52 protein-coding genes and 1 tRNA gene (2 of these 53 running past the window's edge) are annotated in these 57,329 nt (G+C 66.1%); 25 read left to right on the top strand and 28 right to left on the bottom strand.

All coding sequences use genetic code 11. From position 1 onward, the window contains the following. On the bottom strand, positions 1–179 hold the start of the coding sequence (locus AC3CD9_RS16155) for an acyl-CoA dehydrogenase family protein (protein WP_488364983.1). Its footprint begins 967 nt before the window's first position; the window shows 179 of its 1,146 coding nt (coding positions 1–179); the start codon lies at positions 177–179; its stop codon lies beyond the left edge, outside the window. Between the two features lie 62 nt (positions 180–241). Beyond that, positions 242–1,075: an enoyl-CoA hydratase-related protein gene (locus AC3CD9_RS16160; protein WP_488364984.1), complete on the bottom strand. Its 834-nt coding sequence runs from the start codon at positions 1,073–1,075 to the stop codon at positions 242–244. A gap of 226 nt (positions 1,076–1,301) precedes the next feature. On the opposite strand from AC3CD9_RS16160, the gene AC3CD9_RS16165 reads away from it, so the two are divergent. After that, on the top strand, positions 1,302–1,940 hold the full coding sequence (locus AC3CD9_RS16165; protein ID WP_488364985.1) for a hypothetical protein: 639 nt from the start codon (positions 1,302–1,304) through the stop codon (positions 1,938–1,940). Positions 1,941–2,109: 169 nt separating this feature from the next. Here AC3CD9_RS16165 and AC3CD9_RS16170 read toward each other — a convergent pair whose 3' ends face one another. Next, complete coding sequence (locus tag AC3CD9_RS16170; RefSeq protein ID WP_488364987.1) at positions 2,110–5,436, bottom strand: S41 family peptidase; 3,327 nt, start codon at positions 5,434–5,436, stop codon at positions 2,110–2,112. An 87-nt stretch (positions 5,437–5,523) separates the two neighbouring features. Here AC3CD9_RS16170 and argS point away from each other — a divergent pair, with 87 nt between their 5' ends. Further along, positions 5,524–7,263, top strand: a complete 1,740-nt coding sequence (gene argS, locus AC3CD9_RS16175) for an arginine--tRNA ligase (protein WP_488364988.1) — start codon at positions 5,524–5,526, stop codon at positions 7,261–7,263. Continuing rightward, the gene (locus tag AC3CD9_RS16180; protein WP_488364989.1) at positions 7,260–8,546 is read left to right on the top strand and encodes an MFS transporter; all 1,287 of its coding nucleotides are present in this window, start codon (positions 7,260–7,262) and stop codon (positions 8,544–8,546) included. Before argS ends, AC3CD9_RS16180 begins: the two co-directional genes overlap by 4 nt. 204 nt (positions 8,547–8,750) lie before the next feature. Here the strand turns inward: AC3CD9_RS16180 and AC3CD9_RS16185 are convergent, their stop codons facing one another. Continuing rightward, complete coding sequence (locus AC3CD9_RS16185; protein WP_264800171.1) at positions 8,751–9,491, bottom strand: hypothetical protein; 741 nt, start codon at positions 9,489–9,491, stop codon at positions 8,751–8,753. 175 nt (positions 9,492–9,666) lie between these two features. Between AC3CD9_RS16185 and AC3CD9_RS16190 the strand changes: the two genes are divergently transcribed. Together AC3CD9_RS16190 and AC3CD9_RS16195 are read left to right on the top strand one after the other, a co-directional pair. Then, on the top strand, positions 9,667–10,209 hold the full coding sequence (locus AC3CD9_RS16190; RefSeq protein ID WP_092009713.1) for a peptidylprolyl isomerase: 543 nt from the start codon (positions 9,667–9,669) through the stop codon (positions 10,207–10,209). A gap of 38 nt (positions 10,210–10,247) precedes the next feature. Further along, a complete protein-coding gene (locus tag AC3CD9_RS16195; RefSeq protein WP_488364990.1) occupies positions 10,248–10,949 on the top strand; it encodes a rhomboid family intramembrane serine protease in 702 nt (233 codons plus the stop codon). Between the two features lie 437 nt (positions 10,950–11,386). Here AC3CD9_RS16195 and AC3CD9_RS16200 read toward each other — a convergent pair whose 3' ends face one another. After that, positions 11,387–12,109, bottom strand: a complete 723-nt coding sequence (locus AC3CD9_RS16200) for a cell division protein CrgA (protein ID WP_488364992.1) — start codon at positions 12,107–12,109, stop codon at positions 11,387–11,389. A 264-nt stretch (positions 12,110–12,373) separates the two neighbouring features. Here AC3CD9_RS16200 and AC3CD9_RS16205 point away from each other — a divergent pair, with 264 nt between their 5' ends. The 4 genes from AC3CD9_RS16205 (at position 12,374) to AC3CD9_RS16220 (ending at position 15,019) form a co-directional block, all read left to right on the top strand. Further along, positions 12,374–13,537, top strand: coding sequence for a class E sortase (locus AC3CD9_RS16205; RefSeq protein ID WP_488364993.1), 1,164 nt, complete (start codon positions 12,374–12,376; stop codon positions 13,535–13,537). Position 13,538: 1 nt separating this feature from the next. Next, a complete protein-coding gene (locus AC3CD9_RS16210; RefSeq protein WP_193627261.1) occupies positions 13,539–13,706 on the top strand; it encodes a hypothetical protein in 168 nt (55 codons plus the stop codon). After that, positions 13,703–14,347, top strand: a complete 645-nt coding sequence (locus tag AC3CD9_RS16215; RefSeq protein ID WP_488364994.1) for an anthranilate synthase component II — start codon at positions 13,703–13,705, stop codon at positions 14,345–14,347. Before AC3CD9_RS16210 ends, AC3CD9_RS16215 begins: the two co-directional genes overlap by 4 nt. Positions 14,348–14,506: 159 nt before the next feature. Then, a complete protein-coding gene (locus AC3CD9_RS16220) occupies positions 14,507–15,019 on the top strand; it encodes a GyrI-like domain-containing protein (protein WP_139467643.1) in 513 nt (170 codons plus the stop codon). 53 nt (positions 15,020–15,072) lie between these two features. Here AC3CD9_RS16220 and pknB read toward each other — a convergent pair whose 3' ends face one another. The 7 genes from pknB to AC3CD9_RS16255 form a co-directional block, all read right to left on the bottom strand. Continuing rightward, positions 15,073–16,953, bottom strand: coding sequence for a Stk1 family PASTA domain-containing Ser/Thr kinase (gene pknB, locus AC3CD9_RS16225; protein ID WP_488364995.1), 1,881 nt, complete (start codon positions 16,951–16,953; stop codon positions 15,073–15,075). 117 nt (positions 16,954–17,070) lie between these two features. Continuing rightward, on the bottom strand, positions 17,071–18,897 hold the full coding sequence (locus AC3CD9_RS16230) for a protein kinase domain-containing protein (RefSeq protein WP_488364996.1): 1,827 nt from the start codon (positions 18,895–18,897) through the stop codon (positions 17,071–17,073). Further along, positions 18,894–20,363 carry a peptidoglycan D,D-transpeptidase FtsI family protein gene (locus tag AC3CD9_RS16235; protein ID WP_488364998.1) on the bottom strand — a complete coding sequence of 490 codons (1,470 nt, stop codon included), beginning with the start codon at positions 20,361–20,363 and terminating at the stop codon, positions 18,894–18,896. Before AC3CD9_RS16235 ends, AC3CD9_RS16230 begins: the two co-directional genes overlap by 4 nt. Then, complete coding sequence (locus AC3CD9_RS16240; protein ID WP_488364999.1) at positions 20,360–21,952, bottom strand: FtsW/RodA/SpoVE family cell cycle protein; 1,593 nt, start codon at positions 21,950–21,952, stop codon at positions 20,360–20,362. The genes AC3CD9_RS16235 and AC3CD9_RS16240 overlap by 4 nt, the downstream gene beginning before the upstream one ends. Further along, positions 21,952–23,376: a PP2C family protein-serine/threonine phosphatase gene (locus tag AC3CD9_RS16245; protein ID WP_488365000.1), complete on the bottom strand. Its 1,425-nt coding sequence runs from the start codon at positions 23,374–23,376 to the stop codon at positions 21,952–21,954. The genes AC3CD9_RS16240 and AC3CD9_RS16245 overlap by 1 nt, the downstream gene beginning before the upstream one ends. Next, positions 23,373–23,882, bottom strand: coding sequence for an FHA domain-containing protein FhaB/FipA (locus AC3CD9_RS16250; RefSeq protein WP_488365001.1), 510 nt, complete (start codon positions 23,880–23,882; stop codon positions 23,373–23,375). Before AC3CD9_RS16250 ends, AC3CD9_RS16245 begins: the two co-directional genes overlap by 4 nt. Further along, entirely contained in the window at positions 23,879–24,751 is an 873-nt protein-coding gene (locus AC3CD9_RS16255) for a DUF3662 and FHA domain-containing protein (RefSeq protein WP_488365002.1), read from the bottom strand. Before AC3CD9_RS16255 ends, AC3CD9_RS16250 begins: the two co-directional genes overlap by 4 nt. 490 nt (positions 24,752–25,241) lie before the next feature. On the opposite strand from AC3CD9_RS16255, the gene AC3CD9_RS16260 reads away from it, so the two are divergent. Next, a tRNA-Leu gene (locus AC3CD9_RS16260) sits at positions 25,242–25,325 on the top strand. Positions 25,326–25,684: 359 nt separating this feature from the next. On the opposite strand, the gene AC3CD9_RS16265 is transcribed toward AC3CD9_RS16260, so the two are convergent. The 9 genes from AC3CD9_RS16265 to AC3CD9_RS16305 form a co-directional block, all read right to left on the bottom strand. Then, on the bottom strand, positions 25,685–26,989 hold the full coding sequence (locus AC3CD9_RS16265; RefSeq protein WP_488365003.1) for a hydroxymethylglutaryl-CoA synthase: 1,305 nt from the start codon (positions 26,987–26,989) through the stop codon (positions 25,685–25,687). Beyond that, positions 26,986–28,104: a hydroxymethylglutaryl-CoA reductase gene (locus AC3CD9_RS16270; RefSeq protein ID WP_488365004.1), complete on the bottom strand. Its 1,119-nt coding sequence runs from the start codon at positions 28,102–28,104 to the stop codon at positions 26,986–26,988. The genes AC3CD9_RS16265 and AC3CD9_RS16270 overlap by 4 nt, the downstream gene beginning before the upstream one ends. Then, a complete protein-coding gene (fni, locus tag AC3CD9_RS16275; RefSeq protein WP_488365005.1) occupies positions 28,101–29,261 on the bottom strand; it encodes a type 2 isopentenyl-diphosphate Delta-isomerase in 1,161 nt (386 codons plus the stop codon). The genes AC3CD9_RS16270 and fni overlap by 4 nt, the downstream gene beginning before the upstream one ends. Beyond that, positions 29,251–30,381: a phosphomevalonate kinase gene (locus AC3CD9_RS16280; RefSeq protein WP_488365007.1), complete on the bottom strand. Its 1,131-nt coding sequence runs from the start codon at positions 30,379–30,381 to the stop codon at positions 29,251–29,253. The genes fni and AC3CD9_RS16280 overlap by 11 nt, the downstream gene beginning before the upstream one ends. Continuing rightward, positions 30,378–31,394 (bottom strand): diphosphomevalonate decarboxylase, encoded by a 1,017-nt coding sequence (gene mvaD, locus AC3CD9_RS16285; protein WP_488365008.1) that lies wholly within the window; start codon positions 31,392–31,394, stop codon positions 30,378–30,380. The genes AC3CD9_RS16280 and mvaD overlap by 4 nt, the downstream gene beginning before the upstream one ends. Further along, the gene (gene mvk, locus AC3CD9_RS16290) at positions 31,391–32,353 is read right to left on the bottom strand and encodes a mevalonate kinase (RefSeq protein ID WP_488365009.1); all 963 of its coding nucleotides are present in this window, start codon (positions 32,351–32,353) and stop codon (positions 31,391–31,393) included. Before mvk ends, mvaD begins: the two co-directional genes overlap by 4 nt. 84 nt (positions 32,354–32,437) lie before the next feature. Further along, positions 32,438–33,724, bottom strand: coding sequence for an RNA polymerase sigma factor (locus tag AC3CD9_RS16295; protein ID WP_488365011.1), 1,287 nt, complete (start codon positions 33,722–33,724; stop codon positions 32,438–32,440). 10 nt (positions 33,725–33,734) lie between these two features. Continuing rightward, entirely contained in the window at positions 33,735–34,169 is a 435-nt protein-coding gene (locus AC3CD9_RS16300) for a YciI family protein (protein WP_488365012.1), read from the bottom strand. A gap of 186 nt (positions 34,170–34,355) precedes the next feature. Beyond that, entirely contained in the window at positions 34,356–35,729 is a 1,374-nt protein-coding gene (locus AC3CD9_RS16305) for an FAD-binding oxidoreductase (RefSeq protein ID WP_488365013.1), read from the bottom strand. A gap of 172 nt (positions 35,730–35,901) precedes the next feature. Here AC3CD9_RS16305 and AC3CD9_RS16310 point away from each other — a divergent pair, with 172 nt between their 5' ends. Then, positions 35,902–37,689: a bifunctional 3'-5' exonuclease/DNA polymerase gene (locus tag AC3CD9_RS16310; RefSeq protein WP_488365014.1), complete on the top strand. Its 1,788-nt coding sequence runs from the start codon at positions 35,902–35,904 to the stop codon at positions 37,687–37,689. A 12-nt stretch (positions 37,690–37,701) separates the two neighbouring features. Here the strand turns inward: AC3CD9_RS16310 and AC3CD9_RS16315 are convergent, their stop codons facing one another. Both AC3CD9_RS16315 and AC3CD9_RS16320 read right to left on the bottom strand, forming a co-directional pair. Further along, a complete protein-coding gene (locus AC3CD9_RS16315; RefSeq protein ID WP_488365015.1) occupies positions 37,702–39,603 on the bottom strand; it encodes a heavy metal translocating P-type ATPase in 1,902 nt (633 codons plus the stop codon). Beyond that, complete coding sequence (locus tag AC3CD9_RS16320; RefSeq protein WP_488365016.1) at positions 39,600–40,013, bottom strand: ArsR/SmtB family transcription factor; 414 nt, start codon at positions 40,011–40,013, stop codon at positions 39,600–39,602. Before AC3CD9_RS16320 ends, AC3CD9_RS16315 begins: the two co-directional genes overlap by 4 nt. Before the next feature lie 135 nt (positions 40,014–40,148). Here AC3CD9_RS16320 and AC3CD9_RS16325 point away from each other — a divergent pair, with 135 nt between their 5' ends. From AC3CD9_RS16325 to AC3CD9_RS16335, 3 genes are all read left to right on the top strand, one after another. Continuing rightward, positions 40,149–41,228: an NAD(P)-dependent alcohol dehydrogenase gene (locus AC3CD9_RS16325; protein WP_488365017.1), complete on the top strand. Its 1,080-nt coding sequence runs from the start codon at positions 40,149–40,151 to the stop codon at positions 41,226–41,228. 157 nt (positions 41,229–41,385) lie between these two features. Beyond that, entirely contained in the window at positions 41,386–41,853 is a 468-nt protein-coding gene (locus AC3CD9_RS16330) for a VanZ family protein (RefSeq protein WP_488365018.1), read from the top strand. A 78-nt stretch (positions 41,854–41,931) separates the two neighbouring features. Next, entirely contained in the window at positions 41,932–42,405 is a 474-nt protein-coding gene (locus AC3CD9_RS16335) for a VanZ family protein (RefSeq protein ID WP_488365020.1), read from the top strand. 81 nt (positions 42,406–42,486) lie between these two features. Here AC3CD9_RS16335 and AC3CD9_RS16340 read toward each other — a convergent pair whose 3' ends face one another. Then, the gene (locus AC3CD9_RS16340) at positions 42,487–42,960 is read right to left on the bottom strand and encodes a MarR family winged helix-turn-helix transcriptional regulator (RefSeq protein WP_488365021.1); all 474 of its coding nucleotides are present in this window, start codon (positions 42,958–42,960) and stop codon (positions 42,487–42,489) included. 101 nt (positions 42,961–43,061) lie between these two features. Here AC3CD9_RS16340 and AC3CD9_RS16345 point away from each other — a divergent pair, with 101 nt between their 5' ends. Next, positions 43,062–43,505, top strand: a complete 444-nt coding sequence (locus tag AC3CD9_RS16345; RefSeq protein WP_488365022.1) for a VOC family protein — start codon at positions 43,062–43,064, stop codon at positions 43,503–43,505. On the opposite strand, the gene AC3CD9_RS16350 is transcribed toward AC3CD9_RS16345, so the two are convergent. The 4 genes from AC3CD9_RS16350 to AC3CD9_RS16365 form a co-directional block, all read right to left on the bottom strand. Then, a complete protein-coding gene (locus tag AC3CD9_RS16350) occupies positions 43,506–43,937 on the bottom strand; it encodes a YdeI/OmpD-associated family protein (protein ID WP_446656476.1) in 432 nt (143 codons plus the stop codon). It abuts the gene before it with no gap. Positions 43,938–43,982: 45 nt separating this feature from the next. Then, a complete protein-coding gene (locus tag AC3CD9_RS16355) occupies positions 43,983–44,954 on the bottom strand; it encodes a methyltransferase family protein (RefSeq protein WP_488365024.1) in 972 nt (323 codons plus the stop codon). Further along, on the bottom strand, positions 44,951–45,838 hold the full coding sequence (locus AC3CD9_RS16360; RefSeq protein ID WP_488365026.1) for a PhzF family phenazine biosynthesis protein: 888 nt from the start codon (positions 45,836–45,838) through the stop codon (positions 44,951–44,953). Before AC3CD9_RS16360 ends, AC3CD9_RS16355 begins: the two co-directional genes overlap by 4 nt. A gap of 118 nt (positions 45,839–45,956) precedes the next feature. Continuing rightward, positions 45,957–47,144, bottom strand: a complete 1,188-nt coding sequence (locus AC3CD9_RS16365; RefSeq protein WP_488365028.1) for an ROK family transcriptional regulator — start codon at positions 47,142–47,144, stop codon at positions 45,957–45,959. Positions 47,145–47,239: 95 nt separating this feature from the next. Here AC3CD9_RS16365 and AC3CD9_RS16370 point away from each other — a divergent pair, with 95 nt between their 5' ends. From AC3CD9_RS16370 to AC3CD9_RS16415, 10 genes are all read left to right on the top strand, one after another. Continuing rightward, positions 47,240–48,340, top strand: a complete 1,101-nt coding sequence (locus AC3CD9_RS16370; protein WP_488365029.1) for a Gfo/Idh/MocA family protein — start codon at positions 47,240–47,242, stop codon at positions 48,338–48,340. Positions 48,341–48,359: 19 nt separating this feature from the next. Further along, positions 48,360–49,874, top strand: a complete 1,515-nt coding sequence (locus AC3CD9_RS16375; RefSeq protein ID WP_488365030.1) for a sugar ABC transporter ATP-binding protein — start codon at positions 48,360–48,362, stop codon at positions 49,872–49,874. Continuing rightward, on the top strand, positions 49,871–50,956 hold the full coding sequence (locus tag AC3CD9_RS16380; RefSeq protein ID WP_488365031.1) for an ABC transporter permease: 1,086 nt from the start codon (positions 49,871–49,873) through the stop codon (positions 50,954–50,956). Before AC3CD9_RS16375 ends, AC3CD9_RS16380 begins: the two co-directional genes overlap by 4 nt. Continuing rightward, positions 50,956–52,101: an ABC transporter permease gene (locus AC3CD9_RS16385; RefSeq protein ID WP_488367568.1), complete on the top strand. Its 1,146-nt coding sequence runs from the start codon at positions 50,956–50,958 to the stop codon at positions 52,099–52,101. Before AC3CD9_RS16380 ends, AC3CD9_RS16385 begins: the two co-directional genes overlap by 1 nt. Positions 52,102–52,117: 16 nt before the next feature. Next, positions 52,118–53,335, top strand: coding sequence for a substrate-binding domain-containing protein (locus AC3CD9_RS16390; RefSeq protein ID WP_488365033.1), 1,218 nt, complete (start codon positions 52,118–52,120; stop codon positions 53,333–53,335). A 22-nt stretch (positions 53,336–53,357) separates the two neighbouring features. After that, positions 53,358–54,317 carry a sugar phosphate isomerase/epimerase family protein gene (locus AC3CD9_RS16395; protein ID WP_488365034.1) on the top strand — a complete coding sequence of 320 codons (960 nt, stop codon included), beginning with the start codon at positions 53,358–53,360 and terminating at the stop codon, positions 54,315–54,317. After that, positions 54,314–55,327: a sugar phosphate isomerase/epimerase family protein gene (locus AC3CD9_RS16400; protein WP_488365035.1), complete on the top strand. Its 1,014-nt coding sequence runs from the start codon at positions 54,314–54,316 to the stop codon at positions 55,325–55,327. Before AC3CD9_RS16395 ends, AC3CD9_RS16400 begins: the two co-directional genes overlap by 4 nt. 165 nt (positions 55,328–55,492) lie before the next feature. Beyond that, on the top strand, positions 55,493–56,242 hold the full coding sequence (locus AC3CD9_RS16405) for a M50 family metallopeptidase (protein WP_488365036.1): 750 nt from the start codon (positions 55,493–55,495) through the stop codon (positions 56,240–56,242). A gap of 151 nt (positions 56,243–56,393) precedes the next feature. Then, the gene (locus tag AC3CD9_RS16410; RefSeq protein ID WP_488365037.1) at positions 56,394–57,071 is read left to right on the top strand and encodes an HAD family hydrolase; all 678 of its coding nucleotides are present in this window, start codon (positions 56,394–56,396) and stop codon (positions 57,069–57,071) included. Between the two features lie 172 nt (positions 57,072–57,243). After that, on the top strand, positions 57,244–57,329 hold the 5' portion of the coding sequence (locus tag AC3CD9_RS16415) for an HNH endonuclease signature motif containing protein (RefSeq protein WP_488365038.1). It continues 2,128 nt past the right edge of the window; only the first 86 of its 2,214 coding nucleotides appear in the window; it begins with the start codon at positions 57,244–57,246; the stop codon falls past the right edge of the window.

The following is a 57,329-nucleotide window of genomic DNA, read 5'->3' on the forward strand; positions in this document are numbered from 1 at the left end:
CCGCCGAGGTGGGTCGGCAGTTCCGGGGCAATGAGACCGGCGCGGCCCATCTCCCGGGTGATATCGGCACCGATGCGGCCGGCAGCTTCGCGTTCGCGGGCCTCGCTGATGAGCCGCTCCTCGAATCCGGCCGCCGCATCGAGCAGGGTCTGGGTATCGGGGGTGAGAGTCGTGTCCACGGGAATCCTCTGTGCTGTCAGGGTCTGTGCGGGTGGGATCTATGCCGGCGAGGCGCCGGTGGTCAGTACGCGCCGTCGAAGCGGCTGAAGTCCGGATCGCGCTTCTCCGCGAAGGCGGCCGCGCCTTCGTGTGATTCCGGTGAGTGGGCGTAGAGGTCGAGGGCGCTCATGGCGAGGTTCGTGAAGCCGGCCTGCATCTCGGAATCGGCGTTGAACGACTGCTTGAGGAAGCGCAGCGCCGTCGGAGCCTTGAGACCGAGGGCTCGGGCGCGTTCCTTGGCGCGGGGCATGAGCTCTTCGCCGTCGACGACTTCGTTGGCCAGACCCCAGGATTCGGCCTTCTGTGCGTCGATGAGTTCGCAGAAGTACCACATCTCACGGGCGCGCTTCTCGCCGATGACGCGGGCGAGGAAGGCCGAGCCGTAGCCGGCGTCGAAGGATCCGACCTTGGGGCCGGCCTGGCCGAAGCGCGCGTGGGAGGCCGCGATCGTGATGTCGCAGAGGGTGGTGAGCACGTTTCCGCCGCCGATGGCTACACCGTTGACCGCGGAGATCACCGGTTTCGGCACCGAGCGGATGACCTTGTGGAGTTCGGAGATGCGGAACATGCCGTAACGGCTGGGGCCGTAGTCGCCGGTCTGCGCCTTCTGTTTGACGTCGCCGCCGGCGCAGAAGGACTTCTGCCCGGAACCGGTGAGGATGATCGAGCGGACGCGGTTGTCGCCCCAGGCGAGAGTGAAGGCTTCGATGAGTTCGTCGACGGTCTGCGACCGGAATGAATTGAAGGAATCGGGCCGGTTGATCGTGATGACCGCGAAGGTCTCTTCCACCACGTAGAGGATGTCGTCGAAATCCGTGGCTGCGGTCTGCTGAGTCGGGCTGGTGGATGTTGGCATCGTTGCCTCCTCGAACGAAAAATGAATCTATGTTCACACCCAGTGAACATCAGTTCATGAACGAGGTCAAGAGTCGCGGTGCCGGAAGATTCTTGTGAGTTCGCCGAGTTTCGTCCCTCCGCATCGGAGCGACGGTGCACTGGTGGAAGAATATTGGCGGCAAGGGTGCCGACAGAATGCACTGCTCAGGTGTCGGCCGATCCGAACTCCCGGCAATGGGTCGGGAGTGACTGACGATGACGACGAGAGACGGACGACGATGACCACTGTAGAACCTGGGCCGAACGGCCCGACGTCACCGAGGGGCAGGCAGACAGCTGCCGGTGCGGAGATCGGGGCGCTCATCGGCGCCGGCTTCGGGCTGCTGTTTCTCATCATCAACACCGGCCAGTTCTCGACCCTCGGTCGCACACTTGTCATCGCGGTCGGCGTCATCGTCTTCGCCGGCATCGCGGTCCTCGCGGTTCGCGGACTGCGGCGGAACCGTGGTGGAGGCGGCCGCCTCGGCGAATCGGGGACACCTGGTCGTCGGGAACCGCCGTTCGGTCGCGCCTATTGGATCATCGTGCTCATCGAGGCGGTTCTCCTGTTCGCCGGAACCCGCCTGTTGGCGAGCCTCGGCCATCCGGAGCTCGGAGTGGCGTGGGTGGCCGTGGTCGTCGGCACTCATTTCTACGCGCTCGGCCGCGTGTTCGGGCTCGACCGCTTCCACGTGCTCGCCACCGTCGTCACACTCTGCGGAATCGGCGGGTTCATCGCCTTCTTCGCCGCGGCTCCGGCGTTCATCCCGGTCATCAGCGGCGTCATCTCGGGCTTCGTGCTACTCGCCTTCGCCATGTGGGCCCTGGTCCCGACCGAGCGGTAGAGCCCGGCACGCATCGAGTTTCGTTCGGTTCGTCATCGGGTTCTGATCCAGTCATCGAGTTTTCTCCCGATGACTGGATCAGAACCCGATGACTTCCCACGAGGTGGCCCGGCCGGGCGGCCCTCACGTCGCTTCGCGTGCGCTCGTGGCCACTCGGCGGGGCGGGAGATCAGTCCTCGGCGGGGGCTTCGGGGATGCCGGTTCCGTCCTTCTTCAGCGGCTGCACGCGCGGCGGTGGGAACTCCGGAGCCTGGGCGGCGGGACGGGTCTCCAGCCCGGCGAACACCTCGGCGATGGCACGATCGAGCTGCGGATCGTCGGCGGCGAAGAGCTGACCGGGATCGTGCTCGACCTCGATATCGGGGTCGACGCCGTAGTTCTCCACACTCCAGCCCTTGCCCTCGATCCAGAAGGCATAGCGCGGCTGCGTCACTCCGGTGCCGTCGACGAGATCGTAGCGACCGTCGATGCCGACGACTCCGCCCCACGTGCGCACGCCGATCACCGGGCCGATGCCCTTGGCCTGCACGCGCGCGTTGATGATGTCGCCGTCGGAGCCGGAGAACTCGTTGGCCACGAACACCACCGGGCCGCGCGGAGCATCCTCGGGGTCCCGGTCCATCTGGTCATAGCTGCGAGCCGCACCCCAGGCAACCACCTGGTCGGCGAAGCGTTCGGCCACCAGGGCACTCGTGTGCCCGCCTCGGTTGAAACGCACATCGGTGATGACGCCCTCGCAGCCCATGGCCTGCCGCAGATCCCGGTGCATCTGCGCCCACCCGTAGGAGGTCATGTCCGGGACATGCACATAGCCGATGCGGCCGGATGACTTCTCGGCCACATACTCACGGCGGGAGCGCACCCAATCCTGATAGCGCAGCTTCTCCTCGGTGGGCAGTGGAATCACGGCGACCGTGCGGTCCTTGCGTCCGCGGCGCAGAGTCAGCTCGACGATCGTGTCCGCGGCCCCCTGCAGATGAGCGGCAGGACCGGCCGCCTCGTCGACGGGCTGACCATTGACAGCAACGATGACATCGCCGGGCTGCGCTCCGACTCCGGCCTGGCGCAGCGGCGACCTCGCCCCCGGTTCACTGCTCTCACCGGGAAGGATACGAGAGATCGTCCAACCCTCGGCGCTCCGCTCAAGATCCGCACCGAGGAATCCGAGCTTCTTCGACCCATCGCCGAGCCCAGACGGCGGGCTGACATAGGCGTGCGAGGTGTTGAGCTCGCCCACGGTTTCCCACAGCACGTCGACGAGATCGTCATGAGTCAGCGCCTTGGCGGCCACAGCACGCCAGCGCAGCGTCACCGACTCCCAATCGACCCCGTTCATGTCCTCGCGCCAATAGTGATCGCGCATGATCCGGGAGTTCTCCTCGAACATCTGCAGCCACTCGGCCCGGCGGTCGAGCTCGAACCGCAGACGCGAGAGATCGACGGAGATGTTGTCATCATCGTCGGCCTCGACCTTCCGGTTCGCCGGGACCACGCTGATCGCATCGTCGCTGCGCACGACGAGCAGCTTGCCGTCTCCGGAGATCTCATACTCGTCGGCCTTGTCGACGACGGTGCTGACCTTCCGCTTGGCGAAGTCGAAGTACTGGACCACCTCGGCGGGTTTCTCACCGGCATCTCCGGCCCGTCCGGTGCCGAGCTCACCGGCTTCGACGTCGCCGGTGCGCAGCCAGACGAGACCTCCCTCGGCGGATTCGAGATCCCGGAAGACCCCCGAGGCGACCGGGAACGGCACGATGCGCTCCTCGGCTCCCTCGAGTTCGACCTCGACGGTGGCGGCGGGTTTGTCACCGCGACCGCGCTCGGACTTCGCCTCCTCGGTGACCTCGCCGATCGCCCATCCGCCGGCGCTCGGCCCGAAGGGCGCGGGCTCATCGGCGGCCAAGGGCAGCAGCCACGGTCGGGTGACGCCGTTGAACGACAGATCGAAGGAATGCTGGTTGTACGAAGGATCGAAGGTGCGATCGGAGAGGAAGGCGACGAACTTCCCATCACGGGTGAACGTCGGCGAGAAATCATTGAACTTACCCGTCGTCAGCGGCTGGGCCTCGCGATCCGACTTCACCTCGGCGATCATCAGCTGCGCGAGCAGCTCCTCACCCTGCGTCGGCTGGGACCACACGAGGTACTTCCCATCGGGTGAGAACCGCGGATCGCGCGCCTCGCCGTGTCCCGAATGCCCGACCAGACGCGTCCGACCATTGCCCACCTCGACGGTCCGAATCGACCCGTCGTGGGAGATCGTGGCGAGCATCTTCCCCGCCGGATCCGCCTTCAGGTGCAGGACCCGTCCCAGGGCTCCGGCCCCGATTCGCCGAGGCGGCTTGTCCCCGGTCACGGACGCGACCTCGATCGCGTCCTCCCCCTCGACATCGGTGATGTACGCGGCAGACCCGGTGTCCCCGAGGACGAGAGGTTCGCGGGTGCGGATCGACGAATCCGCGCACAGCGCCCGGGCCGGGCCCTCGCGGTGGGCGAGCCAGAAGGTCTTGCCCCGCCATTCCACCACCGAGGCATTGCCTTCTCTGTCGGGGCTGATGTGATTGAGCCCGGTCTTCGGGTCGAGGCTGAGCGGCTGCACCTGGGTGCCCGGCAGCGTCACTGCGAGGGTGCGGGCCTCGGCGTCGAGGCTGTCGAGGATCCTGATCTCCCCACGGGAGTGCCAGACGATGCGGGTGCCGTCGGTCGTGGCGTCACGGACATAGCCCTCGGCCTCGGACTGGTGCGTGAGCTGCCGTGGTTCGACCGAGTCATCACCCGAACTCGCCGAGGTGGCCAGACCGTCGATGATCCACAGGTTCGCCTGCTCATCGGCATGGTGAGGGAAGGTCGCGGCCCGGTCCGAGGTGAACACGAGCGAATCGCCGACCCACAGCGGGTCGGTCAGAGAGGCCTCGTCCTCGCGCAGCAGCCGCTGCCACCGGGCCCCGGACCCATCGCCGATGCCGGCAGCGTTCGCGTTGCCGACCCGATCGAGCCACAGCCTCGGCGCAGTCCCACCCCGGTAGCGCTTCCAATGCGCGGGCGGACGCGAGAACGGCGTCGACAGAGCGGTCACTCCCGTGTGGTGCCGGGCCAGACCCGAAGCACGACCGAACGACAGCCGATCGACCTCACCGTCGAGGCTCACGGACTTCACGACATGGTTGCGGACCTCGAACTCCCCGGCATTCGCACCGACGAGGACATGGGCGGCATCGGCCCACCCGAGCATCGTCATCGCGCTCGACCCCAACCAGGTGAGCCGACGCAGGGACCCGGTGGCCACCTCGGCGACCATGAGCTCCGGCTGGCCGGTGCGGAAGGACACGAACGCGACGTGCGCTGCATCGGGCGAGATCCTCGGTGACCGAACCGGCGCATGATCGGAGGTCAGCCGCCAGGCGCGGCCGCCGACAGACGGAACCAACCAGACATCGTCGTCGGCGGTGAAGGTGATGAGATCGGACTGGATATGGGGATAGCGAAGATAAGTCACGTGACCCACATTACAAGCTCGACTGTGCGGCGACCGCGGGCCGGAACCGATGCCCAGGCAACTTGCACCCGGCAATAGAATGGGCACATGCCATCTCTGACTTCTGTGCTCACGGACCGTTTCGCCGCCGCCCTCACCCAGGCTTTCGGTGAGGACTTCGCCGGACGTGACCCCGTCATCCGCAGCAGTCAGTTTGCAGACTTCCAGGCCAATGTGGCCCTGCCGCTGGCCAAGGAGCTGAAGTCGAAGCCGCGCGATATCGCCGGACAGATCGCCCGGAACCTCGACCTGGAGGGCGTGTGCGAGGCACCGGAGATCTCCGGACCCGGGTTCATCAACCTCACCTTCCTCCCTGAATTCCTCGCCTCCACCCTCGAGGCTGGGGGCGCCGCCGCGGCACCGGCCAACGATGCCCCGCAGACCGTGGCCATCGACTACTCGGCCCCGAACGTGGCCAAGGAGATGCACGTCGGGCACCTGCGCACCACCGTCGTCGGTGACGCCCTGGCCCGCACCCACGAATTCCTCGGCAACACGGTCATCCGCCAGAACCACATCGGTGACTGGGGCACCCCCTTCGGCATGCTCATCGAGCACCTCCTCGATGTGGGAGTCGACTCCGACGAGGCCTCCGAAGTGTCCGAGAACCCGAACGCCTTCTACCAGGCGGCCCGGGCGAAGTTCGACTCCGACGAGGCCTTCGCCACCCGCTCCCGGTCCCGCGTCGTCAAGCTCCAGGGCGGCGACGAAGAGACTCTGGGACTGTGGACGACCCTCGTCGGCTACTCCCGCGAGTACTTCAATCGCATCTACTCCCTCCTCGACGTCACCCTCACCGATGACGACCTCGCGGGAGAGTCGACCTACAACGATATGCTCGCCGAGGTCTGCGACGAGCTCGAGGCCAAGGGCCTGGCCAGGATCTCCGACGGAGCGCTGTGCGTGTTCCCCGAAGGCTTCACCGGCCGTGAGGGCGAACCCCTGCCGCTCATCATCCGCAAGTCCGACGGCGGCTACGGCTACGCCACGACCGACCTCGCGGCCGTCCGCAATCGGGCGATCAACCTCGGTGTGAACCGGGCGCTCTACGTCGTCGGCACCCCGCAGGCCATGCACTTCGAGATGGTCTTCACCGTCGCCCGCGCGGCCGGCTGGCTGCCGGAGACCTTCAGTCCCGAGCACGTGAAGATCGGCAATGTGCTCGGGCCCGACGGCAAGATCCTGCGCACCCGCTCCGGTGCCCCGCTGCGCCTTGCCGAACTCCTCGAAGAGGCCGTGACCCGAGCGAAGACGACTCTGGCAGAGTCGAGCGTGGACTTCGGCACCGAGGAGGCCGATGAGGTTGCGCGCATCGTCGGCATCGGTGCGGTCAAGTACGCCGACCTCTCCGTCGCCCACGACACCTCGTACACCTTCGACCTCGACCGGATGCTCGCCCCCATCGGCAACACCGCCCCGTACCTTCAGTACGCCGGTGCCCGCATCCGCTCGATCGGCCGCAGGGCCGAGGCCGAAGGCGTCGATGCCTCCCGGGTCGCGAACGCTGCGATCAGCCTCGGTGAGACGGCCGAGCGTGAACTGGCCCTGTCGATCCTCGGCTTCGCCGATGTGGTCACCGAGGTGGCTGCCGGGTCGACGCCCCACCGCCTGTGCACCTACCTGTTCGATCTCGCCCAGGCATTCACCTCGTTCTACGAGCAGTGCCCGGTGCTCATCGCCGAGACCGAAGAGCTGCGCGACTCCCGTCTGCGGCTCTCGGCGATCGTGCTCGAGGTCCTCCAGGCCGGTCTCGGGGTGCTCGGCATCCGCGTTCCCGAGCGGATGTGAGTTCGCCTCACCGGCCCTCCGCGAAGAGGATGCTGCCCTGGATCGTTCTGGGCATCGTCATCCTCGCCCTCAACCTGCGCACCCCGATCATCGCGCCGACGGCGATCCTGACCGACATCCAGGAGGGCACGGGATTCAGCGCGGCCGGACTCGGTCTCCTCACCGGCCTGCCGGTTCTGCTGTTTGCGCTGGCCACGCCGCTGGCGGGGAAGTTCATCACCCGCCTCGGGGCCGAAGCCACGGTTCTCGCCTGTCTGTCCGGTGTCCTGCTGGGCACAGTTCTGCGGTCGGTCGGCCCTCCCTGGCTCGTGCTCGTGGGCACCGGGATCATCGGCCTTGCGATCACCCTGGGCAATATCGTCGTGCCCGTCCTCATCCGCCGCGAGGTCCCGTGGGAACAGGTGTCGATGGTCACCGGCCTGTACTCGGCGATGATGAACGTCGGGTCGATGGCCACCCTCATCGGCACCGGCCCGCTGGCCGCGGCCTTCGGCTGGCGCTGGGCGCTGGCGGCATGGGGCGTTCTCGCCCTGGCAGGACTCGGTTTCTGGATGGTGCTCATCCGCGTGCGCGTGCGCCGCGAGGGGGAAGCCGCCCGCGCTGCCGCGGAGGCCGTCGATTCGACTGACCCGTCCCTCGCCGAGGCGGCCGCCCCCGCTGCGAAGCAGTCGTGGGCCGAGGCTCCCGCCTCCTTCCGAGTGATCATCGCCCTGCTCATCATCACGTTCTCCGGGCAGTCGACCGCTTACTACGTGACGACGACCTGGCTGCCGAGCTACCTCGGCGACACGATCGGGCTCGCCCCGACCGCCGCCGGAGGCACGGCATCCCTGTTCCAGATCGCGGCGATCCTCGGCGCATTCGGAGTGCCGCTGCTGGCAGTGAAGACGAAGCCGTGGGTGCCCGTGGCGATCGTCGCAGTCCTCTGGCTGTCGCTGCCCGTGGGCCTGCTGGCAGCACCCGGTTCGTACTGGCTGTGGGCGACCACCGGCGGCATCGCCCAGGGCGGCGGGTTCACCGCGATCTTCTCGATCATCGCCCGCACCGCCGGCAGCGACGCCCAGACCGCGTCAGCATCGGCGCGCGTGCAGTTCGGCGGCTACCTCGCGGCGACCTTGGCCCCGCCGTTCGCCGGTTGGCTCAACACCGCGACCGGCGGGTGGACGGCACCGCTGCTGCTCATCCTCACCGCCACCCTCGCATTCACGATCACCGGTCTCGTGGCCGCCCGCCGAGCCGGAGGCTTCCCCCGCGGCGGACGCGAGGTCCTCGACCCCGAATAGGCTCGCCCTCCCTAATTACTACCTGACGGCGGCCCAGCAACCTCGCGCCAGGTTGCTGGGCCGCCGTCAGGTAGCAAGAAGGAGTCGACACGCGCAGAAACACCGAGGCGGCCCACCATAACGGTGGGCCGCCTCGGTGACGGTCGTGCGAATCCGTGGATTCGCCTGGTGACTGATCAGCGTCGCTGAACAGTCGTCAGTGACTCAGTGCTTGGCGTCGGAGCCTTCAGCCGACTGGGAAGCCGGCTTCGGTGCGGGGACCTCGTCCGCGGCCTCAGCCTTGGTCGAGGGCACAGCGGTCTGCGAGACTTCGGTGGCAGCAGCCTGGCGCGAAGCCGGGGTGGAACCGACCGGACGGGCATCGGCGGGACGGTTGTTCGGCAGCGGGGTCGACCAGGGATCCTCGACCGGCTGGGCCTTCTTCCACACGTAGTAGCCGATTCCGGCGGCCGAACCGATGACGAGGGTCCACACAAGTGCGGCCTTTCCGCCACCGGACTTGCGAGCGGTGTCCTTCTCGATGCGCTTGCCGGCGTTGGCGAGAGCCTTGCGGGCCTTCTTCATGGCCTTCTTGTCACCGGTGAGGCGGACAGCCAGGTCATCGATGAGCTTCGGGGTCTCGGCAGCGGACAGCGAAGTCGCGGCGTTCGATGCGAACTTGCCGGCGCGTTCGGTGGCCTCTGGACGGTAGGACTCGAGCTTGTCGGCCCAGTCATGGACCCGATCATTGGCCTTGTCGGCGAGAGCTTCGACCTGCGGACGAGCCTTCTCAGCGAACTCTTCGGCCTTGCCGGCAAGCGCCTCGACCTGAGGGCGAGCCTTGTCTGCGGCCTCACGCAGCTTCGGGGCCGCGTTCTCGCTGGCATCTGCCAGGACTCGGAGCGACGTCTGCTTCGCGGAATCGAGCTTCGAAGTGAGCTGATCTCGAGTGGGCTTCTTCGACATAAACAGTTCCCAATCCTTAGATGTCGGTGGTCAGGTGATCACTGACCAGTCTACGGCCTAGGGGCAAACCTGTGGACAGCGGATGTCATCGAATTGTCTGCGGATCGCCTGACAGGTTGGGCAATGGACCTGGTGCGAAACTGCATTCGCCGCGTCGGCGTGGAAGAATGAAGGCATGACTACAGCCTCAACGCATACCGCAGTCCTGCACACCAACCACGGTGACATCACCATCAACCTCTTCGGCAATCATGCTCCGAAGACCGTGGCCAACTTCGTCGAACTCGCCCAGGGTGAGCGTGAGTTCACCGATCCCTCGACCGGCGAGCCGACCAAGCGCCCGTTCTTCGACGGACTCGGCTTCCACCGCATCATCTCGAACTTCATGATCCAGGGCGGCTGCCCGCTGGGCACCGGCACCGGAGGACCCGGCTACACCTTCGATGACGAGATCCACCCCGAACTGCAGTTCGACCGCAAGTACCTGCTGGCCATGGCCAACGCCGGCAAGCAGATGGGACGCGGCACCAACGGCTCGCAGTTCTTCATCACCACCGCCGAGACCCCTTGGCTCAACGGCAAGCACACCATCTTCGGTGAGGTTGCCGACGAAGCATCGCAGCGGGTCGTCGATGAGATCGAGGGTGTCCGCACCGCTGCAATGGACAAGCCGGTCGAGCCGGTCGTCATCGAGAAGGTCGACATCACCGCGAAGTGAGTCACTGTCCGTAGAGGACCACTGAGTACCATGGTGTGATGGACACACCTGAGGAGGGCTCGGCACGGGAAACCGGCCGGGCCCTCTCTGCATCCCCGCCGCTGATCACCCGCACACTCCTCATCGTCACCATCGCGGCGTTCCTCGCGGAGCTCATTCCCGGCCTCGACCTGCTGCGCCGACTGAGCTTCGTCCCCGCACTCACACTCGAACAGCCGTGGCGGGTGCTCACGGTCGCCCTCGTCCACGAGGAGCCCTCACCGTTCCATCTGCTGGCGAACATGATCGGACTGTTCTTCTTCGGATCCTTCGTCGAGAGGGCGTTAGGGCATTGGAAGTTCCTGGCCGTCTACATCATCGGCACTGCGGGTGGTTCGGCCATGGTGCTCCTGCTGGCCGATCCCCTCGGCGTCGATTGGGTGACGCATCATATCGGTGCTTCGGGTGCGGTGTTCGCGATCGTCGGTGTCCTCTTGGCCCCGACCCGTCGGCTCGACCGGAACCTCGCCGGGGTGCTCGTGTTCGTCGGGCTCAACTTCGGCTATGGATTCCTCGTCGCGGGCGTGTCCTGGGAGTCCCACCTCGGCGGTCTGCTCACCGGATTCGTGCTTGGGTGTGCGGGGCTGCTCGGGCCCCAGCGCTCGCGGACGCTCGTGTTCACGTCGACCTCAGTCGGTCTGGTGGTGCTCCTGGCAGCCGGCGGAGCGTGGAAGCTGGCCGGCCTCTCAGCTCTGCCCTGAGCTCGGAGCTCGGAGCTCGAGTTCCGAACTCGGCTGAGGCCCTGGATTCAGTCGCAGAGTGCGACGTTTTCGTCTGCTGGGCGGAGTCGCACAGGAGCTATCAGGCTTTTACCAGACAAAAGCCGTTTTGTGTGCACTCTGCAGTGGAAAATTCTTTGTCCACAAGCTCTATCCACAACGTGGATAACTTACACTCATGTGTTTAGGCTGGTCAAAGGCCTAAAATAAGTTTTCCACAAGCGACGCACCCGGCTTGGGTATAACTCGGCGCTTGTGGATTGTCGATGCTGGGGCGCTGCTGTCGGAGCGAGTGGAGCGCCGCTGTCGGTGCGAGCGTGGACCGGTGAATGCAGATTGTCTGGTCGATCCGCGGTGATTCCGAGCTCAGAATCACGGCGGATCGACCAGACAATCGAAGCGATTGCGGCCGGGGTCGGCTACCGCCAGCGTGTGGACATGATCAGACCCGCCACGAAGAAGGCGAAGCCGATGAGGATGTTCCAGTTGCCCCACGCTTCGACGGGGAAAGCGCCCTGGGTGATGTAGAAGGTGACGAGCCAGATCAGACCGATGAGCAGCAGGCCGATGAGGACCGGCAGGAACCAGCTCGGGTTCGGCTTGATGGTCTGCTGGCCCGAGGTCGAGGTGTAGCTCGCCGTCTTGCGACCCTGCGGGCGCTTGGCGGGATTGCCCGAACGGGACGTGCGCTTGGCAGCCGCACCCTTCGAGCCGGCTGTCTTGGAGGCCGATGATTTGGAATCAGAGGCCTTCGAAGCCGAGGTCTTCGAGTCCGAAGTCTTCGACGACTTCGCATCCTTGGCCGACTTCTCGTCCTTGTTCGAGTCGGACTTCGTGGCCGACTTCTCGTCCTTCGACGACTTGGTCTTCTTCCCGGCGGCCGCGGTCGCTGAGTCTTTCGCGGAAGCCTTCTCGGAGACCTCTGCGTCCTCATCCGCGGAATCGTCCTTCAGATCATCCGCAGCAGACTCCGTCGCATCCGACTCGGTGTCGGCAGCCTCGGCGACATCGGTGTCGAGCGATTCGGTCTCGAGTTCGTCGACCTCGGTCACCTCGATCGCTTCTGCGGATTCGGCCTGCTTCGCCTTGGCCGCCGACGAAGTGCGAGAAGTGCGCTGGGGGCGTCCTTTGGACTTGGCCACAAGTACTCCTTTGTCGGCCGACCGTCGTTGGGGTCGCCGAATGAATGGTTGGGGACGATCGCAGACCAGTCTACTCGGGGCGGGGGTCACAGTGAAAAACTCCGACTACCCTGAAAGCGCCCCGAGCGCGCCCCGAACGATGATTCCCATAGGATAAAGTGCATAGGGGTGTCCCCGCCTGTCTTCTTCGACGGCCCCCGACAATGCAGTGACAGTCACGGAGCAGAAGTGGTGAATAGTTCCTCCTCGGGTAACGAGCCGGGCGTGAATCCGCCCTCGCGACCCACTATCCGTCCTGCTCAGAGACGGCAGGCTCCATCTGACTACGGTGACCAGCAACTCGGTCACTCCGCCGATCAGTCTGCAGGTGGTTCCGGTGCCGCCGGCGATCAGCCGCTGCCCAGCCGACGCGAGCTGCGACGCAGGGAAGCCGAAGCCGCTGCGGCCCAGGGAGAACCGACCGCCGTCTACTCCGATGCCCCGCCCGTCTACGAACAGCCCCACCCGACGCACGCTCAGGCCACCCAGGCCATGCCCGCGGTCCCGCAGGGTCACGGTGGACCGCAGACGCACGGCCGCCTCGGCGAGGATCAACGCCAACCGCAGGCCGCACCCCAACCGCAGGCCGCCCCCCAACCTCAGGGCCGGCCTCAGACCCGCCGCCAGCGGCGACGTCAGCCCGTGGAGAAGGAACCGCTCGGCCCGATCCGCGGGACCGTGCGCACCTTCGGCGAACTGTGCATCACGGCCGGTCTCGTCCTCATCCTCTTCGTCGTCTGGCAGCTGTGGTGGACGGACATCCAGGCCAACCGCGACAACGAAGTGCTCGCCGACGAACTCACCCAGGACTGGGCGAACCAGGACCCGAACGAGCTGCCCGACGATCCGGACGAACCCGTGGTCGCCGACCCTGTGGGCAAGAACGAGGCCTTCGGCATCTTCTACATCCCGCGCTTCGGCGACGACTACTACCGCACCGTCGCCGAGGGCGTCGACCTCGAACCCGTGCTCAACCGGATGGGCGTGGGCCGCTACCCGAACTCGGCGATGCCGGGCGAAGTCGGGAACTTCTCCATCGCCGGCCACCGCGTGACCTACGGCAAGCCGCTCAACCAGATCGCGAACCTGCGCCCGGGCGATGAGATCATCGTCCAGACGAAGGACGGCTTCTACACCTACACCTTCCGCAACTTCGACATCATCCTCCCCGATGCCGTCGAAGTGCTCTCACCCGTGCCCGACGCACCCGACTTCAAGGGCAAGGATCGGATCCTGACGATGACGGCCTGCAACCCGATGTTCTCCGCCCGGGAACGCTACGTCGCCTACGCCGAACTCACGGACTGGACGCCGGCCAGTGACGGAGCGCCGGACAATATCAAGGACTCGAAGGCCTATGACAAGGTCAGCAAGAACGGCGGTGCCTGATATGTACGCATTCATCTGGCGGATCCTTCCGGGCAACTGGGTGGTCAAGCTCATCTTCGCCCTCATCCTCATCGCGGCGGTCGTCCTCCTGCTCATGCAGTACGTCTTCCCCGTGATCGCTCCGTACATGCCCTTCAACAACGCCACCGTAACCGAAGGCGGACAATGACAAAGATCCTCGTCATCGACAACTACGACAGCTTCGTCTACACGCTCGTGTCCTATCTGCGTGAGCTCGGCGCCGAGGTCGACGTCGTCCGCAACGACGACATCCCTGCCTCCGCGATCGCGGAGACCGTGAGCGCCTACGACGGCGTGCTCCTGTCCCCGGGCCCCGGCGTGCCCGCAGAATCCGGGGTCTGCCCGCCCCTTCTGTCCTGGGCGGAGACAGCTGGCATGCCCGTGTTCGGCGTCTGCCTGGGCCATCAGGCACTCGGCGAGGTGTTCGGCGCCGAGGTCACCCATTCTCCCGTGCTCATGCACGGCAAGACCTCGGTCATCACCCACGACGGCGAAGGCATCTTCTTCGGCTGCCCGAGCCCGCTGACGGTCACCCGCTACCATTCGCTGGCGATCGTCGACGAGACCCTCGACCTCGAGAAGTTCGCCGTCACCGCCCGCACCGACGATGGCATCGTCATGGCCATCGAACACCGGGAGAAGCCCCTGTTCGGGGTCCAGTTCCACCCCGAATCCGTGCTCACGGAGTGCGGATACCTCATGCTCGGCAACTGGCTCGAGGTGTGCGGTCTCGAAGGCGCTGCGCAGGCGGCGGCGGGCATGTCGCCGCTGGCGACCGCGATCGCCTGAGAATTCCCGCCGATCCCTGTTCTCAGGGTTCTCGCCGAGGCGGCCCATCGTTATGATCGTGAGCACAGTGGTCCCTGTGCTCAGATGATCCGAATCAGCGCCGGGATCCGTGTACGACCTCAAGGGCCGTGCACTGCCGACGAACAGGAGACAGCGACGATGTCAGAACCGACCTATCTGCGCGACGAACCGTTCACCGAACTCACCGTCATCGAGGTCCCTGCCACTCCGGCGGCGGTCGTCGAAGCGCGTGAAGTGCACATGTCAGACCTGCCGGAACTCTTCGATGCCACGTTCTCCGGTCTCTTCCCCGTGCTCTCCGAAGCGGGCCTCGAACCCGCGGGACCGGCTTTCGCCCTCTACACTCGACAGCCGAGCGAAACGGTGGATCTGCAGGTCGGGATCCCCACCTCGGCGGGGCTGACGAATGCGCAGCCGATCGCCGGCGGTCATATCGTCATCCCCGCGGAGCTGCCCGGCGGCTCCATGGCCGTGCGCAGCCACCTCGGCGGATACGACGGCCTCGGGGAGTCATGGGCGCAGCTGCTCAAGGACGCGGTGGCGGCCGGGCATCGTCCGGGACTGCCATTCATCGAACTCTATGTCACCGAACCCAGCCCCGAGGCGGATCCCGCCGATATGCGCACCGATCTGTTCCTCACCTTGGAGTGAGGAACAGCGTCCGGGCCAGTCGATGACTGACCCGGCCGCTGTGCGCTGCGAGCTCAGTTGCCGATGATGCCTTCGGACCAGTCGTCGAAGAGCCCTCCACCCATCGAATCCTTGTCCTTCTTGTCCTTATCATCCGTGTCGTCGTCTCCGCCGTCATCGCCGGGAGCGGTCGGGATGCCACCGGGGACGGACGGGATCGACGGCGACGGCTCCGGCGGCTTCTTGGCCACCTTCACGGTGATCTCCGAACCCTGCTTGACCTCGCTTCCGCCGGTCGCGGACTGTTCGAAGACCTTCTTCTCATCGTGGTCGGCGGTCTCGACCTCTTCGGTCTTGCACGTGAGCTGGTACTCATCCCCCTCGAGGGTCTGGCAGGCCTCCTCGGCGGTCTGACCCGTGACGTCGGGGACCTCGACCATGCCCGAGGATACGACGAGATCGACATTCGAATCGACGTCGACTTCCTGACCGTCACCGGGCTTGGTCTCGATGACGACGCCCTTCTCCACATCCGGGGAATTCTGGGAGATATGGGTGCCGGCCTGCAGCTTCGCGTCGTTGATGATCTTCCGTGCCTGCTCCTCGGTCTTGCCGGAGACGTCGGGGACCTTCACCGACTCGGGGCCCGAGGAGATGATCAGCTTGACGACGCTGTCCTTCTCCACGGTCTGTCCCCCGGGAGGATCGGTCTCGATCGCCTTGCCCTCATCGACTTCTGCGCTGTATTTTTCGTCGCGGTCGACTCGCAGGCCCTGTTGGATGAGCGCGGATTCGGCCTCATCGGCGCCCATGTTCGCCACATCCGTGACCTGGACCTCGATGACCTCCGGCGGCTTGTTGATCTCGTACACCCACAGGGCCACGGCGGCCAGGGCGAGGAGGACGAAGATGCTGCCGATCCAGACCCAGGCGCGCGACCGCTTCTGCGGCGGACGTTCCTCCTGATTGGTCATGATCGCCGATACGGGCCCGGTTTCGGGAGTGGGTTCGGCCTCGTTGGCATGAGCCATCGGAGCGGTCATGGGCGGGGCCATCATCGGATACGCCTGCGTGGCCTCGACATCGTCCTCGAAGCTCATGGGACGGCCGTCGCGGGCGGCGAGCACGTCCTCGCGGAAGGTGTAGGCGTCCTGGTAGCGGGCGTCGCGGTCCTTGAGCAGAGCGTGAAGGAGCAGCCGGTCGACGGCCGGTGGGATGTTCGAGTTGTAGAAGCTCGGCGGCTGCGGAGTCTCCCCGACGTGCTGGTAGGCCACGGCCAACTGGGAATCGCCGACGAACGGGGGACGACCGGCCAGCAGCTCGTAGAGCAGGCAGGCTGTCGAATACAGGTCGGAACGGGCGTCGACGACTTCGCCGCGGGCCTGCTCGGGGGAGAGGTACTGGGCGGTGCCCACCACCGACTGGGTCTGCGTCAGTCCCGAATTGTCCTTGAGCGCCCGGGCGATGCCGAAGTCCATGACCTTGATGTCACCCTCAGGGGTGAGCATGACGTTCGCGGGTTTGATATCGCGGTGGACGATGCCGTTGCGGTGGGAGTATTCGAGCGGAGCCAGGACCCCAGCAATGACGTTGAGGGCCTCGTCGACGGTGAGTGTGCCGTGCTCATTGAGGACTTCGCGCAGGGTCTGGCCCTCGACGTATTCCATGACGATGAACGGAACGGACACCGACGAGCCGCCGGATTCGACGAATTCCTCTTCGCCCGAATCGTAGACGGAGACGATTCCGGGATGGTTGAGACCGGCCGCGGATTGGGCCTCGCGCTTGAGTCGGGTGTGGAACGACGGATCGCGGGCGAGATCGGAGCGCAGAAGTTTGATGGCCACGCGACGGCCGAGACGGTTGTCGACGCCCTCATGCACTTCTGCCATGCCCCCACGGCCGAGGAGCGCACGAACTTCGTAACGCCCCGACAGCACCTTGGGTTCACTCATGTATGTCCTCCGCTTGTCTCACCCGAGCTTCAGGCTTCATTCTCACCTGAACCGGGTCGAGTTTCAGTATCTCAAACTCTTCGCTTCTCGTAATCGCTGCTCTGTATCGATCACTGTCTATTCATTGCCGTTGTTTCCGTTCTGGTTGCCGCCGGCCTCCGCGCTCGAACCGCTCGACGAGCTTTGATTGCTGCCCGCCCCGTCGTTGCCGCTGTTCGGGTTGGAGCTGCCGGAGGTGTCGGCCGAATCGCCGGAGCCCGAGGCATCCGATTCTCCGGAGGTGTCCGTCGACGACGTGGAGTCCGATTCGTTCGAGGTCTCGGAGTCCGACGACGAACTCGACGAGCTCGAGGAGTCCTGATCGGAGGACGAACCGTTGTCACCGGAGTTCGAACCCTGATCCTGCGAATCGGATGAGGAACCGGAATCCGAGCTCGATTCCGAGTCATTGCCCAGACCCGAATCGGATCCGGAGTCCGAGGCCGGCTCTTCGGGCTGCTCGGCGGGACCGGCGGAGATGTAGAGGGTCACGGTGTCACCCTCTTCGAAGGTGTAACCGTTGTCGCCCTCGCCGACGTCGGCGACGGTTCCGGCCGCCCGGTCCGAGTTGATGTCGGTCGTTTCGACCTCGAGTCCCTTGTTCTCGAGGTTCTGCGTCGCCGAGGATTCCGTGAGTCCGATGTAATCGTTCTTATCGATCTCGATCGTCTTCGCCGCCTCCGAGGTGGGGGCCGAGGTCGACGGTTCCGGTTCGGGTTCGGCATTGCCTCCGCCGAGGAAGAACCACAGCAGGGAACCGACCGCGATGAGGGCGATGATCGCGAGGATCCAGATGAGGACGCGGCCCTTGTTCGACTGCTTGTCCTTTTCCAGATCCTGATTCTGCGGATCGTTGGGATCGATCTGTCCCGTGTTCGTCGAGGCGGCTCCGGCACCGGCGGCACCAGCGCCGACGATTCCGGCGGCGGCACCGTTCGAGTACACCTGGGTCGCATCGTTCGAGGAGGTGACGGGCAGGGTCTTCGTCGTGGCTGCCGGCTCCGGGTTGTTGAAGACCTGGGTCAGGGCTTCGGACGCGGCGGCTCCGTGTCGCATCTGCGGCACGAGCTCCTCGGCGCCGGCGATGTCCCCGGTCGAGAGCGCCTCGGCGGCCTTGGCGACCTTGAAGGCATCCGAGGGACGGCGTTCGGGCTTCTTCTCCAGCAGGCAGTCGACGAAGCGGCGCAGCGGTTCGGAGACCGTGTCCGGCAGCGGCGGATGCTGCTGATTGACCTGGGCGATGGCGATGGCCACCTGCGAGTCTCCCGTGAAGGGACGCTGGCCGGCCAGGGCCTCATAGGCGATGATGCCCAGTGCATAGAGGTCGGAACCGGGTCCCGAGCCCTTTCCGGTGGCCTGTTCGGGGGCGAGGTACTGGGCGGTGCCCATGACCTGCCCGGTCTTCGTCAGCGGTGCCTGATCGGTGACTCGGGCGATGCCGAAGTCCGTGATCTTGACCCGGAAGTCCGGGGTCATGAGGATGTTGCCGGGCTTGATGTCACGGTGGATGACGCCCACCTTGTGTGCGGCGCCGAGGGCCTGAGCGGCCTGTGTGACGATGGAGAGCGTATCGGTCTCGGACAGGGGAGCACTGCGCTCGATGATGGCCGACAGAGCCTCACCGGGCACGTATTCCATGACGAGGTAGGGCGAACCCTGCTCGTCACCGTAGTCGTAGACGCCGGCGATTCCCGGGTCGGAGACTCGGCCCATGTTCTGGGCTTCGGCACGGAACCGGGCGAGGAAGGTCGATTCGGAGAGGTACTCGTCTTTGAGGATCTTCGCCGCGACCTCGCGGCCGAGCACGGAGTCCACACCCTTCCAGACCTCGCCCATGCCGCCGACGGCGATGCGGGAGGTGAGTTTGTAACGGTTGCCCAACAGGGTGCCTTCGACGGGTCTCATTTCTCGACCACCGCTTCCATCATGTTCTTCGCGATCGGTCCTGCGACCGTCGCACCATAAGCTTCATTGCCCGCGTTTCCACCGTTCTCGACCACGACCGCGACCGCGACCTGAGGGTCGTCGGCGGGGGCGAAGGAGATGAACCAGGCATGGGGTGCCGCGCCCTTGGCGTGCTGGGCGGTGCCGGTCTTCGCTGCGACCTTCGTATCGCCCATCTTCGCCACCGAGGCGGTGCCGTTCTCGACCACACCGGTCATCATGTCGGTGAGCTTGTCGGCCGTATCTCCGGACACGGGGCGGGACATCTGGCTCGGACGGGTCTCGGAGATCGGCTCGAGGGTGTTCGCATTGAGCACCCTGTCGACGAGCTGGGGCTTCATCATCTTGCCGCCGTTGGCGATTCCCGCAGTCATCATCGCCATCTGCAGCGGAGTCGACCTGACCTCGTACTGACCGAGCGAGGACTGAGCCAGCTGCGGCGGATTGAGGTCGGACGGGAACGAGGACGGGGTGACATTGAGAGGGATCTCGAGATCCTCGCCGAAGCCGAACTTCTCGGCCTGCTTCGCGATTGCGTCTTCTCCGAGGTCCATTCCCAAGGAGGCGAACGAGGTGTTGCAGGATTCGGCGAGCGAATCGGCCAGGGTCGGCTTGCCCCCGTTGCGGCAGGCACCGGGATGCGAGTTGCCGATCGTCGCCGTCGTCTGCGGCAGATCGAGCGTGGCGGGTCCGTTGACCTGGGAATCGGGCTCGTAGTCGCCGGATTCCAGGGCGGCCGCGGCGACGAGGACCTTGAATGTCGATCCGGGCGGGTACAGGTTGCCGCCGATAGCGCGGTTGTAAGCGGGCTTGCCGTCGGCGGCTTCGAGGTTCTTGAAGGCCTGGCTGGCTTCGGTCGAGTCGTGGCTGGCCAGGGCATTGGGGTCCCAGCCCGGGGTCGAGGCCATGGCCAGGATCTTCCCGGTCTTCGGGTCGAGAGCCACGGCGGCGCCGTTCTGGTTGCCCAGCCCGTCCCACGCAGCCTGCTGCACCTTCGGGTCGATCGTCAGCTCGACGGCGGCGCCGCGCGGCTGCTCACCGGTGAAGAAGCTGCCGACCTTGTCATAGAACAGGGCGTCGGAATCGCCGGAGAGGTAGTCACCGGAGGCGCGCTCCATCCCCGAGGCCCCGGACACGACGGAATAGTAGCCGGTCAGCGAGGCGTAGGCGCGCGGATCGAGGTTGTCCGAACCGTATTTGCGCTGGTACTTGTACTTGTCGTCGACGGGCTCCGAATAGGCGATCGGGGTGCCGTCGACGAGGATCGGACCGCGATCACGAGCCAGCTGGTCGAGGATCCGCCGGTTGTTCAGCGGATTGTTGTTCAGCGAATCCGCAGTCACGTACTGCACCCAGCTCGTCGACCCGAACAGGAGCGCGAACATGACGAATCCGACGACGGCGATATGCGTCAATGGCTTCTTCATCGTTCACCTCCGGTGGGTCGTTGGTCGGTGGCATCGGTGTCGTTCGGTGCCTGGCCGCGGGGCCGTGCGCCCGCGGGCGGCAGATTCGTGGTCGGGGCTTCGTCATCGAACACGCGGGAGTCCGCCGGCGGCAGGTTCGTCGTGGGGGCATCCTCGTCGACGGTGAGCGCCGAGGATGCCGTATCGTTGGCGCGAGCACTCGCGGGAACGGGTTCGGGATCCTCGGTGATTCTGAGCACTCCGGTGTGGAATTCCTCCACGGGGCGCCTGGCATTGTCCGAGATCCGCAGCAGCAGGCCGATGATCATCCAGTTCGCGATGAGCGAGGAACCGCCCTGTGCGAGGAACGGCGTGGTCAGACCCGTCAGCGGGATGAGGCGCGTGACGCCGCCGACGACGACGAAGACCTGCAGGGCGATCGTGAACGACAGACCCGTGGCCAGCAGAGTGCCGAAGCCGTCACGCAGCTGCTGAGCGGTGCGGATTCCGCGCTGGAAGATGAAGAGGTAGCACAGCAGGATGACGAAGAGTCCGGCCAGGCCGATCTCCTCACCGAAGCTGGCGTAGATGAAGTCGGATTCGGCGTAGGGGACCATATTCGGTCGGCCTTCGCCGAAGCCGGTGCCGATGAGGCCGCCGTTCGACATGCCGAACAGACCCTGCACAAGTTGGTAGGAACCACCGGGAGTCTTGTTGTACTCCTCGGCGGTCAGCGCATTGAGCCAACCGGACACACGCTGTCCCACGTGGGAGAAGAGGAAGGTCGCCGCAACCGCGCCGGCGGAGAAGAATCCAAGACCGAGGATGATCCACGAGACCTTCGAGGTGGCCACGTAGAGCATGGCGACGAAGAGGCCGAAGAAGAGCAGCGAGGTGCCGAGGTCGCGTTCGAAGACGAGCACGCCCACGCTGGCGACCCAGGCGACGACGATGGGTCCGAAGTCGCGCAGACGGGGGAAGCGGATGCCGAGGATCTTGGGCCCGGCGGCGACGAGCTGGTCCTTGTAGGTGACGAGGTAGCCAGCGAAGAAGATGGCCAGCAGGATCTTCGCGATCTCGCCGGGCTGGAAGGACATCGAGCCGAACCCGATCCAGATACGCGCACCGTTGATGGTCTTGCCGAGGCCGGGAATGAGCGGCAACAGGAGGAAGACCAGGGCGGCGAAGCCCGAGACATAGGTGTAGCGGCGCAGCCAGCGGTGGTCGCGGACGACGAAGATCACGGCGATGGCCAGACCCACGCCGAGCGTCATCCACACCAGCTGGGTCATGCCTGAACCGAGGTATTCCTTGCGGCCGAGGTCGACGCGGTAGATCATGGCCAGGCCGAGGCCGTTGAGCAGCACCGCAATCGGCACGAGCACGGGATCGGCGTATTTCGCCTTGATCCACACGATGATGTGGAGGATGACGCCGAGGGCCGCCAGCCATGCGGCATAGCCGTAGACATTGGCCGGGATGGTGTCTTCGACGCCGAGACCGACCAGGGCGTAGGCACTGGTGGCGACGGCAATAGCCAGGATCAGGAGACCGAGCTCGGCCAGCCGATAGGTTCTGGGGCGCGCGGTCTGCGAGGGAGCCTGGTTCATCACTGCGACTCCCGGGTGATGGCGTCACTGGGGTCGGCAGACTTCGAATCCGGAGGTGAGGGCGCCGGGTCGCTCGGACTCGTCGAGTCCTCGACATCGCCGGACATGCCGGAGGAGCGATCGGATTCCTTGCGCAGATTGTCGATGATGCGATCGGCCTCATCGCGTGACCCGGCGGGAATCGATCCGCGCAGACGGTCCTGGGAGTAGCTGTTGAGGCTGCCGACCTCGATGTCCGTGGTGTCGACGAGGCGACTGAGTTCGATGGGCCCGAGCGTCGTGTCGAGACCCCTGTAGAGGGAGACCTTGCCGTCGTCGTCGGCGACATAGTACTGGTGGCTGACGTAGTTATAGGCGAAGAATCCGCCGACGGCCAGCGCGACGATCACGATGGCGGTGATGATCCATCCGAGGTAGGACCTTTTCTCGACCTCATCGTCGAGGTCGGCCTCCTCGTCTGCCGCGGTGTTCGTCCGCAGCTGCTGAGTGGTTCCGTCCCGAGCTTCGACGTCTTCGCCGTCCACGGCCTGGATCGGTGCGGTGTCGGCGGACACGTCGTCCTCGGCGAAGGTCGCATGGGCTTCGGTGTCCACGGCCGCCTCGGTGTCGGGATTCGCACCGATCGCGGCGTAGCGGGGGTTGAGGTGGACGGAGCCGACGGACACGCCTTCGGTGGTCTCGACTTCGCCTTCGAGGACATCGCCGACGACGACGGTGACATTGTCGGCTCCGCCGCCGGCCAGGGCCAGGTCGATGAGCTGACGGCAGGCCTCGTCGGGGTCGGCCACCTCTTTGAGCACGCGGGTGATGTCGTCGATATCGGCGAATCCGGTCAGACCGTCCGAGCACAGCATCCAACGGTCGCCGACCTGGGCCTCACGCAGGGACAGGTCGAGGTCGGGAGAGGCCCCGACGTCGCCGAGGACCTTCATCACGACCGAGCGCTGCGGGTGGGTCTCGGCCTCCTCGGCGGTGATCCGGCCTTCGTCGACGAGCATCTGCACGAACGTGTGGTCGTGTGTGATCGGCTGGAGTCTGTCGTCGCGGAGCACATAGCCGCGGGAGTCTCCGATATGAGCGAGAGCGAAGCGGTTGCCGGGGGCGCGCAGCACGGCGGTGACGGTGGTGCCCATTCCGGCGAGTTCGGGCTGTTCGCCGACGCCGCGGCAGATGCGGTCATTGGCCTCGAGGATCGAGGTCCGCAGGATTTCGAGGGCGTCCTCGCCTCCGGGTTCGTGATCGAGTTCGGCCAAGCGGGACACGGTGATCGCCGAGGCGACGTCTCCGCCGGCGTGACCGCCCATTCCGTCGGCGATGAGCAGGAAATTGGGTCCCGCATAGCCGGAGTCCTGGTTGTTCTTACGAACCAGCCCGGTATGAGACCGGGCTGCCGAACGGAGAGTGATGGTACCGCCGGTCGTCACGATTGGGTCTCCAGGGTCGTATGTCCGATGGTGATCCGGGTGCCGATGGCCAACTGGATGGGCCCGGTCATGCGCGAGCCGTCGACGATGGTGCCGTTCGTCGATCCGAGGTCTTCGAGCATCCAGGCTCCGTTCTTCGCCGAGATCCGCGCATGATGGCTGGAGGCGAAGTCGTCATTGATGATGATCGTATTGTCGGGGGCTCGGCCGAAGGTCACGGGCGCTCCCGAGAGCATCAGCGTCTGCCCGGCCAAGGGGCCGTCGGTGATGCGGATGGTGCCCGGATGGGCGTGGGCGACCGGGGCGGCCGCCGGACGAGGTGCGGGAGCCGGCCGCGACGGTGGCGGCGGTGCGGACTTGGAGCCGCCTCGGCGAGCTTTCTTTCCGGCCCGGGCCTTCCGGGGGCCGAAGATGTCGCGGCGGAGGACTCCGGCGACTCCGAGGACGAAGAGCCAGAGGACGACGAAGAATGCCAACCGGAAGACGGTGACGGTGAATTCGCTCACTGGGCATCCCGCTCGTTGTAGTGGACCTCGGCCTCTCCGGCGAGGAGGACATCGCCGTCGGATAGGGTCGCCGATGTCAGTTTGCGTCCGTGCAGAAGCGTGCCGTTCGTCGAACCGAGGTCATTGGCCACGGCACGGTCGCCCTCGACGACGATCTCGAAGTGACGTCGCGAGACGCCGGGATCGTCGATGACGAAGTCCGAACTCGACGAGGATCGGCCGAAGGTGTTCGTGCCCTGACGCAGCATCTGCGTGCGATCGTCGATGGTGACGCTGGCTTCGATGGAGCGCGCCGGTGCCGGCGCCGGTGTGGGCCGGGCGGCAGGGTTCGGTCGCGAGGTCGCGGCGGGTGCCGGAGCCGAACGGGCAGGTTCGGCGGTGCGGCGCGGGGTCGTGGGCCGGGAACCGGAGTTCGGGGACTCGCCGACGATCGGATTCGCCCGCGAGATCGGATCGTAGCCGCCGCGGTTGGCCGGCTGAGCGGCAGGGGACCCGTCGGGGCGCTGGGTCGAGGACACGACGCGGTACATTCCCGTGTCGAGGTCGTCGGCGAGAGCGAATTCGACGGAGACGGGACCGACGAAGCTGTAGGCCTGTTCGACGGCGTGGTCGCCGACGACTTGGCGCAGATCGGAGCGCAGCTCGGACTCGAGTCCGGAGAGTCGGTCGTGGTCGGTCTGCGAGAGCTCGATGACGTAATGGTTGGCCGTCAGGGTGCGACCGCGGGAGACCACGGCGGCTTTGTTGTCGGCTTCACGGCGCAGGGCTCCGGCGAGCTCGACGGGTTCGACCTGGGATCTGAAAGCCTTGGCGAAGGCGCCGTTGACGACGTTCTCCAGCCCCTTCTCGAAGCGATCGAGTAACCCCATGGCACCTCCTCATCAGGTGTTGCCGTTGCCGGACGAACTCTTCGCCTAGCGTCTTTGAGTGCTCTGACCAGGTGGTCCTGATCACGTGCACTCTGGGCACATCAACACCCAATCCTAACGCGGTGACGCTCTCAACTCACGTCACGCGTGTTCGCGGGGCGAAGCTGTGCCGGGATTCCCTGCGCGCGTCCAGGGAAGATCGAGGCAGTGCACGCGGTGCAGGCGGGCCCGTGAGCGGGGCGAGCGTGGGCGGCCGCGTGGGGCGAGAGGGTGCGGCCGCGTGGGGCGAGGGCGAGGGCTGCGACGGGCGAGGGGCGTGGGGCTGCAAAGGGCGAAGATGTGTGGCCGCGTGGGATGCACGTGGTGCGCGCGGGCGGCACAGGTTGAGTGACCGCGCCGGGCGAAAATGTGAAGGTGGACACGTTTGCGTCGATTCGGCTTCCTCGGTTTTCAGTTTCACCGACTCCGATGCTAGAGTTTTACCTTGTTCGCGCGAGTGGCGGAATTGGTAGACGCGCTGGCTTCAGGTGCCAGTGGCCGCAAGGTCGTGGGGGTTCAAGTCCCCCCTCGCGCACAGCGAACGAGAAGCCCCTCACCGGGTCCCGACAGGGTCAAGGTGAGGGGCTTCTTCGTGCCTGCGGTCGGTTGAAATGGGGTTCCGCGGCTGAACGCGAAATGGTACAGGTTTCTTCGAATGGCTCAGGGAGCAAAGTGAGCCCTTCGAAGAGATCAGTACCAAAACTCGCGAAAGGCCCAGTTTGAGTTGAGCAGCCCAGTTTCAAACAGGGGCTGTTCGCCCCAAACTGGGCCGAACGCGAAATGGTACTGGTTTCTCTGAGATGCACACGGAAGAACGTGAGCAGTTCAGAGAAACCAGTACCATTTGCGGCGCAGAGCTGACACGGAGCCAGCTTCAGGAGCTGGGACCGGGAGCTAGGCGCGCTCGTAGAGGCGGGCGCGGCCCTTGATCCCGGCGAAGCGGAACGGTCCCGCGGTCACCTTCGGGGTCGAGACGTCCTCGGCGCTGGGCAGCTCGGTCGCGTGCAGGGCACGGTAGGCGTCGATGGACACTGGAACCCGGGCGTCGAGGGCCTCGGTGACGGCCTGTCGGTGCGAATGCTCTGCGTAGCCGGGGACGACGCGGGCGGTGAAGAACTCGCCGACGCTGCCCGACCCATAGCTGAACAGCCCGATGCGCTTGCCGGCAAGATCCTCATCGTGATCGAGCAGTGAGCACAGTCCGGCATAGAGCGAAGCGGTGTAGGAGTTGCCGAGGCGCCGGTTGTACAGAGTGCTCGTGGCCAGCCCCGTATCGCGCGGGCCGGTGGCAACGGAGTTGTCGGAAGCGCCGGCAGCGGCCGAGTGGGCGGCAGCCGTGCCGGGACTGACAGCGCCGGCGTCCGCGCCGGCGTCCGCGCCAGAGACATCCGCGGTGATCTCCGTGTCGAGATCCTCACCCGTGAGTCCGGCGAGGTGGACCTGTGCCTTCTTCGCCATCTTCGTGAACGGCTGGTGGTAGAGCACGCGGTCGATCTCGGCGATGGCCGGTCCGCCCTGCGCGGCCAGATCGGTCCACGCTCCGGTGAGCGCATCGAGGTAGGCGGTGACCGAGAGGGCTCCGTCGACGATCGCGGTCGTCGAATTGTTCGGGCGCCAGAAGTCATCGACATCGGCCGAGTTCAGGCCCGAGATCGGTTCGATCTCGAGCAGCTTCGGATCTGCCGAGACGAGCATCGCCACGGCACCGGCGCCCTGAGTGGGCTCACCGGGGGTGTCGAGCTCGTAGCGGGCGACATCCGAGGCGATGACGAGCACGCGCTGACCCGGTGACCGGGTGACGATGCCGACGGCAGCCTGCAGGGCGGCGGTCGCCGAATAGCACGCTTCCTTGACCTCGACGACGCGCATCTGCGACGGCAGGTCGAGCAGTGAGTGCACGGCCATGCCGGCGGCCTTCGACTGGTCGATTCCCGATTCGGTGGCGAAGAGCATCGTGCGGATGCCCTCGGTCCCGCTGCGCTGAATGATGGGCGCGGCGGCCGCGGCGGCCATGGTCACGACATCCTCATCGGGTGCCGGGAAGCTGAACTCGTCCTGGCCGAGGCCGAGGCGGAACTTGTTCGGATCGGTGCCGTTCGCCTCGGCGTAGTCATCGAGCCTGACGACATGATGGCTCGTGGCCAGTTCGATGTCGTCGATGCCGATCGGTACAGTGCCCGCAGCAGTGTGTGATGTCATGCGGCCTCGCCGTCCTCTCGGTGTGCTGAATCTGTCGGAGTCTCGGCAGCTCGCTGCTCATCAGCCTTGCGTTCCATCTGACGGTGAGTGTCCATCAGCTCACCGGGGTTCGTCTGAGCGGCGAGCAGTGAGAGCTCACCGCAGAGCACCGTCGCGGCCATGAGCGCGGCCAGTCGACGCGAATTCGCTCCCGGCTCACGATCCTCCCGGCAGCCCAGACGCTCCAGCGCCTCATCGACATGCGGCAGATCCTTGCCGTTGCCCACGGTGCCGACGATGAGGTGCGGCAGCGTCGTCGAGAAGTACAGGCCCTCGGGGCGGTTCTCCGCATAGGTGATGCCCTGCGAGCCTTCGACGATGTTCGCCGCATCCTGACCGGTGGCCAGGTAGAAGGCGAGCAGCATGTTCGCATAGTGGGCGTTCGCCGAACGCAGGGCTCCGGCGATCGTCGATCCGACGAGGTTCTTGCGCACGACGAGTTCGACCATCTTCTCAGCGCTCGTGCGCAGGCGACGTTCGACGACCTCGTGGGGCAGGACGATCTCGGCGACGACATTGCGTCCGCGTCCGAGGATCCCGTTGACCGCGGTGGCCTTCTTGTCCGAGCAGTAGTTGCCGGACACCGAGCCGTAGTCGAGGCCCAGCTGCCAGGACAGGATGGTGTCCATGAGCGAATCCGAGGCCTGGGTGACCATATTGTGGCCCGAGGCGTCGTTGGTGCGGAAGGCGAAGCGGATGAAGAGCAGGTTCCCGACGATTTCGGGGTGGATCTCGATGAGCCGGCAATGGCCGGATCCGGCTTCGACGACGGCTTCGAGTTCGCGGGTGCGGTGACGGATGGCCTGTGCGGCGGCTGAAGCGCCGATCGCGGATTCGGCCACGAACAGCACGGATCGGGTCATCCGCTCATCGACGATGACGGTGCGGATCCCACCCTCGATCTCACGGGAGATCGATGCTCCACGGCCGACGGAGGGCCACAGCGGGGTCTCGTACGTTGCCAGGGGCACGGCCACCTCGGTGTGGGTGCCACTCGGCGCCAGCGCTTCGCCGCTGACCCGCAGGGGACCGACCCACGTGGTGGGGATCCCGGTGATCGTGGTCTGCTGATTCACAGCTGATTCCTCCTCGAAAGGACGTCGGATCGGTGCGAGAGCGCGGTGACGTCGATTCCGCGCAGGCGGGCGAACTCGCCGAGGCGGCCCCGCGTGAGCAGGTCCGTGGCCGTGAGGTCCGTGGACCGCTGCGCCCCGAGCAGGGCGAACAGAGCCGAGGTCTGAGTCTGCCAGGTGCGCACGAGTTCGACCAGTCCCCCCGGACCGTGGTCGAGCACGGTCTGCAGGAATGTGCCGGCGACGCCGACGGCGCGAGCACCGCAGGCCAGTGCTTTCACGACATCATAGGGGTTGCGCACGCCGCCGGAGGCCAGGAGCACGCGGTTCGAGACGCCGTCGTCCATCGTCGTCTCGGTGGTCCATTCGGATGGGGCGTCGAGCAGGCAGGCCAGGGCGGACTGACCGAAGCCGGTGAGCATGGAGAAGTCCTCGGCCGGTGAGCGATCGTTCTCGATGCGCAGGAAGTCCGTGCCTCCGGCGCCGGAGACGTCGGCGTACTGGGCCCCGATATCGGCGAGCAGCCGCAGCGTCCGGCGGCTGAGTCCGAATCCGACCTCCTTGACGACGACGGGCACGGGGCAGGCGGCGACGATGTCCTCGAGGCCGGACAGCCAGGTGGAGAAGTCGCGGGTGCCTTCGGGCATCGCGGTCTCCTGCACCGGGTTGATGTGCAGCTGGAGGGCATCGGCGTTCAGCAGCTCGACGGCCCGCCGGGCATCATCGGCGCTGCGACCGGCACCGAGGTTGCCCATGACGAAGCCGTCCGGGTTCTCCTCGCGGATGACGGTGAAGCCCTTCGCTGCCTCGGCGTCGTCGAGTGCCACGCTCATCGATCCGCAGGCCATGGGCAGACCGGTCTCGGCGGCGGCGATGGCCAGGTCCCGGTTGATCTTCGCCGTGGTCTCCGTGCCGCCGGTCATGCCGTTGACGTAGAAGGGCGTCGGCCAAGTCCACTCGCCTAGTTCGACGCTGAGGTCGACAAGTTCGGGGTTCGTGCCCGAGAGCGCATGGTGGACGAACTCGAGGTCGTCGAAGTCGGTGCGGCGGGGGCCTTCGGTCTGCTGCGCCGAGGCGAGGCGTACGTGGTCGTCCTTGCGGGAGGCCCGTGAGGCCTTGGTCTCCGCAGTTTCAACTGATGACGGGGTCTCAGAACTCATCGATCTCGCCTTCCTCTCGGTGGGCACCGAGGTCCAGGGGTCGGATTCCGGCGGCTTCCCAGCCGCTGAGAATGGTCTGTGCTTCGGTGTGCGAGTGGGCGAGTGCGATTCCGCAGTCGCCGCCGCCGGCTCCCGAGGGCTTCGCTGCGGCCCCGTGGGTTTCGGCGATCTCGCACAGGTCGTGCAGGGCTTCGGTTTCGATGAGGCTGCCCGTGGAGTCGCTCAGTCGCCGCAGCAGGGCGCGCACGGAGCGGATCGTGGTCAGGCTGGCCTCGGCATCGTCGGCGTCGAAGGCCGCCACCAGGTCGTTGACGAGCGTGTGCGACTCGGCGGCGAAGGACACGAGCGGGCGCGCTTTCTGCGCTGCCGCGGTCGTTTCGGTGGAGGATTCGTCCGCCCGCTCACGCGGAGTGTGGACGCGTGTGACGAGATGTTCGGTCGACGCCGGTGATCCGGTCCAGCCGACGAGGAGGTCGAGCGAGCTCGGTGGTGTGACCCGCCTGGCCGAGCAGCCGGCCCATTCCGAGCAGCTCATGGCGGAGACGACCCCGTGGGCCTCGCGGTGAGCGTGCAGGGCTGCACGGTCGGGGGAGGAGTAGCGGATCCAGCCGCCGAAGGTGCTCGCGGCGAGATCGCCGCCGGAGGCTTTCGTGGAGATCGCGATGGTCGCCAGGACGGCGAGTTTGAAGCGTTCGGTCAGGGTCAGCCCGAGGCGATAGAACTCATCGAGAGCGGCGATCGTCGCCACCGTCACCGCCGCCGAGGAGCCGAGACCGAACTTCCGGCCGTCCGAGTCATTGAGTTCGCTGGAGATCTCGAGATCGAAGTAGCGGGGGCTGGCACCCCGGCCGGAGCGCAGCTCTTCGACGGTGGAGATCGCCGAGAGCACATAGTCGAAGGGACGCTCGTCGACGATGATGTGCTCACCATCGTCTTCGCGACGCCACACTACGGGAGCCTGACCGTATTCGCTCGAATGGATGCGGCCGGCGCCTTCGCTCTCGGTCAGCCGGACGGTGATGCACCGGTCGACGGCGATGAGCACGGCGGGCTGTCCGGGCTCGACGACGGCGTACTCGCCGGCGATGAACAGCTTGCCGGGTGCCCGGGTCTCGATCATGCCCGGCTGCCCTCACCCGCAGCCGGGTTCACTGCGTCTGCGGGCGGGACTGCGTCAGCGGCGGTGAGCAGGTGAGCTCCCGGTCCCGGTCCGACGACGCGGACGTCGCCGAAGCCGGAGAGCTTCTCTGCCAGCGCCTCGGCGTCATGGGGGCGGACGATGACGGCGACGTTCGGGCCGGCATCGGCGGTCGAATAGGCTTCGATCCCCGACTCGCGGGCTTCGGCCACGGCGTCGAAGATCGCGTGGCTGGTCGGATTGAGGAACCGGATCGGCGGCACGGTGGACTGGATGAGTCCGTGCATGCGCAGGGCGTGGGATTCGGTGATCTCGCCGATGCGGGTGAAGTCCCCGGCCGCGCACGCGGCGACCATCTGCTCGAGATAGTCCTCGGTCGAGGACACCCAACCGGAGTAGAAGGGGGAGGTGGCGGCTGTCAGGCGCATCGCCTCGCGGGAGGACACGGCCTTCCTCGCCCGGTTGACGGTGACGATGATCATCCGCATATCCGGAGCGGGAACGGCCTCGGCGAAGGAGGCGGCGTCGTCGCCGGCGTGCCAGACGGCGATGCCGTCGGGAATCGAGCGGCACGCCGACCCCGAACCGCGGCGGGCCAGCCGGCTGAGATCGCGGGGTGCGAGGTCGAGGTCGAAGGCCGCGGCGGCGGCCGTGGCCAGAGCGGCGAAGCCCGACGCCGAGGAGGCCAGACCGGCACCCGTGGGCACGGAGTTGCGGGACCGGACGAGGACCCGATCATCGCGTCCGGCCAGGTCACGGACATGGTCGAGGAAGGTGGAGATGCGGTCGGTCTGACCGGCATCGGCGAGTGCGCCGTCGAGTTCGAGGACATCGGTCTCGGCGTCCGGGGCGGGCACCACGGTGGTCGTGGTCTCGAAGTGGTCGAGGGTCAGCGACAGACTGCCCGCAGCGGGCAGGATGAGCTCCTCATCGGCCTTGCCCCAGTACTTGACCAGGGCGATGTTCGGGTAGGCCCGCGCCGTCGTCGTTCTCATGTCGGTCTGACCTCCGTCGTCCAGGTGCGGGGTGCTCCCGCCTTGCGCAGGGCCTCGGCGAGCTCCTCGGCCGAATCATCGTCCTCGGCCAGGGCCAGCACGCAACCGCCGAGTCCTCCGCCGGTGAGTTTGGCGCCCCGGGCTCCGGCCGCCGTGGCGGCGTCCACGAGGGAATCGAGGGTCGGGGTCGACACGCCGAGGCTGCCGAGCAGTCCATGGGCTTCATTCATCAGCGTGCCGATCGCCCCACGATCACCGGAGCGGATGTTGTCAACGGCGGAATCGGTGATTTCGGCGAGACGGTCGATCATCCCGCCGATGCGCACAGGATCGGCGTCACGGCGGGCACGGACCCCTCCGACCGCCTCGGCGGTGGACCCGTGATGACCGGAGTCCGCGAGGACGAAGACGAGGCGCTGACCGACGTCGATGGTCTGGGCGCACCCGGTCTGGAAGCGGATGGGGGCGGGTTTGGCCACGGCCCAGGCGTCGATTCCGCTGGGTCGGCCATGGGCGACGGTCTCGGCCGCCTGCACGATCTCGTGGAGGGTGTTCTCGTCGAAGACCGTCGCATGCAGGTTCGCGACCGCGCGGGCCACGGAGGTGGCCACGGCTGCACTCGAACCCAAGCCCCGGCTGTGGGGGATCGCCGAACGGATGAGCAGCTCCACCTCGGCGTCGGGATTTCCCACGGCCTTCAGCGCGGCGTTGAGACCGGCGACGACGGGACCCATCGGCTCCGGAGCGGTCTGCGCATTTCCGGAGAACAGCTGGCTCTCGATCCGGGTCTCCTGATGCGGGGACCGGCGGATGTCGGTCTGGACTCCGAGCCCGTGCAATGGCACTGCGACGGCCGGAGAGCCGTAGACAACCGCGTGTTCGCCGAACAGGATCGCCTTTGCGTGGGCGAAGCCCTGGGACGTGCCCTGGGCGGGTTCGGTCTGAGAGGAATTGTGCATGCAGGATGGTTTCGGAGTCTGTGGATTGATTTCACCATCATATGCCGTACCCCCGCCCATCCCGAAGACGAGGTGACGTCCGTCTCAGGTGAGTCCTACCGAGAGGTAGTCGCGTTCGGCCGGGTCGGTGGTCAGGTCGAGGGTCCGCCGACGGGCGGTGGTCGCCTCGTCAGTGCGGCCGAGGCGGGTGAGCAGATGAGCGCGCAGCACCCAGGCAGGTTGGAAGGCGGAGACGCGCTTATCGTCTTGGCCGTCCGGGTCGAAGCCCAGCGCGTCAAGGGCAGCCAGTCCCGCCTCGGGGCCGTCGACTTCGGCGAGGACGGCCGCCCGGGAGACCGCACCGCCGAGGCTCGGGGCGATTCGATCGAGGTCGTCGTGGATGCGCAGCAGCATCGGCCAGTCCGTGGATCCGGTGCGAATTCCGGCCATATGGAGGAGTTGGATGGCCGCCTCGAGCCCGAATCGGCCGACGTGTCCGCAGCGGTGGACCTCGACGAGGTGGCGCTCGCCCGCCTCGGTGAGTGTTCCGTCCCAGCGGTCCGGGTCTTGGTCGGTCAGGGGGACGAATCGTCCGTCGCCGCTGCGACGAGCGGGGAATCGGGCGGCGGAGAGGTGGATGAGGGCGGCCAGTCCGTGGGATTCGCCGTCGCCGGGGCAGAGTTCGGCCACGAGGCGGGACAGGTACAGGGCCTCGCCGATCATGCCCTCCCGTGGTTGCGCGGCCGCCTGAATCCATTCGATGGCGAATGCCCCGTAGATCGTCTCGTGCACATCGGGCAGACGGGACTCGAGGTCGAGACGGTCGGGACTGCCGAAGGCGACACCGAGACCGGCGACGCGCTTCTTCGCCCTGGCCAGACGGGCAGAGACGGTGGCGGCGGGCAGGGCCATGGCCGCCGCGATCTGTTTTGCCGTCATCCCCATCACCGCCGAGAGCATGAGCAGCGGCCGGGTGGGAGGCTCGATGTCCGGATGGGCGCAGGCGGCGAGGAGTTCGAGCCGGCGGTCGGGCAGAGCGTCAGGATCGTGGTCGGCGGGATCGGTGCCGAAAGCGGGACCGGGGTCGGAGCGGCTCTCGATGCGGTCGATCGTCTCCTCGTCGAGGGCTATCGAGGTCCGTGCCGCCGCCGATCTCCACACGTCCCGGCGGGCATTGAGCGCCACCCGGTAGAGCCAGCCCTCGGGATTGGAAGGGGGACCGGGGGCCCGCCACGCGGTGACGGCCCGTTCGAGGGCGCTGGAAAGAGCATCCTCGGCGCCGGAGATATCACCGTCGGCGGCCGCGATGAGCGCGATGATCCTGCCCCAGCCGCCCTGGGACAGGATCATCGCGCGATCGGCAGGATCAGCGGACTCTGCGGATTCGGTCATCGGCGAGCGATCAGGAGGAGCCGTCCGGGCGGGTCGGGCAGTCGCCGGGTCGGGTCGGCTCGTCGCCCGGTCGGGACCAGGTGCCGTCGACGTACGAGGTCGCCGCGGGTCGGACCTCGATGGTGCCGTAGCTCGTGCCGGGGAACTTCTCGGCCCAGGCCAGGGCCGCCTCGATGTCGGGAACGTCGATGACGACGACCCCGGCCAGGGCCTCTTTCGCCGCGGCGAAGGGCCCATCCTCGATGACGACCTCTCCGGTCCGCCGGGTCACGGTCTTCGTCTCGGAGTGGGGTGCGAGCATCTCCCAGGCGACGAAGACCCCGGCCGAGGTCAGCGCCTGGCCGAAGTCGTCCATGAGGCGCATCATCTCCTGGAAGTCCTCTTCGGTGGGGGCGGGGCCGTCGGCTGCGGGCTCGGGTGCGTGGAAGATCAGTGAATAGCGCATGGTTCGCTCCGTTCTGTGTGCGGCGGCCGGATTTCGGTCGCTCACAGAGAAGACGATCGAATCGACGCCGATTCGACAGCTGTGCAGAATTCTTCCACGAATCCCCTCCGCCGAGGCGGCTGTGACCCCAGTCCGGCCCGCCGAGGCGGTCCCGAACCAACCGAGCCGGTCCCGACGGCCGGAGCCTCAGACGAGTCCGGTGTAGACCGATCCCGGGTTGAAGATGTTGTCAGGATCGAGGGCCTGTTTGATCCGGTGGTTGAGCTCCATGACGTCCTCGCCGAGGTAGGGCGCGAGCCACGGTGCCTTGAGTCGGCCGACGCCGTGCTCACCGGTGATCGTCCCGCCCAGCCCCGTGGCCAGGTCCATGACCTCGCCGTAGGCGATCTGCGCGCGCTTCTGCTGCTCCTCATCCTTGGGATCGAGGACGAGCAGCGGATGCGTGTTGCCGTCGCCGGCGTGCGCGATGACGGCGATCGTCACGCCGCGTTCGGCCGCGATCTTCTCGATGCCGAGGACCAGGTCGCCGAGCTTCGGCAGCGGAACCCCGACATCCTCGAGCAGCAGCGCCCCCTTCTTCTCGACGGCCGGGATCGCGATCCGGCGGGCCGTGACGAAGGCTTCGCCCTCGTCGGGGTCGGCAGTGAGATAGCACTCGGAGGCAGAGTTGCTGTTGCAGATCTCCTCGATGATCTTCGCCTGCACAGTGCAGTGCTCGCCGGGCTCATCGGACTGGATGACGAGCATGCCCTCGGCCTCACGGTCGAGGCCCATCTTCAGCTCATCCTCGACGGCGTTGATCGACGGTCTGTCCATGAACTCGAGCATCGAGGGACGCATGGCCTTCGCGATCTCGAGCACGGCGTTCGTGGCATCGGCGAGCTTCGGGAACATCGCGACGACGGTCGTCGGGGGCAGCTGGGCGGGAATGAGCCGCAGGGTCACCTCGGTGATCACGCCCAAGGTCCCCTCGGAACCGACGAACAGCTTCGTCAGCGGCAGACCGGCGACGTCCTTGAGCCGAGGTCCGCCGAGCTTGACCGCCCGTCCATCGGCGAGGACGACGGTCATGCCGAGGACATAGTCCGTGGTCACACCGTATTTCACGCAGCACAGGCCGCCGGCGTTCGTGGCGATGTTGCCGCCGATGGAGCAGAACTCGAAGGACGAGGGGTCCGGCGGGTACCACAGACCGTGTTCGGCCGCGGCGGCCTTGACCTCGGCATTGAAGGCGCCCGGCTGGACCGTGGCCATGCGGGTGACGGGATCGATGCTGATCTCGCGCATCTTGTCCAGGGACAGCACGATTCCGCCGGCGATCGCGGAGCTGCCGCCCGACAGGCCGGATCCGGCGCCGCGGGGCACGATCGGGACCTTCGCCTCGGCGGCGATGCGCACCACCGTCTGCACCTCCTCGGTGGTTCTCACCCGGACCACGGCGGCAGGAACCCCGGCATCGGGGTCGTTCGCACGGTCCCAGCGGTAGGCGTCCATCGAATCGGGATCGGTGATGACGGCTTCGGCCGGCAGAGCGGAGGTGAGGGAGGAGACAACGTCCATGTTGTGTGTCTGACCTTTCGAGCGGAGTTCGGCACCCGGAGTTCGCTCTCGACGTTACCAGGATCACGTTCGCCGCAGGCGGTCGGGTTCAGGCTGCGGACAGGCGGGCAGTCACGGTGCGGACGAGCGATCGGAAGACCGTCCGAGCGAGCCCGCGGCGTAGGCTGGATCCATGACCTCCGCCCCCGCTCAGCGGCCTGCCGCCTGCGTGCTCGGAGCCGTGCCCGGAACCGGGTTCGAGGGGCAGCGGATCGGGATCGTCGACCTCGACAGCGCGGGTGAGGAGATCGGTCGGATCGACCTCGCCGAGGAGGCCCTGCTCGAGGTCGTCCGTGACCGTGAGGGCGGAGCCGGGGGAGATCCGAGCGAACCGGGCGGGGCCCGCCCCCGCTGGGTCCTCAGCGACACCGCGAAATGGTGCCCCCCGCTGCTCGCGGCCGGGGTCGGCCTCGAGCGCTGCCACGATCTGCGCTTGGCTCATGCGATCCTTGCCCGCTCCGAGCTCGTCACCGCACCGGAGGCGGTGCGCGTCGCCTCCGAATGGGACGCCGCGCCCGCCGACGCCGCCGCACCCGAACAGGCGGCCGCTCTGTTCGACGTCGATGCCGGGCGCGGATTCATCCCACAGGTTCCGCACGATCTCGAGGCGGCCCTGGCCGAATATGCCCGTCAGACCGCGGCGATCGAGACCGCAGGCGATCCGGGCCGACTGCGGCTGCTGCTCGCCGCCGAATCGGCGGGAGGACTCGTCGCCGCGGAGATGCGCGCGGCAGGCGTGCCCTGGGACGAAGCCGAACATGATCGGATACTGACCGAACTGCTCGGTCCCCGGCCGATCCGCGACGGGAAGCCCCAGAAGATGCTGGCCAAGGCCGAGGAGGTCCGCGATGCCCTTGAGGATCCGCGGGTCAACCTCGATTCGCCGAACCGGCTGCTTGCGTCGCTGCGCAATGCCGGCATCAACGTCGCCTCGACCTCGAAATGGGAGCTGCAGACGAGCGAGCATCCGGCGATCGCGCCCCTGCTCGAGTACAAGAAGATGGCCCGACTGCTGTCGGCCAACGGCTGGCACTGGCTCGACGAATGGGTTGATGACGGACGGTACCGACCCGTGTACGTGCCCGGCGGGGTCGTCACCGGCAGGTGGGCGGCCAGCGGGGGAGGGGCCCTGCAGATCCCGCGGCAGCTGCGTCCGGCCCTGCGTGCCGACGAGGGATGGCGGCTCGTCTCCGCCGATGTCGCCCAGCTCGAACCCCGGGCGCTCGCCGCCATGTCCGGAGACCGGGCGATGGCCGAGGCCGGATTCGGCCGCGATCTCTACTCCGGACTCGTCGACGCCGGTGTCGTAGCTACCCGGCAGGAGGCGAAGATCGCCGTGCTCGGGGCGATGTACGGATCGACGACCGGGGAGGCCGGAGCCCTGGTGCCGCGTCTGCGGCAGAATTTCCCCGCCGCCATGCACCTCGTCGATTCCGCCGCCGAGGCGGGCCGACAGGGAGGAGTCGTGTCCACCTGGTTGGGCCGGACCTCCCCACCTCCTGGCGAGGGGTGGCAGAGACTGCAGAGGGCGGCGAACCGCTTCGACGCCACCGGTGCCGATGAGCAGCGGGCCAGGCGGGCCGCTGGCGACCAGGGACGATTCACCCGCAACTTCGTCGTTCAGGGCACAGCGGCCGAATGGGCGCTGGCCTGGCTGGCCGACCTGCGGCTGCGCCTGGCCGAGCTGCCGGAGATCGGTGCGGCACCGGCCCCCGCCTCGGGGTCGGTCTTCTCCCGCCGTGCCCACCTCGTCTTCTTCCTCCACGACGAGGTCATCGTCCATGCCCCGGCGCAGCAGGCCGATCAGGCGGCGGACGAGATCAGGGCGGCGGCCGCCTCGGCGGGTCGATTGCTCTTCGGGGATGCCCCCGTCGACTTCCCCCTCGACCTGAGCATCGGTGAGCGGGCGATCAAGGACTGAGAGCGCCCCTGTTCAGCGTCGTCGCCCGGTCGTTCCGCCGGGAATGAGTCGCGCCGAGTTGAGGATGAACGCGGTCTCGCTGCCGACGTGGATGAAGGCGGCAGCGACGGGACTGAGCAGCCCGAAAGCCGCGAGGCCCATGCCGATGAGGTCGATCGCGATCGTTCCGATGAAATTGACCATGACGATGCGGCGGGCTCGGCGGGCGACGCTGACCGTGCGGACGAGATCGCCGAGGTCGGAGCTGATGAGCACGACGTCGGCCGATTCGCGGGCGAGATCGGTGCCCGATCCCATCGCGATGCCGACATCCGCGCGGGCGAGTGCCGGAGCGTCGTTGACACCGTCGCCGACCATCGTGATCGAGGCCCCGGCGGCACGTTCGGCATCGACAGCCGCGAGCTTCTCCTCGGGAAGGAGACCCGCCCTGACATCGTCGATGCCGATGCGAGCGGCGACGGCGCGAGCCGTCTCGGGACGGTCGCCGGTGATCATCATCGTCTTCAGCCCCATCCGTGCCAGCTGTGCGACGGCGTCGACCGCGGACTCTCGGACCGCATCGGCGATGTGGATCGTACCGGCATAGGCACCATCGACGGAGACATGGATCTCAGTCGCCGTGGGATCGTCAGCTGAGGCACCGGTCGGCGCATCGGGGACGAGTCTGGTGCTGCCGACGGAGACCGTGTGCCCGTCGACGATCGCCGTCACGCCGTGGCCGGGTCGGTAGGCGAAATCCTCCGCGGATCCGGGTGTGAGACCGTGATCGAGTGCATGGGCGACGATGGCCCTGCCGAGCGGATGCTCGGAGTACGACTCGGCTGTGGCGGCGAGTGAGAGGACCGTCTCGACGTCGAAACGGGGTATCGCGTCACTGTCCGGGACGCTGATGCTGACAACGGCCGGTGCCCCTGTGGTCAGAGTGCCGGTCTTGTCGAAGACGACAGTGTCGATCGACGACAGCGCCTCGAGATGAGCCCCGTCCTTGACGAACGCCCCGGAACGGGCGATCCGGGCGATTGCGGCGAGGACCGCCAGAGGTGTGCCGGCGGCGATTCCGCAGGCGCCGGCGACCACGACCACGGAGATCGTCGCGGTGAGGTCGCGAGTGAAGAGGTAGGTGACAACCGCTCCGATGAGTGCGAAGCCGACCAGCCAGGCCGCCAACCGATCGGCCAGGCGCTGGGCAGGGGGTTCGGACGACTGAGCCTCCTCGACGGCCGAGATGATGCGCCCGAACGAGGATTCGGCGCCGACGCGTTCCGCACGGACTTCGAGAGCACCGACCTGATTGACAGACCCGGCGAAGGTCTCGTCCCCAGCCGCGACGTCGACGGGCAGAGGTTCGCCGGTGATGCGGGACTGGTCGAGTGACGAGGTGCCGAGCAGGATCCGACCGTCGACAGGGACGCGTTCGCCGGGAACGATGACGACGGTGTCGCCGACGACCACCTCGGCGAGGGGCACGGCGAGGACGGATCCGCTCCTGCGGACCTGCACGATTTCGGGCAGGAACGACATGAGATCGGTGAGGGCATCGCGGCCGCGGTCCATCGACAGATCCTCGAGGATCTCGGCCGCGAGGACGAACGCGGTGATGACCAGGGCTGTCGTCCATTCGCCGATCGCAGCGGCCGTGACGATCGCGATGAGCATCGACGCCTCCATGCTCATCCGGCGGTGGATGACATCCTCGGCGGCTTCGACGGCGATCGGCCAGCAGCCGAGGACGATGCCGACGACCGCGATGACGGGCACGGCCGGCCATGGCCCGGTGACACCGAGGGCGACCGCGACGGCGCAGGCGGCGACGGCGAGGGCCCGGACGAGATCCCCGCGATCGATGCGGGAGAGCAGGTCCGTGCCGGGGGTGGCCGAATCGGTGGGCGCCGAGACTCGGCTGTCGGTGCTCACCGGTCGCCTCCGTCGACCTCTGCCGTCGTCGAGGACGGCACGTCGGCGGTCACCGTGCCGTCTGGGCTGCGATGGTGGGCGGGCGCGCCGGAGACGACGTGCTGAGCTTGGAACACCGCATGGGCGACGAGTTCGCGGGCGTGTTCGTCGATGAGGGTGTAGAACGCGCGGTTGCCTTCGGGGCGGGCAGCGACGATCTTGCCCCAGCGGAGCTTGGCGAGATGCTGGGACACGACCGTCGGGGACTTTCCGACCGCCTCGGCGAGGTCATTGACCGACTTCTCGCCGTCGCGCAGCGCCAGGATGATCCGCACCCGAGTGGCATCGGAGAGGAGAGTGAATACCTCGGCGGCGAGATCGGCGGACTGGCTCTCCGCATCGAAAGTGCATTTCTTAGTATCTGCGTACATGCTTAGATAATAAGGTGATCGTCGGCGCGGCGGCAAGGGGCGCGAAGAATAAGTCCATGTGCATGGAATAGACTGCGAGCCGCAAGCGCTGGACGATGTGGCCCAGCAACGGATACGCAAGTCCAAGGAGATCACATGAGCATCAGCGTCAAGGCACTGCAGAAGACGGGAGCAGATCAGCCGTTCCGCGTGGCCACCATCGAACGCCGGGATCCCCGACCCGATGACGTCGTCATCGACATCAAGGCCGCAGGCATCTGCCACAGCGACATCCACACCATCCGCAACGAATGGGGCGAGGCGCACTTCCCGCTCACCGTCGGCCACGAGATCGCCGGCGTCGTCGAGGCCGTCGGTTCCGATGTCACCGATTGGAAGGTCGGCGACCGCGTGGGCGTGGGCTGCATGGTGAACTCGTGCGGCGAGTGCGAGGAATGCCGGGCCGGGCAGGAGCAGAACTGCCTGAACGGCAACGTCGGCACGTACAACGTCGAAGACGTCGACGGCACGATCACCCAGGGCGGATACGCGCAGAAGGTCGTCGTCAACGAGGGCTTCGTCTGCCGGATCCCCGATGCGCTCGACTTCGACGTCGCCGCCCCGCTGCTGTGCGCGGGCATCACCACCTATGCACCGCTCAACCGCTGGGGCGCCGGTGAGAAGAAGAACGGAGCTCCGAAGCAGGTCGCCGTGCTCGGACTCGGCGGACTCGGACACATGGGCGTGCAGATCGCCGCGGCCATGGGCGCCGAGGTCACCGTTCTGTCCCGCACGCTGAAGAAGGAAGCCGCGGCGCTGGAACTCGGTGCGAAGCGGATGCTCGCCACAACCGACGAGAACTTCTTCTCCGACCATGCCGGCGAGTTCGACCTCATCCTCAACACGATCAGTGCCGATATCCCCGTCAACCGATACCTGCGACTGCTGGGGCCGCGCGGGGTCATGGCCGTCGTCGGTCTGCCGCCGGAGAAGCAGGAGTTCTCCTTCGGTGCCGTGATCGGCGGGGCCAAGGCCATCGCCGGATCGAACATCGGCGGCATCGCCGAGACCCAGGAAATGCTCGACTTCTGCGCCGAACACGGCAGCGCCGCGAAGATCGAGACGATCCCCGTCACCGAGGCGGACGCCGCCTACGACCGAGTCGTGGCCGGAGACGTGCAGTTCCGCGTCGTCATCGACACCGCGAGCTTCGATGACGTCGAGGCCGTCGCCTGATCCGCCTCGTCCGATTCACCTCGTCTGAATCCCGGGCGTGAGACCGCAATGGTCGGGGTGATTCCCGCAATCTGTGCGGGAATCCCTCGACCCTCATGCCGCAGGCGGGCACAATGAGACCGGGTCGAGCGTCTGGAGGTCGAGGGACAGGGGAGTGATGACGGGCACGAGGCGACAGCTGCGGACGGTGCCCCTGGCGCTGCTCATCCTCTACACGGTCTTCATCGGCCTCGTCACGCTCACGCCGAATCAGCTGGACACCGGCCCCGGCTCGTTCATCGCAGGACTGCTCGAGTTCCTCGCCTCCCACCGGGTGACCGCATGGATCAGCTTTGACATCCTCGAGAAGCTCGCGAACGTCGGAATGTTCATTCCCTTCGGCCTGCTTGTGGCCCTCCAGTGCGGCCGCAGCCGGTGGTGGGTCGGCTGGGTCGCGGGCATCGCTTTCACGTGCCTCATCGAGGGAACTCAGGCGACCCTGCTCTCTCCCACGCGCTTCGCCACGATCAGCGATCTCGTGACGAACAGCCTCGGTGCCGGCATCGGAGCTGTGGTCGGACTCATCGTCATGAGGATCTGGCCGCCGAGGATGGACAGAGTCCCCGTCGACCATGAGGTCCGGTGAGAGATCCTGGGGCCCGGTGAGCAGGGTCATATCCGCATCTGAGGATGTGCCCAGGATTCGGTCGTATGTTGGTCGGTGATGACCGATCGTGATCAGCGCACAGTCGGTGCGCCGCTGGCCCTTCTCGTCCTCTACACCCTCTTCATCGCCGCCATCACGCTGACCCCGCAGCAGATGGGCACCGGCCCGGACACTCTCATCGGGCACGCGCTCGACCTCTTCGCCGCTCACCGGGAGACTGCGTGGCTGACCTATGAACGGGTCGAGAAGCTCGGCAATGTGGCGATGTTCATTCCCTTCGGCTTCCTCGCGGCCCTGCACTTCGGGCGCCGACGGTGGTGGCTCGGATTCCTCTTCGGCGCGGGTTTCAGCGCCGCCATCGAGATCTTCCAAGGCACCGTGCTCACTCAGTCCCGCTTCGCCACGCTCAGCGATCTCGTCACGAACACCCTCGGCGCCGGCATCGGCGCGCTCCTCGGCCTGTGCTGCCTGGCCGCATGGCCGAAACGGTCGAGGAGGAGGGAATCAAACAAGGGGCTCGCGCCGGTGTAGGTCCGATCTCGTCTGTCCCGGTGCCGAGTTGTCCGCTGGCTCTCCGGTCGCCCTTTCGGTGACCGCTCGATCTCCCGGCCCTCAGCCGTCCTCGGCTTCTTCGAGGGCCGCGATGCACCGGCCGAGCGCCTCGGTGACCATCGTCCGGGTCTCATCATCGAGCGGTGAGACCATTCGAGCGGAGACCGCCTCGACGCGGGAGACGGCCTGATCGAGCACCTCGACGCCCGCCGAGGTGAGGCGTGTGGGCAGGATGCGACCGGATTCGGCCGTGGCCGGCCTCGTGATCAGTCCCCGTTCCTGCAGTCCGCGCAGCAGCGTATTCATCGTCTGCCGGGTGACGAAGGCGCCGCGCGCGAGCTCGGAATTCGACGCTCCCGGCCTCCGGCGCAGCTGCTCGAGGCAGTTGTACTGCGGGGTGGTCAGCTCCAACGGCCGCAGCGTCTCGTCCATTGTCGACCGCAGCGCCGACTGCAGATGCTTGAGCTGATAGCCGAGCAGCGACTCGAGGCTGTCTGCCCCAGCGACGTCTTCAGCATCCTTCTCTTGACTCATGTAAGTATTCTGACATATCGTCATCGATGTCAGGATGCTGACATCGAATGGTCGTGGGATCCACGTCGGGTGGCGGGGTCCCGGAAGAGAAGGAGTTCATCATGAATGCGTCAACCAGCGCTGAATCGGTCAATCCGGAGTCGGACGGCGTGGAGGCAGGCACCGCACAGCCGGTCGGCTCAGTGAGCGGTCCGGACTTCATCGCCTTGCAGGTCCGAGACGTGGAAGCGGCCGCACTGTTCTACGAATCGCGGCTCGGCCTCACCCGTGCCCCGGCTGCCCCTCCCGGAGCGGTCGTCTTCACGACTTCGCCGATCCCCTTCGCCGTGCGCGAGCCGCTGCCCGGCGTCGACCTCGACTCCGGTGACCGTCCGGGCAACGGGGTGGCACTGTGGCTGAGGTGCGATGATGCGCAGGCACTGCATGATTCCCTCGCCGAGGCGGGGGTGGAGATCCTCCGGGCGCCCGCTCCCAGCCCCTTCGGGCTGACCTTCGCCTTCGCCGATCCCGACGGCTATGCGGTGACCCTGCACGACGCAGGGTGATCAGCCGAGCGAGTCGACGATCTTCTTGATCCGGCGATCGCGGGTCTCCTCGGCCTTCGCCGAGGTCACCTGCCGCACATGCTCCTTGCGCTTCGACGGTGCGAGCGCATCGAAAGCCGCGCGGACACCGGCGGCGGCGAGCGCCTCGGCGAGGGAATCGGGAACCGGGGTCTCCCGGTTCGAGGTGTCGTGTGTCAGCGTCACCTCGTGGGTCTCGCCGCCGGCGACGCCGATCTTCTCCCGGTGTTCCTTGGCGAGCGGGAGCAGGTACTTCCCACCCATCACCGCGGTCGTGGAGGGATAGGAATAGCCTTCGATCGTGACGATGACCGGGACCCGCTTGCCCACGCCGAAGCCGAGGACGATGTCCTCGGGAACTTCGATGCCGACGTTGTTGCCGAGTTTCAGGAGTTCAGTGGTGAACGTGACCATGCGGCCTCCTCGGTGAGTGGATGGTCTTGACCGAGCGTAGGCCGATCAGTCCTCGTCGACAAGGTCGGGAGCGGTTTCGGCGGTCGAGAAGGTCGGCCACCAGCAGTGCACGCGCTTGGCGTAGTCGCGGTATTCGTTGCCGAAGCGCTCGATCAGGTCGGTCTCCTCGTGGGGGCGGATGAGCCAGTTCCACAGCAGTGAGCCGATGAGCGCGTACACGACGACGAGCCACGAACCGATGAGCAGGCCCATGGCCATGCCTTGGACGACGCCGGCGATGGCCATCGGATTGCGGACGAAGGCGTAGGGGCCGCGGGCGACGAGGTGGTGGGCCATCTGCGAGGGCAGCGGGGTGCCGGAGCCGAAGTTCGCGATCGCTCGGGCCGACCAGACGCCGATGACGCTGGAGATGGCGAGCAGGGCGAAGCCGACGACGACCAGGAGGATCGGGAACTTGTAGGCGAGGTTCCAGCGGTCTTCGAAGGCATTGATGATGACCGGGATGATGATGAGGAACACGCCCCAGAACACGACGATCTGGATGGTGGTCCGCACCAGCAGGCGGGACCGGATGCGGGTGTGCGAACTGTGGAACGCGAAGGGTCCGACCAGGAGCTTCTCGGACGGGATGCGGCCGACGATCATGAGCACACCGGCAAGGAGGCTGCCGAGCGCGGCGAGGATCATGAGGACGGCACCGAGCCCCGCCTCGGTGGTGGCGGTCGCATAGACGACCATGCCCAGCGCCACGAGCACGGTCCACCCGGTGGCGATCCACACCGCCCAGCGGAAGTTGAGCGCGGCCAGGGCCGAACCGATGACGAAGAGCGGAATGTCGACGATCGCGATGAGCAGCGGGTCGATGCCGCCGAGCGTCGCGTCCGCCACCCCGGGAATCATCGCGGTGCCCAGCCACCATGCCGCTCCGGCGAGGGCCTGGAGGGCGAAGTACATGCGGCCGTGGAAGATGCGCAGTCGTTTCTTCGGTTTGTTCACTTCAGTGAGATGTCGATTCATGTGTGCACCGTCCCGCGGATGCAGATGGACGTGTCTCCGCCGACCCAGATCTCGTCGTCCTCGGCGGTGATGGAGACGACTCCGGAGCGGCCGAGCGCGGTCCCCTGGGTCGCGGTATAGCTGTTCGGAGCCAGGTTCTCACCGATGAGCCATTGGGCGACGGAGGCGTTGAGGCTGCCGGTCACCGGATCCTCGGCGACACCGACTCCGGGCACGAAGGCCCGGATCTCATACTCGTGCTCTGACCCTTCCGGGTGGGCGCCCAGGACGCCGAGCTTCGCATCGGGGATGGCCGAGAAGTCGGGGGTGAGCGCGAGCACCTGGTCGGCGCTGGACAGTCGCACGGCCGCCCAACCGGGGCCGTTGTCGGCCCACTGGTGGCCGAGGATCTCGGCACGATCGACGCCGAGGGCGGTTGCGATCTGGTCGACGTACGCGTCGTCGAGCGGTCCCGAGCGCAGGCGATCGGGGGCGGCGAAGGCGAGGGTCTCGGAGGACCCGCCGGTCGGGTCGGTCGGGCTGGTCGGGCCGCCTCGGCGAGGGGATCTGCGGATGTCGACGAGGCCGGCACCGCACTCCTGGACGATACGGTCCTCGTGCTTCGGGGCGCCGCCGGCGTCGAGCCAGGCCGCGGCCGAACCGAGCGTGGGGTGGCCGGCGAAGGGCAGTTCTCGGTGCGGGGTGAAAATGCGCAACCGGTAGTCGGCTGCGGGGTTGTCGGGCGGGAGGACGAAGGTGGTTTCGGACAGGTTCGTCCAGTTCGCGATGCGGGCCATCTGCTCCTCATCGAGGCCATCGGCGTCGACGATGACCGCTACGGGGTTGCCGTGGAAGGGCACGGCAGAGAAGACATCGACCTGGGCGAAACGACGGTGCTGTGACAATGACACTCCTTCGCGAGTTGCGGACCACGCTGCGAGCGGGGGATTGCGCGGGCGCTTCTCACAGTGTAAAGGCCCAGGCCGGAGCGTCGGTGGATTGGCCCCCGGCGGCGCGGGGGTGTCAGCTGCGGAGGGCGGCGGAGATCCGCTCGGGCGACAGTGCTGCATCAATGGCCAGATGAGCCGCGCCGAGGATTGCGGCGTCTCCGGCCGCACGCGAAGGTGCGATCGTGAGGTGCTCGGTCGACAGCGGAATCGACCGTGCGTAGACGACCTCCCTTACCCCTGCGACCAGGTGTTCCGCGGCCTGCGCCATGGTCCCGCCGATGAGGATGAGTGCCGGATTCATCAGGCTCACACATGTGGTGAGCACCTCGCCGAGGTCGCGTCCGGCTTGGCGGACGGCCTGAATGGCCTGCAGGTCCCCGTCTTTGGCGAGACGGACGACATCGTCGGGCGTAGCGGCGGGAAACCCGGACTTCGTCAGGTCCCGCGCGATCGCTCGTCCGGAGGCGACTGCTTCGAGGCATCCGCGGTTGCCGCACGCGCAGGGGATGTCCGCAGCTCGGGAGAGCGCAACATGCCCGATATCGCCTGCCGCACCGTGCGAGCCACGGCGCAGGGAGCCGCCGGAGATGATTCCGGCCCCGATACCCGTGGCGACCTTGACGAAGATCAGGTCCGAGGCGTCGGGCCAGGCCGCAGTCTGTTCGCCCAATGCCATGATGTTGACGTCATTGTCGACGAGGACCGGCGCCGAGAAGGTCATCTTCAGCGCTCCGGGGAGATCGAAGCGATCCCAGCCGGGCATGATCGGAGGATTGATCGGCCTGCCGGTTGAGAACTCGACGGGACCGGGCAGACCGATTCCGATTCCGACGACCTCGCCGATGCTGCGCCCGGTCTGCTCGAGCAGCTGGAGGGCAGTGGTGGTCATCCAGTCGACGGCGTCCTCGGGGCCAGTGGAGATGGCTCGCTTGGCGCGATGATCGGCGAGCAGCTCACCGGCCAGGTTCGTCACCGCGATCCGCGCATGTGAGGCCCCGAAATCAGCAGCGACGACGACGCGGGCCCGCGGATTGAAAGCGAACTGCGAGCTCGGCCGACCGCCGGTGGAGACCGCATCATCGACCGGGGCGATGAGTCCCAGGCCCAGCAGCTGTTCGATCCGGTGCGCCACTGTCGGGCGAGACAGGCCTGTCGAGCGAACCAGTTCCGCACGAGTCCGCGGTCGACTGTCACGCAGCAGCTGAAACAGCCCGCCCGCATGGGACAGGTCGAAAGTGTGCGGATCGGTCGACAATGTCATCCATTCAGTAAACCACATTGCGACTTCCGAGTGACTAGTTGAATGCTTTTGAAAAAGCATTGACAAAAGGGGTGATGCGCACAACATAATGGTGCATGGCCAATGTTGCTCATGCGATTTCGCAGGTCCCTCGAATCGGCCTCCTCGGCGGCGGGTTCATGGGGCGCGTCCACAGTCGGGCTGCACGGTCTGCCGGAGCCGTACTCGACAGCGTCGCGGCCTCCAGCCCATCGAGAAGCGCCGAGGCCGCCGCCGAATTGCGATTCGGCCGGCCGGCGTCGGGCGCCGAGTTGTTTGAGCGATCGCTCGACGCGATCCACATCTGCACTCCCAACGATGTCCACGCGGCACAGTCCCTGCAGGCTCTCGACGCGGGATCGAACATCATCTGCGAGAAGCCCCTGGCCACTGATTCGGCCGCTGCGCGTGCCGTGTTGGCCCGCGCCGACGAGGCGGGTCTGCTTGGGACAGTTCCATTCGTCTACCGCTACCACCCGATGGTGCGCGAGGCCCGTGCGCGCTTCCGCGAGGGTCAGGCCGGCACGCTGCTGACCGTTGACGCCGGATACCTGCAGGACTGGCTGCTCGGCTCCGGCGACGAGAACTGGCGCGTCGAGACTGAGCGCGGCGGCCCCTCGCGGGCGTTTGCCGATATCGGCTCCCACCTCGTCGACCTCATCGAGTTCATCGTCGACGACCGGATATCGTCCCTGGTGGCGACCACGAGAACCGTTCACCCTCGCCGAGGCGGCACCGCAGTGACCACGGAGGACACCGTGGCCGTGACCGTCGAGTTCTCCGGCGGCGCCATCGGTTCGCTGCTGGTGTCACAGCTGGCTCCCGGACGCAAGAACGGGCTGACAATGGAGATCGCCGGCACCGAGGCGAGCATGCGCTTCGAGCAGGAGCGGCCCGAGCAGCTGTGGTTCGGTCAGCGTGCAGACAGCCGGCTTCTCGTCCGCGACCCCGACTCCCTGTCCGCCGATGCCGCGCGTCTGTGCATGGTCCCGGCCGGGCATCCACAGGGATACCAGGATGCGTTCAATGCCTTCGTCGCCGACTCCTATGCGCTCTTCGCCGGCGAGCAGAGAGAAGGAGTGCCCATGCTGTCCGATGGTCTGCGCGCCCTGCTCATCACCGAAGCCGTCCTGAAGTCTGCCGAACAGCGCTCGTGGGTCGAGGTCGAGTCGCCGTGATCACCGTGAGAGCGCAGATATGAGTACAACAGGGTCGGTCCAGCCGGTGCTCTCGGCCACCGGGATCACGAAAGGCTTCTTCGGAGTCGAAGTTCTGCATGGTGTATCGCTGGAAGTACACTCCGGCACCGTCCACGGTCTCGTCGGTGAGAACGGAGCAGGAAAATCCACTCTGATGAAGATCATCGCCGGCGTCCACCAGCCGGATTCCGGAGACCTGCGGATCAACGGCGAGCTCGTCGACTTCACTCATCCGGTCGAGGCCGAACGAGCCGGAGTCGCCACCGTGTTCCAGGAGTTCAACCTGCTGCCGGACCGCACCGTCGCCCAGAATGTCTTCCTCGGACGCGAACCGCACAAGTGGGGAATCGTCGATGTCGCTGCGACGAAGCGGCGGACCCAAGAGCTCCTCGACGAGCTCGACGTCACCGGAATCACCCCCGAAGCGAAAGTCGGCTGGCTGACGGTGCCCGAACAGCAGATCATCGAGATCATCAAAGCACTGTCTGTCGATGCGAAGGTCATCTCGATGGATGAACCCACCGCAGCGCTGTCGGACAACGAGGTGGCTGTTCTCTATCGCGTCATCGACACTCTCAAAGCCAAAGGTGTCGCGATCATCTACGTGTCACATCGACTTCAGGAGATCTTCGACCTCTGCGATGAGATCACGGTGTTGAAGGACGGTTCCCTGGTGGCCGGCAGACCACGAGACGAGTTCGATCATGCGAGCCTTGTGCGGGCCATGGTCGGTCGACCCATCAGCGCCTTCTTCCCGGACCCCGAAGCGGGAACGACGATCGGAGAATCGTTGCTGGAGGTGAATGGCGGAGGAAACGAACAGCTTGAGGACATCGAGCTCAAACTGCGTGAAGGGGAGATCCTCGGCGTCTCCGGTCTCCAAGGTTCAGGCCGGACCGAACTGCTCGAAGCGCTCTTCGGCACACAGCCGTTCACACGAGGCACGGTTCGACTGTCCGGAAAGACCGGGCGGATCAGTTCCGCACGGCAGGGTGTCCGCCAGGGCCTGGCTCTGGTCACCGAAGATCGCAAGGGCACAGGTCTCGCGCTGTCCCAATCGATCGCAGACAACGCGCTGTTGGCCATTCGTGCGGTGTTTCCGTCGAGAACTGCCCGGGTGAAGTCGGAAGTCCCGGCGATACTCGAATCGCTCGAAATCATCAGCCGGGGACTCGACCAGGAAGTGCGGGCACTGTCCGGAGGCAACCAGCAGAAGGTCGTCCTTGCGAAATGGCTGGCGACCTCACCCCGGATCGTACTCCTCGACGAACCGACCCGCGGGATCGACGTCGGAGCCAAGGTCGCCGTCTACCGACTGATCAGAAGCCTGGCGCGCCGCGGAGTGGGCATCATCCTCGTGTCGAGTGAGCTTCCGGAGGTCTTGGGGTTGGCCGACAGGATCCTGGTGATGGCCGATGGGCGGATCGCCGGAGAGCTTCCTCCCGGTTCGAGTGAAGAGGAGGTTCTGTCGATGGCGACCGGAACCGAAGCCCAGGTGGTGACAGAACATTGAGAACTCGACTGCGTCGTCTCGACACCACCGCTCTAGTCTATATCGCCTTGGCCATCGTGCTCATCGTCGCTGCGATCCTCGTCTCCACAACCGGTCGCAATCTCTTCAGTCCCGGAAACATCCGCGACATCCTCACCGGTATGAGCGTGCTCGGTTTCGTGGCGATCGGACAGACGCTCGTCATCCTCGGCGCCTCCCTCGACTTGTCAGTCCCCTACGTCATGAGCCTGGCGAGCCTGGTCGCTGCCCAGACCATGGACGGCAGAGACGGGATGGTAATCCCCGCAGTGCTGCTCACCGTGGCCATCACGGCACTCATCGGGCTGGCCAACGGACTCTTCGTCTCGGTGCTCAAGATCCACGGCTTCGTCGCCACCCTTGGAGCCGGGTTGATGCTCAAGGGTTACTTGGACACGAACTATCAGGGCACCGAGGGCGAAGTTCCCTGGTCGTTCCAGCTCTTCGGCGCCTCGGGCATCGGTCCAGTCCCGATTTCGACGATCGTCATGCTGGCCTTGGCCGCTCTCGTTGCGTTCATCCTCGTCCGCACGACCTTCGGCCACCACCTCTTTGCTGCGGGAGGCAATGCTGAGGTCGCTCGCCTCTCGGGAGTCCGCGAACGCCTGCCGATCATCGGGGCGCATATCGGCAGTTCGGTCTGTGCAGGATTTGCGGGGCTGCTGTTGGCCAGTCGGCTGGGAGTCGGCAGTCCGACCGTCGGCTCACAGGGAACCTATGATCTGCTGTCCATCGCCGCGGTCGTGCTCGGCGGCACAGTCCTCATGGGTGGGCGAGGATCGATCTCGGGAACCATCGGCGGAGTCGCGATCTTCGCAGTCCTCGACAACCTCATGAGCGTCATGCAGTTCAATCCCTTCCTCAAGGACGTCATCCGCGGGCTCGTCATCATCGTCGCCGTCGCACTCTACGCGCGGCGCAGGATCATCGCCCGCCGCATCAGGTTCGCCCACGCATCGCAGGGTCCGAACATCGCCACCGGGAACCGCGCCGGCATCGAGACTCCACGGACTGACAACCTCGGCGAGAGGGCGGCCGCCACCGGAGAGGGGAGCAAGGCGTGATCTCCTCAACTGCGCACCCACAGTCTGCGCAAGCACAATCCGCGCTTTCACGGTCGGGGCGGGGCCGCCTCGGTGTCGGGGAACGGATTGCCGAACTGGGACGGCGGGCACTCGATCCGAAGGGGATCGTCGTGGTCCTCCTCATCGTCATCCTCCTGGCCATCGTCGTGCTCAACCCGAGCTTCGCCGAGCCCGGATCGCTGATGCGATTCATCCAACGGGTCGCACCCATCGCCATCGTGGCGATCGGACAGTACTTCGTCATCGTCAGCGGTGAATTCGACCTGTCGATGGGAGCCGTCGTCACAGCTCAGGTGATGACCGTCGGCCATCTCGTGGGAGTCGATGAGTCGAAAACCGGGCCAGTGCTCTTCGTTCTCATCGGGATCGGCATCCTCGTTGGTCTCGTCAACGGATTGGCCACGACGCTGCTGCGCGTGCCCTCCTTCATCGTCACCTTGGGCACCATGCTCATCATCCACGGTGCGATCATGTGGTGGACCGGAGGCGTGGCGACGAGCAATCCTGCTGAGAACTTCCGACAGATCGGCCGGGGCGGGATCGAAGACATTCCGCTCATCGATTTCATTCCCTATGCGGTGCTCATCCTGGCGGCTGTGATTGTTCTGGCAGTGTGGCTTTCGCGTCGTCCCTTCGGTCGGACTCTGGTCGCGATCGGAGACAATTCGGCGGCAGCGACCTTCGCGGGCACTCGGGTGTGGTGGACCAAGACCTCGGCTTTCGTGCTTTCGTCGCTGTCGGCCACAGTCGCCGGCGTGCTGCTGGTCGGTTTCGCCGGAGTGCATCCCTCGGTCGGGCAGGGCTACGAATTCACAGCGATCACTGCCGTCGTCCTCGGCGGAGTGGTCCTCGGCGGAGGCCGAGGCACTGTCCTCGGCGCTCTCACAGGTGCATTCACCTTAGAAGCCCTCTTCACTCTGCTGAACTTCACCACGGTTCCTGCAACCATGCGCGATGCGATCCAAGGCGCGATCATCATCGCCGCAGTCGCCTATTCGGGAGTGGTCTTCGCCCGACGACGCAGACGCGGTCGGGCCCCGGCCTCGACGAACACATTGACCACCTCGGCGGAGACCACTCCGTCGACCCCACCGGCCGGCGGCGATGGTGCCGTACGGCAATGACAGAGGAGAAACCATCATGAGAACAGGACTGAAACCAGTGCTGAGGACGGCGGTCGCGCTGGTCGGTGCCTCCGCGCTCATCGCTTTGGCCGGGTGCACAACCGACCCCACGGTGGAACCCGGCGGCGGGGAGGGCGGCGGCGAAGACTCCTCTGAGGAGTGGTTCGATCAGAAGCTCTACGATCGTCAGTTCGAAGAACGTGACGTCGTCCCCGATGGGCCCGAGGACAAGCCGTACCTGCAGATGATCAATCCCGAGATGGGCAACACCTCGGAATTCAAATCCGAGGGCGGGAAGAAGATGTGCTTCGCCAATGCTTCGATCTCGAACCCCTGGCGGCAGACCGGCTGGATCACCATGAACGAACAGCTGAAGGATCTCAAGAAGAACGGTGTCATCACCGAGATGGAGACCCGCGACGCACAGGACAACGACGACACCCAGATCGCCGACATCGACTACTTCATCTCGGAAGGCGACTGCGACGGCTTCATCATCTCGCCGAACTCGACCTCGGCGATCACCCCTGCCGTTGAACGCGCCTGCAAGACCGACAAACCCGTCATCGTCTTCGACCGAGGTGTGGAAACCGATTGCGCGGTGACCTTCATCCATCCGATCGGCGGCTTCGCATGGGGCATTGACACCTCACAGTTCCTCATCGACAACCTGGAGAAGGGAGACAAGGTCGTCGCACTGCGGATTCTGCCCGGCGTCGATGTGCTCGAACAGCGGTGGGCGGCAGCTGAGAAGCTCTTCGGCGAAGCCGATATCGAGGTCGTTGACTACTTCACCGAGGGAGACCCTGCCGAGATCAAGAAGGTCGTCTCCGATGAACTCGCCAAGGGCGACGTCCAGGGCGTGTGGATGGACGCCGGCGATGGTGCCGTCTCCGCGGTCGAAGCCTTCGAGGACGCTGGGAAGGACTACCCCGTCATGACCGGCGAGGACGAGCTCAGCTTCCTGCGCAAATGGAAGGACACGGACATGACGGCACTGGCCCCCGTTTACTCGAACTTCCAGTGGCGGACACCTCTGCTCGCCGCCGAGATGATCTTCAACGGTGAAGAGGTTCCGACCGAATGGGTGCTGCCGCAGAGCCCGGTCACGGCCGAGGACCTCGATGAGTACCTCGATCGGAACAAGGGAATGCCCGATGGGCACTATGCGAAGTTCGGCGGCGAGGACCTGTCCGGATTCCCTGAGGTGTGGCAGGACAGGGTCATTCCCTGATCCGTGAGAGACGAGTCGGATCATGACACGTGAGATCGGGATCAACACCTGGGTGTGGGCGTCGCCGCTGACGACCGACCGCCTCGGTGAGTTCGCCGGCCGTGCCCGCGATTTCGGATTCGACCTGCTCGAACTTCCGGTGGAGGTGCCGGGGGACTGGGACCCCGGTGCCGCCGCCGAGGCGGTGGCCGAGTTCGGTCTGGGCGCGCGGATCGTCGGGGCGATGGGGCCAGGTCGGGACCTCATCGACCCGAGGTTCCGGCCGGATACACAGGACTACCTGCGTCACTGCGTCGAGGTGGCCGTCCAGGTCGGTTCGCCCACCGTGGCCGGACCGTTCACGGCAGCGACCGGCCGGGTGTGGCGGATGGACAACGGGGAACGGACAGTTGTGGTTCGGACACTTCGGGAGGCTCTGCGCCCTGTGGCTGCGTTCGCGGCTGAAAGGGGCGTGACGATCGCAGTGGAGCCTCTCAACCGCTACGAGACGAGCCTCATCAACACCGTCGAGCAGGGGCTCGATGCATTGGAGCCCCTGCTGGGAGACGGTGTCGGCATCGCCCTGGACAGTTACCACCTCAATATCGAGGAACGTTCCCCGGCCGCTGCGATCCGAGCCGCCGGGCAGCATTGTCGAGTCGTACAGGTCTGCGGCAACGACCGTGGGCCGGTGGGCGGCGATCACACGGATTGGGAGGCGTTCTTCGACGCACTCGACGACATCGACTACCTCGGACCGCTCACGGTGGAGAGCTTCACCGGTGACAACGACACAATTGCCGTGGCTGCTTCGATCTGGCGGCCGTTGGCAGAGAGTCAGGACGCACTGGCGCGTTCGAGCGCCGAGTTTCTCACCGCGCTGCAGCGGGCGCGGCCAGGAGCACACCACGATGACCACTTACCTGATCACGACAACTCATCCAGACTCGACCACCCAGCTGGGCGCGATCACTCATCAGGCACTGCAGAGGAGCAGCCATGACCGACAGTCCTCATCCCGTCACTCTCTTCACCGGGCAATGGGCCGATCTTCCGTTCGAGGAGGTGGCGCGGCTAGCCGCCTCCTGGGGCTATGACGGCTTGGAGATCGCTTGTTCCGGCGACCATCTCGACTTGGTTCGGGCCGATGATGATCCCGCGTATCTGAGGTCGAGGCTCGAGGTCCTCGATCGGTACGGGCTCAAGACGTGGGCGATATCGAACCATCTCGCGGGTCAAGCCGTCTGCGATGATCCGATCGACTTCCGGCATCAGGCGATCGTCAGAGAGTACGTGTGGGGAGACGGCGAGGCGGAGGGGGTGCGGCAGAGAGCGGCCGAGGACATGAAGCGCGCTGCCCGTGTGGCGCGGCGTCTCGGAGTCGACACGGTCGTCGGATTCACCGGTTCGAAGATATGGCCCTATGTCGCGATGTTCCCGCCTGTTCCGGCGTCGGTCATCGACGAGGGGTATGAAGACTTCGCGAATCGGTGGAATCCGATCCTCGACGTCTTCGACGGTGAAGGGGTCAGGTTCGCCCACGAGGTCCATCCCTCGGAGATCGCCTATGACTATTGGACGACAGTCCGGGCGTTGGAGGCGATCGACCATCGCGAGGCGTTCGGTCTCAACTGGGATCCCAGCCATCTGCTGTGGCAGGGAATCGACACCGTCGGCTTCATCACGGATTTCGCCGATCGCATCTATCACGTCGATTGCAAAGACACCCGGCTGCGGCCGCCGACCGGCAGAAGCGGAATCCTCGGTTCTCATCTGTCCTGGGGCGATCCTCGGCGAGGGTGGGATTTCGTCTCGACCGGCCATGGCGATATGCACTGGGAGGACGCGTTCCGGGCGCTCGCTTCGATCGGATACGACGGTCCGATCTCCATCGAATGGGAGGACGCTGGGATGGACCGTCTCCACGGCGCCGCCGAAGCGGTCGCCCGGATCCGCGAATTGCTGTGGAAGCGACCGGAGACCTCGTTCGATGCAGCGTTCTCGAATCAATGAGGTCACTTGAGCAATCGACTAGGTGATGCTTTTCAAACCTTCGAAGCGACCGATCTCCCGAACCATAGGCACTCCGACTGCCTGAGTCGTCGGAGTCCCGACCTCCCGAATCGCTGAGGAGGACCTGAGGGTCCCGCTCAGGAGCGGTTCGTACACTGGGCCGCTATGGACTTCAAGCAGGCAACGGCGACGTGGTGGGACGCCATCACCTCGGGCTTCGGGCGGCAGGACGGGCTCGAGCTCGACGTCCTCGGGCTCGTGCTCGTCATCGGAGTGCCCCTGGTCGTGACCCTGACTCCGGGGATCTGGAGGTTCTTCGGACTGTTCGTGACCTTCATCCACGAGCTCGGCCACGCATTCGCTGCGCTCATGACGGGACGCGTGGTCAAGGGGATCTCGCTGAACTTCGACCATTCGGGGCAGATGAACTCCTTCGGCCGAGTCGGCTTCTCCGCCACATGGGCGGGTTTCTGGGGATATCCGGCACCGGGCGTGCTCGGACTCGTCCTGGCCACCTCGGCGGTCTTCGGTTGGGCCCCCTTGGCACTGTCTGTGGGCGCGCTGATCCTGTTGGTCGCGCTCATCTTCATCCGGAACCTCGCGGGCGCGGTCATCGCCGTGATCACGGCGATCGCGGCCCAGCTCGTCGTCGTGTTCCTGCCGCTGGAGTGGATCTCGGTCTTCGTCGCCGCGCTCGGCACGGCGCTGACGATCGGTTCGCTCAAGGACCTCGTCAAGGTCATCCGCGTCCACACGCGCCGGCGCCATGTGCAGCAGTCCGATGCCTACATCCTCGCGCAGGGTTCGGCCTTGCCCGCCGGTGCCTGGCTGACGCTGTTTGCGCTGGTCATCATCGTCTGCGCGCTCGCCACCGCGCGGGTGCTGTATACGGCGGTGTCGGTCGGCGCGGTGTGATTGGGACTCTCTTCGTTTCCTGAGCTGGAGCAGCAGGGGCGGTGTCGTTCGGCGCAGAGCGACAGCGGCAGTATCGGGTCCGCGAGATTCAGGGACGAGCCGGCGTGGATGCCCGTGATTCCGCGTCAGTGCCGGGTGGCAGAATCAGAGTATGGCCCCACTTCCGAAATTCTCCGCTGTCCTCTTCGACTGTGACGGAGTCCTCGTCGACTCCGAAAGCATCACGAACGGCGTCCTCCACCAGATGCTGCAGGAACTCGGTTGGCAGCTGAGCGCCGAGGAATGCATTGCGCGATTCGTCGGTAAGATGCTCCGCGACGAGGCCGATGTCATCGAGGAGCACACCGGATTCCGCATCGACGAGCACTGGATGCAGGAGTTCCGGCGGCGGCGCAATGCCCAGCTCGAGGCGTCCCTCTTAGCGATTCCGGGGGTCGTCGATGCCGTTCACCGCATCGCTGAGATCTACCCGGGCAGGATCGCCTGTGCTTCGGGAGCGGATCGTCCGAAGATCGAACTGCAGCTTCGCAAGATCGGCCTGTTCGATGCCTTCGAGGGTCGGATCTTCTCCGGCATGGAGCAGCCGAACTCGAAGCCCGCCCCGGACGTCTATTTGGCAGCAGCCGAATCCTTGCAGATCGACCCCGCCGAGGCGGCTGTGATCGAAGATTCCCCCACCGGCGTGATCGCCGGCGCTGCGGCCGGATCCCGTGTGCTCGGGTTCTGCCCGGATTCTCCGGTTCATCAGAGCGCGGAAACGCTGTTGGCAGCGGGTGCCGCCGAGACCTTCAACGCGATGGACCAGCTGCCCGGCCTGCTGACTGAGTAGGTGCCTGGCTCGCCGAACCTCGGCTGCGGCGAAACTGAATCATCAAAATACATCAAACCGCACCCAAATTCGCAGAGATTCTTTTCGTAATCGAATTGTGACATTCATTTCTTCTCCTTGGGAGTAAAATAGAGTCAAGGCATTCACATCGACGTGAAAGGCGGCGAGATCGATGAAGGATCCTCAGGATCCGGGCAACAACGGTCTCGAGCGTGCCTCGAATGAATCAGTCTCCGGTTCACCCGCGACATCGGCAGA

Source organism: Brevibacterium sp. MGP-B1, assembly GCF_057766545.1.

Bases quoted from the DNA above. Each gene is read 5' to 3' on its own strand.
- AC3CD9_RS16160 (WP_488364984.1), bottom strand. From the start codon at position 1,075: ATGCCAACATCCACCAGCCCGACTCAGCAGACCGCAGCCACGGATTTC.
- AC3CD9_RS16345 (WP_488365022.1), top strand. From the start codon at position 43,062: ATGAATGCGTCAACCAGCGCTGAATCGGTCAATCCGGAGTCGGACGGC.
- AC3CD9_RS16310 (WP_488365014.1), top strand. From the start codon at position 35,902: ATGACCTCCGCCCCCGCTCAGCGGCCTGCCGCCTGCGTGCTCGGAGCC.
- AC3CD9_RS16375 (WP_488365030.1), top strand. From the start codon at position 48,360: ATGAGTACAACAGGGTCGGTCCAGCCGGTGCTCTCGGCCACCGGGATC.
- AC3CD9_RS16230 (WP_488364996.1), bottom strand. From the start codon at position 18,897: ATGAGACCCGTCGAAGGCACCCTGTTGGGCAACCGTTACAAACTCACC.
- AC3CD9_RS16355 (WP_488365024.1), bottom strand. From the start codon at position 44,954: ATGAATCGACATCTCACTGAAGTGAACAAACCGAAGAAACGACTGCGC.
- AC3CD9_RS16255 (WP_488365002.1), bottom strand. From the start codon at position 24,751: ATGGGGTTACTCGATCGCTTCGAGAAGGGGCTGGAGAACGTCGTCAAC.
- AC3CD9_RS16185 (WP_264800171.1), bottom strand. From the start codon at position 9,491: ATGTCGAAGAAGCCCACTCGAGATCAGCTCACTTCGAAGCTCGATTCC.
- AC3CD9_RS16370 (WP_488365029.1), top strand. From the start codon at position 47,240: ATGGCCAATGTTGCTCATGCGATTTCGCAGGTCCCTCGAATCGGCCTC.
- AC3CD9_RS16395 (WP_488365034.1), top strand. From the start codon at position 53,358: ATGACACGTGAGATCGGGATCAACACCTGGGTGTGGGCGTCGCCGCTG.
- AC3CD9_RS16295 (WP_488365011.1), bottom strand. From the start codon at position 33,724: ATGACCGAATCCGCAGAGTCCGCTGATCCTGCCGATCGCGCGATGATC.
- AC3CD9_RS16220 (WP_139467643.1), top strand. From the start codon at position 14,507: ATGTCAGAACCGACCTATCTGCGCGACGAACCGTTCACCGAACTCACC.
- AC3CD9_RS16325 (WP_488365017.1), top strand. From the start codon at position 40,149: ATGAGCATCAGCGTCAAGGCACTGCAGAAGACGGGAGCAGATCAGCCG.
- AC3CD9_RS16215 (WP_488364994.1), top strand. From the start codon at position 13,703: ATGACAAAGATCCTCGTCATCGACAACTACGACAGCTTCGTCTACACG.
- mvaD (WP_488365008.1), bottom strand. From the start codon at position 31,394: ATGAGAACGACGACGGCGCGGGCCTACCCGAACATCGCCCTGGTCAAG.
- AC3CD9_RS16305 (WP_488365013.1), bottom strand. From the start codon at position 35,729: ATGGACGTTGTCTCCTCCCTCACCTCCGCTCTGCCGGCCGAAGCCGTC.
- AC3CD9_RS16210 (WP_193627261.1), top strand. From the start codon at position 13,539: ATGTACGCATTCATCTGGCGGATCCTTCCGGGCAACTGGGTGGTCAAG.
- mvk (WP_488365009.1), bottom strand. From the start codon at position 32,353: ATGCACAATTCCTCTCAGACCGAACCCGCCCAGGGCACGTCCCAGGGC.
- AC3CD9_RS16240 (WP_488364999.1), bottom strand. From the start codon at position 21,952: ATGAACCAGGCTCCCTCGCAGACCGCGCGCCCCAGAACCTATCGGCTG.
- AC3CD9_RS16320 (WP_488365016.1), bottom strand. From the start codon at position 40,013: ATGTACGCAGATACTAAGAAATGCACTTTCGATGCGGAGAGCCAGTCC.
- AC3CD9_RS16330 (WP_488365018.1), top strand. From the start codon at position 41,386: ATGACGGGCACGAGGCGACAGCTGCGGACGGTGCCCCTGGCGCTGCTC.
- AC3CD9_RS16340 (WP_488365021.1), bottom strand. From the start codon at position 42,960: ATGAGTCAAGAGAAGGATGCTGAAGACGTCGCTGGGGCAGACAGCCTC.
- AC3CD9_RS16235 (WP_488364998.1), bottom strand. From the start codon at position 20,363: ATGAAGAAGCCATTGACGCATATCGCCGTCGTCGGATTCGTCATGTTC.
- AC3CD9_RS16390 (WP_488365033.1), top strand. From the start codon at position 52,118: ATGAGAACAGGACTGAAACCAGTGCTGAGGACGGCGGTCGCGCTGGTC.
- fni (WP_488365005.1), bottom strand. From the start codon at position 29,261: ATGAGTTCTGAGACCCCGTCATCAGTTGAAACTGCGGAGACCAAGGCC.
- AC3CD9_RS16400 (WP_488365035.1), top strand. From the start codon at position 54,314: ATGACCGACAGTCCTCATCCCGTCACTCTCTTCACCGGGCAATGGGCC.
- AC3CD9_RS16350 (WP_446656476.1), bottom strand. From the start codon at position 43,937: ATGGTCACGTTCACCACTGAACTCCTGAAACTCGGCAACAACGTCGGC.
- AC3CD9_RS16265 (WP_488365003.1), bottom strand. From the start codon at position 26,989: ATGACATCACACACTGCTGCGGGCACTGTACCGATCGGCATCGACGAC.
- AC3CD9_RS16280 (WP_488365007.1), bottom strand. From the start codon at position 30,381: ATGATCGAGACCCGGGCACCCGGCAAGCTGTTCATCGCCGGCGAGTAC.
- AC3CD9_RS16410 (WP_488365037.1), top strand. From the start codon at position 56,394: ATGGCCCCACTTCCGAAATTCTCCGCTGTCCTCTTCGACTGTGACGGA.
- AC3CD9_RS16405 (WP_488365036.1), top strand. From the start codon at position 55,493: ATGGACTTCAAGCAGGCAACGGCGACGTGGTGGGACGCCATCACCTCG.
- AC3CD9_RS16300 (WP_488365012.1), bottom strand. From the start codon at position 34,169: ATGCGCTATTCACTGATCTTCCACGCACCCGAGCCCGCAGCCGACGGC.
- argS (WP_488364988.1), top strand. From the start codon at position 5,524: ATGCCATCTCTGACTTCTGTGCTCACGGACCGTTTCGCCGCCGCCCTC.
- pknB (WP_488364995.1), bottom strand. From the start codon at position 16,953: ATGAGTGAACCCAAGGTGCTGTCGGGGCGTTACGAAGTTCGTGCGCTC.
- AC3CD9_RS16195 (WP_488364990.1), top strand. From the start codon at position 10,248: ATGGACACACCTGAGGAGGGCTCGGCACGGGAAACCGGCCGGGCCCTC.
- AC3CD9_RS16190 (WP_092009713.1), top strand. From the start codon at position 9,667: ATGACTACAGCCTCAACGCATACCGCAGTCCTGCACACCAACCACGGT.
- AC3CD9_RS16365 (WP_488365028.1), bottom strand. From the start codon at position 47,144: ATGACATTGTCGACCGATCCGCACACTTTCGACCTGTCCCATGCGGGC.
- AC3CD9_RS16335 (WP_488365020.1), top strand. From the start codon at position 41,932: ATGACCGATCGTGATCAGCGCACAGTCGGTGCGCCGCTGGCCCTTCTC.